This is a genomic window from Clostridia bacterium, from assembly GCA_035561135.1.
Lineage (GTDB): Bacteria > Acidobacteriota > Terriglobia > Terriglobales > Acidobacteriaceae > DATMYA01.
Map to the genome: position 1 here is coordinate 1 of DATMYA010000052.1, position 57671 is coordinate 57671.

At 58.6% G+C, this 57671-nt stretch carries 46 protein-coding genes (1 of these 46 running past the window's edge); 21 read left to right on the forward strand and 25 right to left on the reverse strand.

Annotation, left to right across the window (positions count from 1 at the left end; genetic code table 11):
• The 3 genes from recA to VN622_11280 form a co-directional block, all read right to left on the reverse strand.
• On the reverse strand, positions 1-911 hold a 911-nt coding region (gene recA / locus VN622_11270), incomplete at its 3' end, for a recombinase RecA (protein ID HWR36438.1).
• 237 nt (positions 912-1148) lie between these two features.
• Entirely contained in the window at positions 1149-2795 is a 1647-nt protein-coding gene (locus VN622_11275; GenBank protein ID HWR36439.1) for an FAD-dependent thymidylate synthase, read from the reverse strand.
• A gap of 232 nt (positions 2796-3027) precedes the next feature.
• Positions 3028-3750: a hypothetical protein gene (locus VN622_11280; protein ID HWR36440.1), complete on the reverse strand. Its 723-nt coding sequence runs from the start codon at positions 3748-3750 to the stop codon at positions 3028-3030.
• Between the two features lie 228 nt (positions 3751-3978).
• Here VN622_11280 and VN622_11285 point away from each other — a divergent pair, with 228 nt between their 5' ends.
• The gene (locus VN622_11285; GenBank protein ID HWR36441.1) at positions 3979-4833 is read left to right on the forward strand and encodes a hypothetical protein; all 855 of its coding nucleotides are present in this window, start codon (positions 3979-3981) and stop codon (positions 4831-4833) included.
• Positions 4834-5094: 261 nt separating this feature from the next.
• A complete protein-coding gene (locus VN622_11290; GenBank protein HWR36442.1) occupies positions 5095-5826 on the forward strand; it encodes a DUF2071 domain-containing protein in 732 nt (243 codons plus the stop codon).
• Between the two features lie 94 nt (positions 5827-5920).
• On the opposite strand, the gene VN622_11295 is transcribed toward VN622_11290, so the two are convergent.
• The 3 genes from VN622_11295 to VN622_11305 form a co-directional block, all read right to left on the reverse strand.
• Positions 5921-7321, reverse strand: coding sequence for a glycosyltransferase (locus tag VN622_11295; protein ID HWR36443.1), 1401 nt, complete (start codon positions 7319-7321; stop codon positions 5921-5923).
• A gap of 23 nt (positions 7322-7344) precedes the next feature.
• Entirely contained in the window at positions 7345-8025 is a 681-nt protein-coding gene (locus tag VN622_11300) for a DUF5752 family protein (GenBank protein ID HWR36444.1), read from the reverse strand.
• A 221-nt stretch (positions 8026-8246) separates the two neighbouring features.
• Entirely contained in the window at positions 8247-8606 is a 360-nt protein-coding gene (locus VN622_11305) for a hypothetical protein (GenBank protein ID HWR36445.1), read from the reverse strand.
• 224 nt (positions 8607-8830) lie between these two features.
• On the opposite strand from VN622_11305, the gene VN622_11310 reads away from it, so the two are divergent.
• The 3 genes from VN622_11310 to VN622_11320 all read left to right on the forward strand — a co-directional run bounded on the left by VN622_11310 (position 8831) and on the right by VN622_11320 (position 11523).
• Positions 8831-10069: a cation:proton antiporter gene (locus tag VN622_11310; GenBank protein ID HWR36446.1), complete on the forward strand. Its 1239-nt coding sequence runs from the start codon at positions 8831-8833 to the stop codon at positions 10067-10069.
• A 137-nt stretch (positions 10070-10206) separates the two neighbouring features.
• Positions 10207-10953, forward strand: a complete 747-nt coding sequence (gene fabG / locus VN622_11315; GenBank protein ID HWR36447.1) for a 3-oxoacyl-[acyl-carrier-protein] reductase — start codon at positions 10207-10209, stop codon at positions 10951-10953.
• Positions 10954-11172: 219 nt separating this feature from the next.
• Entirely contained in the window at positions 11173-11523 is a 351-nt protein-coding gene (locus tag VN622_11320; GenBank protein ID HWR36448.1) for a helix-turn-helix transcriptional regulator, read from the forward strand.
• An 88-nt stretch (positions 11524-11611) separates the two neighbouring features.
• Here the strand turns inward: VN622_11320 and VN622_11325 are convergent, their stop codons facing one another.
• Positions 11612-12271, reverse strand: coding sequence for a response regulator transcription factor (locus VN622_11325; protein ID HWR36449.1), 660 nt, complete (start codon positions 12269-12271; stop codon positions 11612-11614).
• A 172-nt stretch (positions 12272-12443) separates the two neighbouring features.
• Between VN622_11325 and VN622_11330 the strand changes: the two genes are divergently transcribed.
• Both VN622_11330 and purH read left to right on the forward strand, forming a co-directional pair.
• Positions 12444-13049 (forward strand): MXAN_5187 C-terminal domain-containing protein, encoded by a 606-nt coding sequence (locus VN622_11330; GenBank protein HWR36450.1) that lies wholly within the window; start codon positions 12444-12446, stop codon positions 13047-13049.
• Positions 13050-13234: 185 nt separating this feature from the next.
• Positions 13235-14821, forward strand: a complete 1587-nt coding sequence (gene purH / locus VN622_11335; GenBank protein ID HWR36451.1) for a bifunctional phosphoribosylaminoimidazolecarboxamide formyltransferase/IMP cyclohydrolase — start codon at positions 13235-13237, stop codon at positions 14819-14821.
• 424 nt (positions 14822-15245) lie between these two features.
• Here purH and prmC read toward each other — a convergent pair whose 3' ends face one another.
• The 3 genes from prmC to VN622_11350 form a co-directional block, all read right to left on the reverse strand.
• The gene (prmC, locus tag VN622_11340; protein HWR36452.1) at positions 15246-16094 is read right to left on the reverse strand and encodes a peptide chain release factor N(5)-glutamine methyltransferase; all 849 of its coding nucleotides are present in this window, start codon (positions 16092-16094) and stop codon (positions 15246-15248) included.
• A gap of 134 nt (positions 16095-16228) precedes the next feature.
• A complete protein-coding gene (gene prfA, locus VN622_11345; GenBank protein ID HWR36453.1) occupies positions 16229-17305 on the reverse strand; it encodes a peptide chain release factor 1 in 1077 nt (358 codons plus the stop codon).
• Between the two features lie 203 nt (positions 17306-17508).
• Positions 17509-18495, reverse strand: a complete 987-nt coding sequence (locus VN622_11350) for a DUF1385 domain-containing protein (protein HWR36454.1) — start codon at positions 18493-18495, stop codon at positions 17509-17511.
• A gap of 149 nt (positions 18496-18644) precedes the next feature.
• Here VN622_11350 and VN622_11355 point away from each other — a divergent pair, with 149 nt between their 5' ends.
• Both VN622_11355 and VN622_11360 read left to right on the forward strand, forming a co-directional pair.
• Entirely contained in the window at positions 18645-19073 is a 429-nt protein-coding gene (locus VN622_11355; protein ID HWR36455.1) for a hypothetical protein, read from the forward strand.
• Positions 19074-19141: 68 nt separating this feature from the next.
• On the forward strand, positions 19142-20869 hold the full coding sequence (locus VN622_11360; protein HWR36456.1) for an ATP-dependent DNA ligase: 1728 nt from the start codon (positions 19142-19144) through the stop codon (positions 20867-20869).
• 13 nt (positions 20870-20882) lie between these two features.
• On the opposite strand, the gene VN622_11365 is transcribed toward VN622_11360, so the two are convergent.
• From VN622_11365 to VN622_11375, 3 genes are read right to left on the reverse strand one after another with little or no spacing between them, the layout of a single operon-like run.
• On the reverse strand, positions 20883-21362 hold the full coding sequence (locus tag VN622_11365; protein HWR36457.1) for a pyrimidine dimer DNA glycosylase/endonuclease V: 480 nt from the start codon (positions 21360-21362) through the stop codon (positions 20883-20885).
• Entirely contained in the window at positions 21287-21712 is a 426-nt protein-coding gene (locus tag VN622_11370; protein ID HWR36458.1) for a FixH family protein, read from the reverse strand. The genes VN622_11365 and VN622_11370 overlap by 76 nt, the downstream gene beginning before the upstream one ends.
• Before the next feature lie 24 nt (positions 21713-21736).
• Positions 21737-22663, reverse strand: coding sequence for a cation diffusion facilitator family transporter (locus VN622_11375; GenBank protein HWR36459.1), 927 nt, complete (start codon positions 22661-22663; stop codon positions 21737-21739).
• Positions 22664-22985: 322 nt separating this feature from the next.
• Between VN622_11375 and VN622_11380 the strand changes: the two genes are divergently transcribed.
• Positions 22986-24281 carry a BON domain-containing protein gene (locus tag VN622_11380; protein HWR36460.1) on the forward strand — a complete coding sequence of 432 codons (1296 nt, stop codon included), beginning with the start codon at positions 22986-22988 and terminating at the stop codon, positions 24279-24281.
• 176 nt (positions 24282-24457) lie between these two features.
• On the opposite strand, the gene VN622_11385 is transcribed toward VN622_11380, so the two are convergent.
• The 8 genes from VN622_11385 to VN622_11420 are packed head-to-tail and all read right to left on the reverse strand — an operon-like array spanning position 24458 to position 34917.
• The gene (locus VN622_11385; GenBank protein ID HWR36461.1) at positions 24458-25171 is read right to left on the reverse strand and encodes a thymidylate kinase; all 714 of its coding nucleotides are present in this window, start codon (positions 25169-25171) and stop codon (positions 24458-24460) included.
• 11 nt (positions 25172-25182) lie between these two features.
• Entirely contained in the window at positions 25183-25701 is a 519-nt protein-coding gene (locus VN622_11390) for a hypothetical protein (GenBank protein HWR36462.1), read from the reverse strand.
• Between the two features lie 38 nt (positions 25702-25739).
• Positions 25740-26492, reverse strand: a complete 753-nt coding sequence (locus VN622_11395) for a hypothetical protein (GenBank protein HWR36463.1) — start codon at positions 26490-26492, stop codon at positions 25740-25742.
• The gene (locus VN622_11400; protein HWR36464.1) at positions 26489-27799 is read right to left on the reverse strand and encodes an oligosaccharide flippase family protein; all 1311 of its coding nucleotides are present in this window, start codon (positions 27797-27799) and stop codon (positions 26489-26491) included. Before VN622_11400 ends, VN622_11395 begins: the two co-directional genes overlap by 4 nt.
• Entirely contained in the window at positions 27796-28254 is a 459-nt protein-coding gene (locus tag VN622_11405; GenBank protein ID HWR36465.1) for an STAS domain-containing protein, read from the reverse strand. Before VN622_11405 ends, VN622_11400 begins: the two co-directional genes overlap by 4 nt.
• Positions 28241-29416 (reverse strand): hypothetical protein, encoded by a 1176-nt coding sequence (locus VN622_11410; protein ID HWR36466.1) that lies wholly within the window; start codon positions 29414-29416, stop codon positions 28241-28243. Before VN622_11410 ends, VN622_11405 begins: the two co-directional genes overlap by 14 nt.
• Entirely contained in the window at positions 29407-30696 is a 1290-nt protein-coding gene (locus tag VN622_11415; protein ID HWR36467.1) for a glycosyltransferase, read from the reverse strand. Before VN622_11415 ends, VN622_11410 begins: the two co-directional genes overlap by 10 nt.
• A 15-nt stretch (positions 30697-30711) precedes the next feature.
• Complete coding sequence (locus tag VN622_11420; protein HWR36468.1) at positions 30712-34917, reverse strand: tetratricopeptide repeat protein; 4206 nt, start codon at positions 34915-34917, stop codon at positions 30712-30714.
• Positions 34918-35182: 265 nt separating this feature from the next.
• Between VN622_11420 and VN622_11425 the strand changes: the two genes are divergently transcribed.
• The 8 genes from VN622_11425 to VN622_11460 all read left to right on the forward strand — a co-directional run bounded on the left by VN622_11425 (position 35183) and on the right by VN622_11460 (position 45771).
• Positions 35183-36943: a hypothetical protein gene (locus VN622_11425; GenBank protein ID HWR36469.1), complete on the forward strand. Its 1761-nt coding sequence runs from the start codon at positions 35183-35185 to the stop codon at positions 36941-36943.
• Positions 36944-38041, forward strand: a complete 1098-nt coding sequence (locus VN622_11430) for a hypothetical protein (GenBank protein HWR36470.1) — start codon at positions 36944-36946, stop codon at positions 38039-38041. It begins immediately after the preceding gene.
• Positions 38038-38910, forward strand: coding sequence for a hypothetical protein (locus VN622_11435; protein HWR36471.1), 873 nt, complete (start codon positions 38038-38040; stop codon positions 38908-38910). The genes VN622_11430 and VN622_11435 overlap by 4 nt, the downstream gene beginning before the upstream one ends.
• The gene (locus VN622_11440) at positions 38907-39467 is read left to right on the forward strand and encodes a hypothetical protein (GenBank protein ID HWR36472.1); all 561 of its coding nucleotides are present in this window, start codon (positions 38907-38909) and stop codon (positions 39465-39467) included. The genes VN622_11435 and VN622_11440 overlap by 4 nt, the downstream gene beginning before the upstream one ends.
• A gap of 163 nt (positions 39468-39630) precedes the next feature.
• Positions 39631-41787 (forward strand): tetratricopeptide repeat protein, encoded by a 2157-nt coding sequence (locus VN622_11445; protein ID HWR36473.1) that lies wholly within the window; start codon positions 39631-39633, stop codon positions 41785-41787.
• A gap of 220 nt (positions 41788-42007) precedes the next feature.
• Positions 42008-43138 (forward strand): deoxyguanosinetriphosphate triphosphohydrolase, encoded by a 1131-nt coding sequence (locus tag VN622_11450; protein HWR36474.1) that lies wholly within the window; start codon positions 42008-42010, stop codon positions 43136-43138.
• Positions 43139-43554: 416 nt separating this feature from the next.
• Positions 43555-44643, forward strand: a complete 1089-nt coding sequence (locus tag VN622_11455; protein ID HWR36475.1) for an OmpA family protein — start codon at positions 43555-43557, stop codon at positions 44641-44643.
• Positions 44644-44895: 252 nt separating this feature from the next.
• On the forward strand, positions 44896-45771 hold the full coding sequence (locus VN622_11460) for a DUF3365 domain-containing protein (GenBank protein ID HWR36476.1): 876 nt from the start codon (positions 44896-44898) through the stop codon (positions 45769-45771).
• A gap of 37 nt (positions 45772-45808) precedes the next feature.
• On the opposite strand, the gene VN622_11465 is transcribed toward VN622_11460, so the two are convergent.
• Both VN622_11465 and VN622_11470 read right to left on the reverse strand, forming a co-directional pair.
• Positions 45809-46957, reverse strand: a complete 1149-nt coding sequence (locus VN622_11465) for a serine/threonine-protein kinase (GenBank protein ID HWR36477.1) — start codon at positions 46955-46957, stop codon at positions 45809-45811.
• Between the two features lie 171 nt (positions 46958-47128).
• Positions 47129-49849 (reverse strand): TonB-dependent receptor, encoded by a 2721-nt coding sequence (locus VN622_11470; GenBank protein HWR36478.1) that lies wholly within the window; start codon positions 49847-49849, stop codon positions 47129-47131.
• Positions 49850-49930: 81 nt separating this feature from the next.
• Between VN622_11470 and VN622_11475 the strand changes: the two genes are divergently transcribed.
• Positions 49931-50479 (forward strand): methylated-DNA--[protein]-cysteine S-methyltransferase, encoded by a 549-nt coding sequence (locus VN622_11475; protein ID HWR36479.1) that lies wholly within the window; start codon positions 49931-49933, stop codon positions 50477-50479.
• 60 nt (positions 50480-50539) lie between these two features.
• Here the strand turns inward: VN622_11475 and purF are convergent, their stop codons facing one another.
• Positions 50540-51982, reverse strand: a complete 1443-nt coding sequence (gene purF / locus VN622_11480) for an amidophosphoribosyltransferase (protein HWR36480.1) — start codon at positions 51980-51982, stop codon at positions 50540-50542.
• Positions 51983-52030: 48 nt separating this feature from the next.
• The gene (gene purL, locus VN622_11485) at positions 52031-54361 is read right to left on the reverse strand and encodes a phosphoribosylformylglycinamidine synthase subunit PurL (protein HWR36481.1); all 2331 of its coding nucleotides are present in this window, start codon (positions 54359-54361) and stop codon (positions 52031-52033) included.
• A 273-nt stretch (positions 54362-54634) separates the two neighbouring features.
• Here purL and VN622_11490 point away from each other — a divergent pair, with 273 nt between their 5' ends.
• Together VN622_11490 and selB are read left to right on the forward strand one after the other, a co-directional pair.
• Positions 54635-56005: a hypothetical protein gene (locus VN622_11490; protein ID HWR36482.1), complete on the forward strand. Its 1371-nt coding sequence runs from the start codon at positions 54635-54637 to the stop codon at positions 56003-56005.
• A gap of 36 nt (positions 56006-56041) precedes the next feature.
• Positions 56042-57671, forward strand: the 5' portion of a protein-coding gene (gene selB, locus VN622_11495) for a selenocysteine-specific translation elongation factor (protein ID HWR36483.1). 263 nt of this gene lie beyond the right edge of the window; only the first 1630 of its 1893 coding nucleotides appear in the window; it begins with the start codon at positions 56042-56044; its stop codon lies beyond the right edge, outside the window.

The following is a 57671-nucleotide window of genomic DNA, read 5'->3' on the forward strand; positions in this document are numbered from 1 at the left end:
TTCTCGCGTCCCTGCCCGATGCGTTCGCCCTTGAAGCTGAACCATGAGCCGGACTTCTCGACGACGTTGTTGTTCACCGCCAGATCCAGCATGTCGCCTTCGCGCGAAATGCCTTCGCCGTACATGATGTCGAACTCGGCCTCGCGGAACGGCGCGGCGGTTTTGTTCTTGACCACCTTCACCCTGGTGCGCGAACCAGTCACCACATCTCCGTCCTTGATCGCCGCTATGCGACGAATGTCGATACGAACGGACGAGTAGAACTTCAGCGCACGGCCGCCCGTCGTGGTTTCGGGATTGCCGAACATCACGCCAATCTTTTCGCGAATCTGGTTGATGAAAATCAGGCTGGTACGCGATTTGGAAACGATGCCCGTAAGCTTCCGGAGCGCCTGCGACATCAGGCGCGCCTGCAGGCCCATGTGGCTGTCGCCCATTTCGCCATCAAGTTCGGCCTTGGGCACCAGCGCCGCCACCGAGTCAACCACAAGCACATCGATCGCGCCGGAGCGCACGAGGGCTTCGGCGATCTCCAGTGCCTGTTCGCCCCAGTCCGGCTGCGATACCAACAGGTTATCGACATCCACTCCGAGCTTCTTTGCGTACGCTGGATCGAGTGCGTGTTCGGCGTCCACAAAGGCGGCCATGCCGCCCGCCTTCTGTGCTTCGGCGATGATTTGCAACGCGATTGTCGTTTTTCCGGACGACTCAGGCCCGAACACCTCAATCACGCGGCCGCGAGGCACGCCGCCTACGCCGAGCGCAGCGTCGAACGAGAGCGACCCCGTCGAAATCACAGAAATGGGAACAATGGCTTCCTTGTTCCCCAGGCGCATGATAGAGCCCTTACCGAACTGCTTTTCGATTTGGGATAGTGCGAGGTCGATCGCTTTACTACGGTCGTCCGCCATAAATTGATTGCGCTCCTGAAGGCCCGCCGGCTCTTACCGGCAGAGAAAATTGCCCAAAAATGGAATGATGCGACCGGGGTAGCCTATCACCTCACCGGCACTGCGTTGTGCATTTTTCGCTCGTACTGAGCGCTCGGAAGCGGGCCACCCGCCTGCTTCGGATTATAGTGCGAAATTAAGCTTTGGGCGAATAAAAAGCGAATCGCACCCAGGCGCATGCCAAACCATGCCATCCGGTCAGCGCTTCAGCAAGTCTACCGGTTCGCGAACGTCCGTCACACGGAAGTACTTCGCCATCCCTGGATGCCGCTTGGCGATTGCCTCGTACATCTTCCACGCCACATTGCGATAGGAGTAGTGGCCCGCTGGTCCCGTGCGCAACTCCGTGATGTAAACCACCTCGGCAAAATCCATCTTGAAGAGCGCACGCTTCCGGTATGCCAGAGGAATCAAATATTGCGCGTCTTCAGTCTCCGCGCCGATCTCCGCCAACTTGGCGGCGATCCGGTGCGCCGCATCCGACACGCGCTGCATTACTTCTGCGTAGCGCGCACTGTGCCCCGCATCCTCGACCTCCGCGGGAGTGTCGAAACCGTGCGCGAAAGAATATGCCTGCGCGATCTGGGTACAGCGGCGGTGCCGGTGCATGTCCCTGTAGCCGCCGATATCCATCAGGATGTCGAAGCGGAACCTCTGTCCCACGCAAAACGCCCGCAGCAACTCATCATGTCGCCCGCGATGCCGCATACCGAGATCGACAATCTCGCTCCGCTGCGCATCCGTCAGCGAACTCACGGCCTCTCGCACTTGCCGATACGAGTAGCGCGAATGCTCGTAAAGCAGCGTGGTCGCCAATTCGAGTTCCAGCGGATCATCTTCCAGCAAATCGACTGCCGTTGCCGAAGCGATTGCCGCCCCCTTCATCAGTTCTTCTGCGGCCTGACAAAGCGCTTTCCGCGTCTCCGTCTCGTAACGGCTAATTTCTGCGTACTTGACCAGCGTCGGAGCCACCCGCGTCGGCTTCAGCAGCAGCGAGCGCGCGGTGTCGCCCAGGTTCGCATCCTTTGCTTCGATGGCCTCCACCAGCTTTGTCCACGCATCCTGGTTGACGTTGTAAGCCGCGCCGCGCCCAGCCTGTTTCAACATCTCGGCCAGTTGCCGCACTTCCGCGTGAGTGTGCGACAACATGCGCGAAACCTGTGTCTCCAGCGTGCGCGCATTCACGATCTGCCCGAGCGAAGTATTGGTCGCCATCGGCAGCAGGTAGCGCGAGAGGTCAAAGGCGCGCGCACGCAACGTGCGCTCGTAAGCGTCCTCTTTCATCTCTGCCGGACGCGGCGTCCGCTCCGCCAGGTGCCGGAACATCAACTCGGAGAACTCGCGATACTCGGCGAACAACTGCTCGATGGCTTCGATATACTGCCGCCTCAACTCCGCGTCGCCGCCCAGCGCGGGCGTGTAATATCCGCTTTTCTTGAAATCCTGGTAGCGCGTCGAGCGCTCCTGCCCATCCCAACGCTGCTCGTCTACCACGATCGTCGCCGCCAGCAAAGAGAGGCGTTCGATCGCCATCGCGACGTGCGCCAGGTCGGCGATGGAACGATGTCCATACTGGAAGTAGAACGTGTCGAGAAACTTCTCAGCCTTCTGTTCGTTCAACTCCGCCAGCGACTGCTTCATCGAAAGCGAAGAACGCGAGTACTTCGCCATCGCGTACGCCTGCACTTCCGGTTCAGCACCGGCGACGGCGAACACCTGCGTCAAAGACTCAATCTTCTCCGGGTTCTCGTTTTTCACGTTCATGTCGTATTGCATCTGCGCTTTCGGATCTGGAATGGAAGCGGCAATCGTACTGTGTGCGCCTGTGGATTGGAAAGGAGCCACCAGGAAAAAGTATGCTCCGCTCGCGTTGCTCGCGCTTCTGAAGCGCGGGTCTGCGGCGTTGTACCGGGTTGAACAGGCGGCGCGTCCCGCTGGCTCAGCCCCGGAGGGTGGCACCCCTGAACCTATGAATGTCAGTCCTGGCGAAGAACAGGCGAGCCCTGAGTCCCGCGATGCCGCAGTGAGGTTCCCTGCTAACACGACGGAAACTTCTTCGCGTAATCAGATAATGCAACTACTTGGGACCCTCAAGTGACCGGTACGACGCCGCTATTTTTTCGAATGTTGGAACGGCGACGTCAAAGAGCGGCTCCAGCGTAAGAAAGCTTAAGCGCACCATTCGGCCTTCGTACGGAAGCATGTAGACCAGAGCCTTCACCTGGGCGTCATTCGCCTTTTTGTTCTTCCCGTGCCAGACGAGCCTAAATCCAGTTCTCCCATCCATTTGAATCTCGGACTCGGAAGTCATCTCGAAGTCCGAGAAGGAAGTCTGATACTGCGTCTGCGCCAGCACCTTGTAAGTGTTCAGAGTTCCAGCGAATTTCTCGGGCGTCACAAGCAGGAACAATGTCGAATCCTCCGAAGTGAGAGCAGCCACGATGTCCTTACTTCGCATCTTTGGCGCGCTTGACCATCCCTTCGGCACGGTCAATTTAAATCCCGCCGTACTGTTCGTGTATTCCTCGCCAGTAAGGGACTCGACCACGGCGGGCGACTCGGCATTTGCTTTACTCTCATCCTCGACCTTGGGTTGGTTTGCCGGAAAGGTGATTGAGACTACTTCCGACCTGGGAACCTGAATATCGCCGTAGTTTGTCTTTACCTGAAATTTCTCGCCAGTGATGCCGACAAGTTTGCCGCTGATCTTAGTTCCGTCTTTTAGCTGGACTTCTTCGGCACATAAAGTCATGCATATGGTGCATATCAGGAAGGCACAGACAATCGACGACCGTTTCATGTGGTTTCTCCTCGCGCAATGCAGCGCCGAGACTAACAAACGGCTTACTTGTATTCCACAAGAAATACGTCGCGCTACTCTTGCCCTTTGCAGTCCAGAGATAACTCCAACGGCAATGATGGTTACGCCCAGGCTGTCTGGGACTGGAATCCAGTGCGTGGTACACCGCTGATAACTTTGCAAGGGTTTGGTGAATCGGGTAGAGTAATTGTTTACTGTACGAGCACGATGCCTAAGTTTTCCATGTACATGTTGGCTGCTGTTCTGTGTGCTACGGCAACGCAGATAGCAGGGGCGCAGCAACTTCCGGGCGGACCACGCCACTTCCTTGCGCCCTATGCCGCCTCGTCTGCAAACGTTGGAGATGTAGATTTCCCGCATACCACTCAGTTACCTAGAATGGCGCCTGAGTTAGCGCTTCAGGTATTCAGCCAGCGCTCGGTTGAGCAGGCGCAGAAACTGGCCGCCTACACCGATACCACCATTGTGCAGGCCGAACTGCCCGACACCTCACAACGCGGCGAATACGAACTTCTGCGCACCTATACCGCCCCCAAGTCGCTCAACTTCGCGACTATCAAGTTCACGGGCGACAACTTTGTGAAGAGCAACGTTATCGTTCGCCTGCTCCAACAGGAAGTGGAGCGAGTTGAGAAGGGCGATGCGGCGAAAACGGCGATCACCGAACAGAACTACAAGTTCAGCTACAAAGGCGTAGAGACTGTGGAAGGCGATCTCTGCCACGTCTTCCAGTTGAAACCGCGCCGTAAGGCCGTCGGCCTCTTCAAAGGCCGTATCCTGCTGGAAGTCCACACCGGCAGCTTGCGCCGCGCCGAAGGCACCTTCTCAAAATCACCATCTTTTTTCGTCAGGAAGATCGAGTTCGTTCAGGATTTTGCGGACTTCGCGGGCGTTACACTCCCAACGCACCTGCGCTCCACCGCCAAGGCGCGCATCATCGGCCGCACCATCGTCAACGTATTCCATCGCGGATACCAACTCACCGCCAGCGCTGTTAAGCCAACGGCCGCCCCGAACGAGACCAACAGCCCTGCATTGATTCTCTCGCCCCAGGCACAGTAGGCACCCAGCAGATTCGCTTGCTCCGCGTAGCGGAGGCGACACTGCACGCATTGTCTTCCCGCGCGTAGCGAAGTCGAGGGATTTCTTTTGCCTCGCGAGCGCGAGGAGGTCACAACCCTCAACTCGCGTCTCGCGATACAATTTGCCGACGAGAATGGCGCTCTGATGTTTTCCGAATCGCAAACAGTCTGGCTGGGTGCTGACAGCATCCTCTATGCCACCGCTCACCGCCCCTGGCCGCTTCCTGAGGGCGGGTGGATCATGACGCAGACATGGAACGACCTGCTCTTTGCGCACTTTGCAATAGAGCCTCGTAAACTGCGCGCGCTCGTGCCTGATGTGCTTACGCTCGATCTCTACCAGGGCAACGCGTGGCTTTCTGTTACGCCATTCTGGATTAGTAATCTTCGGCCGACAGGACTGCCGCCCGCGCCCCTCGTTTCACGCTTCCCCGAATTGAACGTGCGCACCTACGTGACCTACGAGGGCAAGCCTGGCATCTTTTTCTTTTCGCTGGATGCCGGTAATCTCTCTGCCGTGTGGGGCGCGCGTATCTTCTACCGGCTGCCCTACTGGCACGCTGACATGAAGATATGGGGCGCGCTCGCCAACGGCTACACCCGGAACGCCAAGGCCGCCAGTGCTCCCGATGAAATACACTACCGCTCCAAGCGCTTGCACGGCCCCAGGGCTGTAAAAGGAATGCCGGAATTACGGGGGGTATATCGGCCCGCGACACCGGTGCGCACCGCGACACCCGGCAGCCTGCCTGAGTTTCTCTCGGAGCGCTACTGCCTCTACGCCTTCAGCCACAAGCGCCTCTACCGAGGGGAGATTCACCATCTTCCGTGGCCATTGCAAACCGCGGAAGTCGAACTCAAAACCAACACCATGGCCGAGCCCATCGGCATCACTCTGCCTGAGCAACCCGACCTGACGCACTTCTCGCGCAGCCTCAAGGTTCTTGTCTGGCCGCCGCAAAGATTGCTGTAACGGGCTGCCGAAAAACCATATCCGGTCAGGATGACACCGATTCGTTGCGTCGCTTCGATTCCTTTAGCCGCCCGTGTGAGCTGAGCAGTTCTATCTATTTCGCCGCCGGATCTGACGGACGAGCAGTCCCCAGTACGATCCCGAACAACAACAGCCAGCGCTTCACGTTCGTTGTCATCAGGAAATTTTCCTTCACGTGCTCGTAACCGGCGCGGCCCAACTCCGCAGCGAATTCCGGATGAGTCAACAAGTAACGCATCTGGTACGCTGCACCTTCCACCGAATGCACCAGCACGCCTGTCATCTTGTGGACGACCTGCACAGGGATGCCGCCCACCGCACCTCCAATGACAGGCTTTTTCTTCCAAAGAGCTTCCGCCACCGTCAGTCCGAAGCCTTCGCGAATCGACTTCTGAATAACGATCGTCGAAGCCCTCTGCAACGCATTGATCTCCAGCGCCGACCAGGGTGGCAGGTTCAGGATGATGATGTCCGGGTCGTCGCCCGCTTCCTCCATCACCTCCTGCAACACCACAGCGCCCTCTGGATCGTCTGTCGCGCCGCCGCCTGCCAGCACCAACTGGCAGTCCACATAGCGCTTCGCCAGCTTGTACGCCTGGATCACGCCCACCGGGTCCTTCAGCCGATCGAAGCGCGATATCTGCGTCACGATTGGGCGCGAACGGTCCACTCCGAAGTCATCGCACACCTTGTCGATGTAGGCCTCGTCGAGTTCCTTGTTCTTCTCGGAGAGCGCGTCGATGCAGGGATAAAACAGGTACTGCGGAATACTCAACTGTCGCGAGAACGCCGGCGACGAGAAGATGGATGCGTCGTACTGATCGATCATCGGACGCAGGAAGCCCCACACATCCGGGTCCGGTTGCGACAGGTCGATGTGGCAGCGCCATATCCACTTGCCGCGCGTATCGGCCTTCGAAGCGATCAGCCCCGCCGGTTGGGGATCGTGCATGACGAAAAGGTCTTCCACAAACTCCATGCGTTGCCGGTTCTGCTCGGTGTACGCAACAAAGATTTCGCGAGCCTCTTTCGTAAAGTGGTATTGCCCGCCATGCAGTGCGTTATGAAAACCTTTTGTTACCTCGTAGAAATCGTTGCCACCCGTGATGACTTCCCACCTGGTATGAATTTCCAGCTCATTCATCAGCGGAATCAGCCGGTTCAGGATCTCCGCGACGCCTCCGCCAACAGCCGTCGAGTTCACCATCTTCACGGTCTTACCGCGCAACCGTATCGCCAGGTAGCGCAACTCGTCGATGTTCGCCTGCCCGATAATCGGGACGTAGTCATCCAGTCTGGGTGGCGGTGCTGGAGCCGGCGGAGTCTCGCTGATGCGCGGTTTTTTCCGGCGTTCGATAAAAGGCGCACTGGGGTGCGCGGTCGTCGCCTCGTCGTCAACGCTCCCGCCAGCCGTTTTGTTTTCAGGGTTGATCACCGAGGCCTCATTCATCTCTGTCGCTCTGCGCTCATCCATTGCGCCGTATCTCCTCCAGCGGTTTACAGTGCCGCCTGCAACACGCGCACGATTTGATTACGCACCTCTTGCAGGGTTGACGTGTAGATGTCGATACGGTTAAGCCTGTCGGCGAGTTTTCCCATGTCCAACTCCCGTTCAAGCCACAGCGAGAAATCATTGGAGTTCAGCTTTAGCCGCAATCGCGCTTCGATGAAGTGATAATGGATGCCGTGAACGCTGATCTGCCGGATGCCATCCACGAACTCGTTCAAATTGCGCGCCACCAAGGTCGTTGGGATCACTACCGTGTCTGAGGCACAGAAATAGAACGGCTCAAGCGCCAACCGCTCTCGCGCGCGCGGCTTTGCCGTCAGGTAATCGTCCACGGTTTTCACGATGCGCTCACGCAATGACTTCAGTGAGGTAAACTCTCGAATATCAATAGACGAAAGCCTCTCTGCCAAGCCGACCTCGTTGCAGGAAAAGAAAGCCCAGTGTGCGAAGTCGTTCGAGAAACCTTCCCGGATGAAGTGATGTTCCTGCAACGTTCTGAAAGTGTGCTGAAAGATAGAATCTTCGGGGCAGGTGCGTAAGCCCTCGAGCAACTCTTGCAGGTTCGTAGCGCGTTCACGTCCGATGCGAAGCAGGTGAGCCGCCGTATTGAAATAGAACGGCGCCTTCGCCCACCGGCGTATGTGGACCGGCATCTGTGCTGTTGCCACCAGCACCTCCTTCGGTCAAGACTGCGTTGAAACACAACGTTTGTACGGCAACGTTGCAACACAACCCAGCCACTCGTTCTAGAATGCGTTGTTGGATGCACACAGAAACTAAAACGGTAGCTGTATCCTGCGAAAGGTGGATGCTGCCGATCGACGCCGAAGGTGGACAGAGCAGCGACACACGCGATTTGTTAGCTCACGCGATTTGTTAGCTCACGTTGCTAATGTTTTTTGTTGCTGACCTCAGAAGGCGGAAAAAGTAGGTACGAGACCGAGACGGCGAGCATGATCATCCATGCAATGTTGGATCGAGCTGCCGCACTGTCCACGTGCAAGCTCCCCAGGGGAGAGTACAGGAAATGGGCGAAGATGATGGCCGTCAACGCTGAACCGATGACGCTTACAGCCACGCCGTAGCGCGCCGCCAGCAGCACCAACACTGCGACGAAGACGAATGGAAGAAATGCGCGTACCGGCTTGTCTGCGAAGGCAAAGGACGCGACCAGAGCGGCAATTACGCTCAACAGCACCCCAATTACCGTTCGTGCCGTTTTCGAAATGCGATGAATGGAATAAGCCATGGGTAACTACGTCGGCTCAGGGACTTGCGAGCGTCGGTAGATTTAAGATGCCACGAATTCTTTGTCTCGCCGCAAATTTCGTAAGCACGAACAGGCTTTTTTGGGGATAGCACTCGTGGACCAGAAGCTCCTGAAAGCAACAGCCGCTTCGCTTTTCGCTGGTTGAACCCCATCACGATGCGCCAGAATTTGTTTGGCCTTAGGTTAAATGGAGCAAACTGGGCATGCCGCACGGAAGTGAGACCTTACTACTCCAGTTGTTCACCATCTTCGTGTGGGCGAAGGTGTTCGGTGAGGTGTTCGAGCGACTCTCGATGCCCGCCGTTCTTGGTGAAATCCTGGCGGGAGTTGTTCTTGGTCCCTATGCCACCAGTTTCGTAATACCTTCCGAAACCGTTTTCTCGATTGCCGAGATTGGCGCCATCTTCCTTCTCTTTACCGTAGGCCTGGAAACCAGCCCGCAGGACCTCATACGTGTCGGGCGGTTATCCCTCCGGGTCGCGCTCGCCGGCGTCCTTGTGCCCTTCGCCCTGGGCTTCACTTTTCTGAAGCTCCACGGCGACCCAATGCACGAAGCCACATTTGTAGCTGCCGCGATGGTCGCCACCAGCGTCGGCATCACGGCACGTGTCTTGCGAGACATGCACGTGCTGAAGTTGCACACAGCGCGAGTCATACTCGGCGCCGCTGTCTTCGACGACATACTAGGCATGGTGCTGCTGGCAGTGGTCGTCAGCATGGCTTCCGGCGGCGGCATACAGTGGCTACACCTTGGCATAGTCACTCTGGAGGCGGTTGGCTTCGCGCTGTTCATGATCTTCATAGGACCAGGAGTCATCGGACGCCTTCGCCCCGGCCTGCAACGCATGTCGACTCACGATGCGCCGCTGATCCTTGCACTTGCCATCTGCCTGCTACTCTCCTGGGGCGCCAGCCTGATCGGGATGGCAGCCATTATTGGCGCATTCTTCGCCGGATTGATTTTCGCCGACTACTCGCCTGAGTGGAATCTTCAGCCCCGCATCCACGCCATCAATGAATTTCTTGCTCCGTTCTTCTTCTTCACCATGGGATCTCGCCTTGACCTTCGTGTCTTCTCGAAAGAGGTTCTGGTCGTTGCCGGCGTGATTTCCTTACTGGCCATCATCTCGAAACTGGTCGGCTGCGGAGTTCCCATGTTGCGCGAGGGCTGGCGTAACGCGCTGAAGGTTGGAGTCGGCATGACGCCTCGCGGCGAAGTAGCACTAATCGTCGCTCTCATCGGCCTGCAAATGAACGTCATCTCTCAACGTGCCTACGCCATCGTCATTTTCATGACTGCCATCACAACCGTCCTGCCGCCGCCCCTTCTTCGCATTCTGTATCGAGAGGAATCCGATGTGGCACAGCAGGCGTTGGTATCCGGCGCTGGCGCCGCCGAAGAAAGAGCAGAAGTAGTTGTCCCCGGCGACAATATCGGGTAATCAGTGATGCGACCAGTGTAGGACTGGCCGCTTTCCAAACCGCCATCCCCTTGTCACTCACCACTGCTCAACTGTTCATATCCACTGCTCTTCCTGCTGCTCTATAATTCCCGGTTCACTCATTTAGGGAGATTCCGATGCAGTCATTGCAAGGGCGCGTTGCGCTGATTACTGGAGCCTCGCAGGGTATCGGCAAAGCTTGCGCTTCCATCCTCGCTGAAGCCGGCGCATCGGTGGCGCTCGCCGCCCGCAGCGAAGACAAACTTAACGAAACCGTCAAGCAGATCGCCGATGCCGGCGGTACCGCCGCGGCGTTCAAGCTCGATGTCTCCAACGAAGACGAGATCAAGTCGGTCTGCAAGGCCGTCATAGCGCAATTCGGCAAAATCGATATCCTGGTCAACAATGCCGGCATCACTCGCGACCAGCTCGTAATGCGCATGAAACGCGTTGATTGGGACGCAGTTCTGCACACCAATCTCACTGCGCCCCACCTGCTCATTCAGCAGGTCATCGGCTCAATGCTCAAGAATCGCTGGGGCCGCATCATCAACATCAGCAGCATCATGGGACAAATGGGACAGGCCGGTCAGGCGAACTACGCCGCCTCGAAGGCTGGCCTCATAGGGCTCACGATGGCCGTCGCTCGCGAAGTCGCCTCGCGCAATATCACCGTCAACGCCGTGGCGCCCGGCTTCATCGAAACCTCTATGACCACTGAGCTCGCTCCCGAGTTGAAGGAATCCATACTGAAGATGATCCCCGTGGGACGGACGGGCACAGACGCCGAAGTCGCGCACGCCGTGCGCTTTCTCGCCTCCGAAGAAGCAGGATTTATTACCGGTGAAGTCCTGAAAATCAACGGCGGGATGCTGATGGGCTGAGTATCGGCCAGCCCGATCGGCGCGTAGCGCGTAACTGCGCGGATGAGGTCACAACTCGACGCTAGCGACGGATGTTAGTCAGGCGTTTCTCAGCGCGCAACTATCTTTCCGCAACTACGGCACTCATGTCGAATAACGAAAATTGTCCTTGCCTTGGCATTTGTACTCTGGTTACTATGCATTCACCCCCGATAGGCCTTCCGAGGCAGTCTGCTGACCATGAATATTGGCGAAACAATCAGAAATTTCCGTCTACAGAAGGGCATGTCGCAAGGCGACATCGAGAAGCGCACGGGGCTTTTACGTTGCTACCTCTCGAGAGTCGAGAATGGACATACCATCCCGTCGCTTGACACGCTTGCCAAAATCGCATCGTCCATGGACATCGCGCTTGCGCAGTTTTTCGCCGACAATTCCGGCGAAAATGCGCCAAAGAACGTGCCGCAACTCAGCGAAGATGAAGTCCGTTTCCTGAGCCAGATTCGCCGCTATTCCTCCAACTTGAATGACAGCGACCGCAAACTTGTTCTGGCCATGGTGAAGAAAATGGCCGCCAGTTCGGGCAGATAGCGCAATTAGAAAAAACGGTCGCCGGCGCGGCCGTTTTCTTTTTGCAGTTGGTCTGTAATTAAAAGAAGCACTGCTCTAATTCTCAGATCTAAGCCGCATTCGTCAGTTCCGTCAGCGCGAGCACTGCCAACTCCAAACGGTCGCGTGCCCCAGTCTTGCTGAAGATGCTCTGGAGGTGCCGCTTCACCGTGTTCTCACTAATCGTTAGCTCCGCGCCGATGTCTTTGTTCTTGAGTCCGCGCGCCACCAGAAACGCGATTTGCCGCTCGCGCTCTGAGAGTCGCGCCAACGTGGTCGCCATCTCCTGCTGCGGTTCGTCCGCCATGGCGTTCAAGACACCGTGTGCCACCTCGTCAGAGAATGCCAGTTCACCTTCTGCAACTGTCCGTATCGCGGCGAAGAGTTTTGCCGGGGCGTCTCCCTTCAAGACCAATCCACGCGCGCCCAGCCGCACCACTTGAACATAATCAGCCTGGCTTTCTGATCCCGTCAGGACGACAGAAGCCACTCTTATGCCGGCCCGCTCGAGCGTTCGCAGAACTTCAAAGCCGTCGCTCCCGGGCATGAACAGGTCGAGCAGCAGGACGTCCGGTTGATGTTGTTTAACGAGCGCAACCGCCTCGTTGCCATTCGAAGCGGCCCCAACCACTTGCATTCCTTTTTGACTGCCCAACAACGCGCCGAGCGACTCGCGTAGAACTGCGTGATCGTCTGCGATAACAATCCGGATTTTCTTGCCAGCGAACATCCGAAGATTTTAGATGCATTCCAGAGCGGGTTCACCTTCAGAGACTCCGATCTTTTTCAATGCAGCACCATGCGTTACGGGAATCACGTACGGCACCCCCCTTTCGTACCTGCGGACCGTGACATGGGCCTATGCTATATTCCGCTTCGCACACTGCTCCGCGAGGTATCCGTTGACCATCGATGAGGAATTGAACATCCTCGAAGAGTCCGTCCGCCGGCTCAAGATAGAGTATGACGTGTACTTCGGCGGCGGCTCCAAGCGACCGCCGAACGATACCGAGTGGCGCGTCAACTCGCTCATCAAGAAACACGGCGACAACGGCAAGAAGCTCAATTACGCACAGCGCTTCCGATATAACACGATCGCCCAGAAGTATGCTATTTTCAGCGACTTATGGCGTCAGAAGATGAAGATCAAGGAAGAAGGCTATCGCCGCCCGCAGGACGCCATGCTCGGCATCCAGGGTCTCCGAACTGATCCCCCAGCGGAAGCGCCACCCACTTCCACTTTTGTCAGCAAACTCCGGCCTTTTAAAACGTCCTGCTCGGATGTCGACGCCGATGCCGAAAACGTACAGACGTTGTACCAGGCCATGGTGGACGCCAAGCGCCGCGCCGGAGAGCAGGTCTCGAATGCCGCCAGCTTCGATAACTTCAAGGCTTTCGTCCGCCGCAAGACCGAACAAATTCGAAAGGATCACGGTTGCCGCGACGTTGAGTACAGCGTGGAGTTAAAGGACGGACAGGTTAAACTGAAGGCCAGAGCGAAAATCTGATATTGGCGGATGCCGGTAAGCAGAACGTCCTGAGGGGTTTCCCCAAAATACAGATGCCATCGTCAACCATCTCTGCGATGGCAGGTTTCAATTGTTGCTCCGGTTAAGGTCTGCCGGAGAGTCAAGAGATGCAGGTCCCGCTGCCACAGCTGGCGCGGCAACTTTCATCACTTCGCGAGGCAATCGTGGCAAGAATTCAGCGCGCAATTCTCAGCGTCACAGACAAAACCGGACTCGTCGAGTTCGCCCGCAGGCTAGCCGGCATGGGGGTCGAGTTGATCTCGACTGGCGGAACCGCCAAACTCCTGCGGGAAGCCGGCATCGTCGTCAAAGACATCTCCGACCTCACGGGCTTTCCCGAGATGCTCGACGGCCGCGTTAAAACGCTCCATCCCAAGGTTCACGGCGGCATCCTTCACATACGCGAAAACGCCGCGCATCGCGCCGCCATCGCCGAGCACGGCATTGAACCCATCGACATGGTCGTCGTCAACCTCTACGCCTTCGAGAAAACCGCCGCCAAGCCGGGCGCGCACTTCGAAGAAATCGTGGAAAACATCGACATCGGCGGCCCCTCGATGGTTCGCTCTGCGGCAAAGAATTTCCAGGACGTTGCCATAGTCACTTCGCCGTCCGACTACGCTGCGATTGCCGATGAACTCGCCACGCGCGAGGGCACACTCTCGCTCGCAACCAAGTGGCGTCTCGCGCAAAAAGCCTTCGCCACCACCGCCGCCTACGACTCCGCCATAGCTTCCGCGCTTGAGAAAGTCTCCTGCGACGGGAAGGCCTTCGACATCACGGGCCTCAACGCAGAAACACTTCCGCCAACCATGCGCATTAGCGCCACCAAAGTCATGGATCTTCGCTACGGCGAGAACCCGCATCAGAAAGCCGCGCTTTACTCCGACGGCAGCACCACCGGCATCGCCAACGGAAAGCAGTTGCAGGGCAAGGAACTCTCTTACAACAACATTGTCGACCTGCAAGCCGCGTGGGACCTGGCCTGCGAATTCGATGAGCCATTCTGCGCCATCATCAAGCACACGAACCCATGCGGCAGCGCCGTCGGCAAAGACATTGCTGAGGCTTTCCTGCGCGCCTTCGAGTGCGACCCTGTGTCGGCCTTCGGCGGCGTCATCGCGCTCAACCGCCCAGTGGACGGCGCGACGGCTGAAGCTATCGCCGGACTACGTCACAACGGCCAGTCCCTCTTCATCGAATGCATTATCGCGCCTTTGTTCGACCAGGCCGCGCGCGAACGCTTTGCGAAACGCAAAGACCTTCGCCTGCTGGAGATTCAAAACGCGCCGCAAAAGTGGATCGTGAAAACCGTCAGCGGCGGACTGCTTGTACAGGACAGCGACCTGCACAAGCTCAATCCCGCCACGCTGAAAGTCGTCACCGAGCGCCAACCTACCGAGGCAGAGATGCGCGACTTGCTCTTCGCGTGGAAGGTCTGCAAACACGTCAAGTCCAACGCGATTCTTTACGCGAAAGAAGGGCGCGGCATCGGAGTCGGAGCCGGACAAATGAGCCGCGTGGATTCAGCCAGGATCGGCGCATCCAAAGCCGTGCTCCCAATGGAGGGCTGTGTCGCCGCCAGCGACGCCTTCTTCCCATTCCCCGACGGCGTAGAAGTCATCGCCGCCGCGGGCGCAACAGCGATTATCCAACCCGGCGGCTCCAAAGCCGACCCCCAGGTCATCGCCACTGCGAACAACTTGGGCTTGGCCATGGTCTTGACCGGCGTGCGCCACTTCCGCCACTGAACAGCGAGCGCAAGCAAAAAGCCGCGGATTTAGCGGATTGAGTTCCATCCGGAATCCGCGGCTCGCTTTTCGATGCTTTTGTGTCGGCTTGAGGGTCATCGACGCCAAAGCGACTGCCGAAGTTTGCAAGTACCCCAGCGGCTGAAACCGCCTTTTGCTTGAGCTGAATGCAGGCCTGAAGGCCTGCTCCACCCTCGACTTCGCATCCACTCCTTACGTTGTATGCAGGCCTGAAGGTTTGCTCCACCCTCAACCTCTCATCCACTCCTTAAGTTGTATGCAGGCCTAAGGCCTCACTCGGGCGATCACGGTGCTTAATGGAAAGCAAATTGGAGGTGCCCCACTCGGCTTTTCTAATCGGTTTGAATCTCATCCGTGTGAATCCGTGAAATCCGCGGCTCGCCCTTCTACTCTGTAATGAATCTCACGCTTTCCGGCCCACCACTACTCTCGGGATGCCCGCCAGATCGGGGACCGCGTGTACGTCCTCGTAGCCGGACATCATTCTCATCACGGCTTCGCTCATCGAGTAGCCGATTTCCATCACCAGCCATCCACCTGTTCGCAGTGCCTCGTGGGCCTGCGGAATTAACCGCGAGATGACGTCCATGCCATGCTCGCCCGCGAAGACGGCCATCTGCGGTTCGAATTTCTTTACTACGTCCTGCACCTTGTCGGCTTCGCTCAGCGCGACGTATGGCGGGTTCGATACCACGAAGTCGAAGCTGCCGTCGCGCGCAACGTCCGCTAGCACATCGCTGCGGAGAAAACGTACACGGCCGTCCAACTCCAATCGCGCCGCATTGAGCTTCGCCACGTCGAGCGCGTCGGCGGAAAAATCGACGGCGCTCACCTCGCCCTGCGGCAACTCTTTCGCCAGCGCCAGCGCAATCGCTCCTGAACCGGTTCCCACGTCCACGATCTTCGGGCGCGCAATGTCGCCTTCGCGCACAAGTTCCAGTACCGTCTCTACCGCGTGTTCCGTCTCCGGACGCGGAATCAGTACCGCGGGATTCACTATGAAATCCAAACCCCAGAATTCCTGGTGCCCTGTGATGTATTGCGACGGATACCCCGATGCGCGCCGCGCGACCGCTGCTTCATAGCGCGCCTGCTCGTCCGCCGTTAGCTCCCGCTCGGGGTGCGCGTACAGATACGCACGATCGCAACCGAGCGTAAACATCAGGAGCACTTCGCCATTCATGCGCGGCGAACCGACATCATTCGCCGTGAGCCGCTCAATCCCCGCCGTCAGTGCTTCTCGTAATGTCATAAAGAAATCAGCCACGGATTATCGCGGATGAACACGGATTGAACAAATCCGTTCGCGAACCGTGGCTGCTTGCGCTTCTTACCGTTTTCGAATGACGCGATTATGATGGTCCGATTACGGGACGATCGAGTCCTTTAGGCCGTCACCGCTTCGTGCTTCAGCTTCTCCGACTGGTAATGCGTCACGAGTGCGTCTACGAACGGCTGCAACCTGCCATCCATTACTTCGCTGAGTTGATGGATCGTCAGCCCAATGCGGTGATCCGTCACGCGATTCTGGGGGAAGTTGTAGGTGCGGATTTTTTCGCTGCGATCGCCGCTTCCCACCTGCGATCGGCGCTCTTTCGCCAGCGCTTCCTGTTGCTTTGCCTGCTCCATCTCGTACAGGCGCGCGCGCAACACGCGCATTCCTTTTTCTCGATTCTTGATCTGCGACTTCTCGTCCTGGCAACTGACCACCGTGCCGGTCGGCAGGTGCGTGATGCGCACAGCCGAGTACGTCGTGTTCACCGACTGGCCGCCCGGGCCCGACGAACAGAATGTGTCAATGCGCAGGTCTTTTGCTTCAATCTTGATGTCCACGTCTTCGGCTTCTGGAAGCACCGCAACGGTTACGGCAGAAGTATGTACGCGTCCCTGCTGCTCCGTTGCCGGCACGCGCTGCACGCGATGCACGCCGCTCTCGTACTTCAGCTGCGAGTACACGTGCTGACCTTCAATCAGCGCGATGACTTCCTTCAACCCGCCAATGCCGGACTCCGAACTCGAAAGCACTTCCACCTTCCAGCGATGTGTCTCGGCGTAACGCATGTACATGCGGAACAGTTCGGCCGCGAAGAGTGAAGCCTCGTCGCCGCCGGTACCCGCGCGGATTTCCAGTACGACGTTCTTCTCGTCGTTCGGGTCCTTGGGGATGAGCAGGACTTTCAACTCTTCTTCTACCGCAGCCAGACGCTCTTCCAGGCCGCGCAGTTCATCCTGCGCATAGGCCTTCATCTCGGCGTCAGATTCGTCCGCAACCATCGCACGGCTCTCGTCGATTCCACGCTTCAGGTCCTTGAACTCGTGGAACTTTTCCACGATAGGTGCAAGCTCGCTGTGCGCCTTTGCCGTTTTCTGGTAGTTGCCGGAATCCGACATGATGTCCGGCGAGAGGAGCGCCTGCGTCAGTTCTTCGTATTTTGCTTCGATCTGCTCTAAACGTTCAAACATTGGGGCTGTTCCAGTCGCAGCTCTCAAGGTGCCGCGTGGCGACATCAATTCGGCTGCAAAGATTGATTGTACTTGGGATAACTGTGCACGCAGATGCGCGCTAGCAGGCGAGGGCTGCTGCTAGAGATGTCCCGGCTGAGCCAGGCCCATCGATTCGGATTGGTTACTTGGAATCATTCTTATATCTCGGGCAATTGCCGGCTTCATGCGATGACCAGTTGGCCGCCGTGCTGCTTCTCCAACTCCATGGCCTCGTTCAATGCCGTGATCGCGCACTCCACTTGCCCATCATCCGGCGGCTGCGTCGTAATGCGTTGCAGCCACAATCCTGGTTTCGTCATCAGCGCGAAAAGCGATGACCGCCGCTTCGCCGCATAACGAATAATCTCATACGACATGCCCGCGATAACCGGCAGCATCAGGATGCGTATTCCGAACCCGCCCCAGAACGTCTTGATCGGCACCATTGCATAGAACGCAATGGAGATCAGCATTACCGTCATCAGGAAGCTGGTACCGCACCGCGGGTGAAAAGTCGTGTACTTCTGCACCGTAGCTGGTTGCAGCGGATCGCCGGCCTCGAACGCGAACACCGTCTTGTGTTCAGCGCCGTGGTACTCGTACACGCGCCGGATATCGGCCCAGCGAGACGTGGCCCAAATGAACAGCAGGAACAACGCCATCCGGACTATGCCATCGACCAGCGCCATCGCCAATTGACTACCGAACAACGGATCAACCCGCTTCATGTTTGTCGCTGCCGCCCACGGCAGGAACTTGTACATGAAGACAAAAAAACCGACTGACAGCAGGATATTGACCGTTGCTAACCATCCACTGATTTCAAGCTTTTTACCATCCTCATCCGGTTCCATCTCGCCCAGCGAAATGTTCGCCGAGTAACGCAGTGCCTTGAAACCCAGCACCATCGCCGAGCCCAGCGTCATGACTCCACGGACGAACGGCCAACCCTTCCACGGGCTCTTGTCCGAAGCCTTCTCCAGCGGTTCGGAGTGCGTCGCCATCTCACCTGAAGGCTTACGGACAGCGATGCCCCAGGCGTGCGGCGAACGCATCATCACGCCTTCCAGCACGGCCTGACCGCCGACGAGAGTCTCCTCGGCGCTTTCGAGAGCAGGCAATAACTGCAAGGCCGTTTGGAACCGCAGGAACGAACGCAACTTCTGCATGGTAATTAGATGATCTCGCTAACGATTCGAATCATAAGGTACCTGTTATGTTAAGGGTATCATCAGGAATTCTGCTGTCAAACGGCTGCCCTGATGGTAGCCTCGTCTGCCCTCCCCCTAGATCAAAATCTCTACATGGGGCGCGCCGTATGGAAATCAACAACCTGATCTTGCGTGTCTCCGAAGACCTGCAGGCCATTCAGCAGCTACTCGGAAACCTCTGCAAAGACGATCCAAGCGGCGCGGATATCCGCGATTCTCTCGATCGAAACGTCATAGGCGAATACAAGTCCACAATCGACAAGATGCGCCTCTACCTTCTGGCATACCTGGAACTTGCCTCGAAAACCGAGGGTGTCAGTTCAGAACTTCACGCTCTCCGGGTGCGCCCAGTTACCGAGATGCTTGAAGTATTTGAGGAGCCAAACCGGACCCAGGATGCCAGCACGGTTTTAGCCCAGTCGGCCGAAACAGATTCCTTCATAGCCCAGGTAACTCGCATTGCAACAATAGCATTGAACAAACACAAATCTGCCGATCCTGAAGCCTGCAAGAGCGCAAAGGCTGGAGAGTCCTGATCTGCAAAAGGCTTGCCCTGGCTGAGTTGCATCCAATTTCCAGGCCTGTTCCGCTGGCCTGCGATTGCATGCAACAGCTCGCCACAATCTGCGAAGCCGTCGGCGGCACGACGAAGAAAAACGAGAAGACTGCCATGGTCGCCGAGTACTTCCGTTCCCGCGACCTGGACTCTGCCGCCACCTCTGCTATCTTCCTCTCCGGACGCGTTTTCCCCGCCTACGAAGAACGCACGTTGCAAATCGGCGGCACCCAGTTGTGGCGAGTCATTGCCGAACTTGCCGGCCCGGGCGGAGAAGCCCGGCTCACGATGGCCTTCCGCAAGCACGGAGACCTGGGCTCCGCCGCCTACGACGTTCTGCAACCGACAGCACCAGCAAACAGCACGCTGGCCGTGACGGAGGTCGAAGCAGTGCTGCACCATGTGTCTGCCGCTCGCGGCGCAGCTACCAAGCTGCGTCTGCTTCAAGACCTGCTGGCGCGCGCCACTGCACTTGAGGCCAAGTACATCGTCAAGATCATGACCGGCGAGTTGCGTATCGGACTCAAGGAAAGTCTGGTCGAGGAAGCTATCGCGCACGCGTTTAGCGCTACTTCCTCCGCTGTGCAGAGGGCGGACATGCTGCTTGGGGACATCGGAGGCGCGTTGCGCCTGGCCTCCGCGGGCCGGCTCGACGAAGCCCGTATGCGCATGTTCCACCCCGTCGGCTTCATGCTGGCCAGTCCAGCCCAGGATGCCGATGAAGCCTTCAGCTACTTCGAGCACGCCAGCGTGGAAGATAAGTACGACGGCATCCGCGCGCAGGCGCACGCATCCGCCGGACACGTTCGCCTCTTCTCGCGCACACTCGATGACATCACCGGCTCTTTCCCGGAACTTGTTCCCGGCCTCGCCGCTTTCTCCGAAGACGCGATTCTAGATGGCGAGATTCTGGCATGGAGCGCCGACGGGGAAACCGGTCGCGCACTACCGTTTTCAACGCTCCAGAAGCGCCTCGGGCGCAAGCGGGTCGCGGATTCCATGCTGCGTGACGTGCCCGTAGCATTTGTCGTCTTCGACGTACTCTATGCCGGCGATGAACTCGTCCTCGATCGGCCGCTCTCCGAACGCGCGGCGACTCTCGATCGCCTCTTCGCCGCAGCGCGCGCACCCGCAACAGTCCGCACCATTGCGCCTCAAGGCGTGCTCATGTTTGAGCCCGCCGTTGAGAGCCCCGCGGAACACGTGGTTCGCATCCTACGAGCGCCGTCGGCTCGCGCCGATTCTCCCGCCGAGATCGAGCGCATGTTCACCGCCGCGCAGGCACGCGGCAACGAAGGTCTCATGATCAAGGACTTGCGCTCTCCTTACACTCCGGGCAGGCGCGGCCGTTCATGGCTGAAGCTCAAGCGAGAACTCGCCACGCTCGACGTCGTCGTTACCGCCGTCGAGTTCGGCCACGGGAAACGCGCCTCTGTGCTCAGCGACTACACCTTCGCCGTTCGCTACGGCGATCGCCTCGTCAACATCGGCAAGGCTTACACGGGCCTGACCGATGTAGAGATCCTGCAGATGACCGGGTGGTTTCTCACACACACTACCGCCGATCACGGCTTCCTGCGCGAGGTGGAACCGACAGTCGTCATCGAAGTCGCGTTCAACGCTGTCATGCGGTCCGACCGCCACGACAGCGGCTTCGCACTCCGTTTTCCGCGCATCGTGCGCCTACGCCCCGACAAACCGCCGGAAGAGATCGATACCCTCGAACGCGTAGCGGAGATCTACGCTCGACAGCACAAGCTGCCCAAGTCAGCCTGATGGGCTGACGCTTTCATCTCTTCTTCTTCATCATCAAAGTGAAATCGCACTGGCATCCCTTGGACTGTATCCAGGCTACCTGTTCCTCTTGCGTCATAAGGAATGAATCCTGGGTATCGCGATCGTGAACCTCCGGCATCGGGCTCCTGTGACAGAATCCGCGCTTGAGCATCTCCAGGACGAGCAGATCGTGGCGCTTTTTCAAAGCTGCGAGCTTTCCAGTCCAACGCAATGTCTCAGGATGGCGCTTGTACGAGCTTCCCTTGGGTGTGGTCAGGAAAGTGAAAACGCAGTGAATCTCCCTGTGCTCGCCAAGCAGATGGTTGCGACAGAGGCAGCAAGGAGGGAGATCCCAGATGCGCATAGCGACTCGATGCTCTAAATCCGGTTGTGGCGCGTAGCGCCTATCGCGAGACTCTAGTCGATCACGTTCACGTCGAAGTTTTGTTCGACAATTTCTGCTCCGAGCTTCGCCGTGACCTTTAACTGCCATGGGCCTGACATGGCGGCCTTACCCGCAGCTTCGTAATCGCCATTTCCTTTAGTCGCAAATCCGAGTTGCTGCTTTCCATGATCCATTGTCTTCATGGTCAGCTCGCCTTGCAGCGCCGCATCATTGATGGCAACTCCGGATTGATTCGTCACGTGCACACGCATGGTGAACGGTTTCTGCGCCTGCGCTTTCTGTGGTTCCGTTGTCAGCGCCATCTGAATCGGGTTCTGTGTTGCCTTCGCTACCGCGCGTGCTTCGCCTGCGCCACTCGACTTCAGTTCTGATTTTGTATTGCAGCCCGCGAGCAGTGCGACTGCAAGCGACAGGATGACGAAAGGAGCATAGGACATTCGCAATTGGTGCCTCCGGAGAAATCAGTGGTCGTGATGACCGCTCAGGGGAATATTGCATCCGTGCGCGACATCGCAGATAACGTGCTCAAACTGAATCGTCGTGTGGTGAATGTGGAACTTGTCAGCCAGTAACTGCCGAACGTCGCTCATGATGCGCTCGCTCGCCGAGGGCGGAATATCCTCGATGGCAATGTGACAGGAGAGCGAGTGGCGGTCCGAACCGATGCTCCACACGTGCAGGTCGTGAATGTCATTCACGCCCGGAATGGTATTGATCTCGCGCTCGATCTCGGCGAGTGCCATTCCATGCGGCGTACCTTCCAGCAGGATATTCAAGCTCTCGCGAATAATGCCGTAGGACGACCACAGGATGAGGGCGCTGATCAGGATGGACAGCATGGGGTCAATCCAGGTCTGGCCCGTCACCAGGATGAACCAGCCGCCGACGATGACGCCTGCTGTCGCAAGCGTGTCGCCTATCTCATGCAAGAATGCGCTGCGAATGTTCAAGTCGCGACGGCTGCTGTGCAGCATCCACGCGATCGCGCCATTCAGGACTACGCCGGCCCCGGCGACCCACATCATGAGTTTCGGTTGCACGCTGACAGGCGCGTACAGGCGATGAATAGCCTCGTAAAAGATCAAGAGCGAAATCAAGACGAGCGAGCTTGCATTAATGAACGCTGCAAGAACTCCAGCGCGGTGATATCCGAACGTCTTGGTGGAACTCGGCGGGCGCTCCTGTATATACACGGCGACCCACGAGAGCAGCAGAGCAAGAAAGTCCGATACGTTGTGACCAGCCTCCGACAACAGAGCTAGGCTTTTCGCTTGAACGCCCGCAATGACGAGTAGCAGGATGTAGGCAACGGTAATGATGAGCGAGATGCGCAGCAATCGGGCAGTACGCGGGGTCACCTGCTGCGCGTTGGTGTCGTGAAAATGCATTAATTACAGTTTAGTTTCGTAGCGCTCTGCGTTCAAGCGCGCAGCCCAGTGAATGGCAAGCCACAATGTAGGAATTGCAGTTCCTATGGTAAGCAGGAGTGAGTGGCTGTGCAGAGTCGCTGGTTGCTTCGTTCCTCAGCAGCGCACAAATTCTTGAAAACTTGGCCCGTACGGCCTCGAACCAGAAACTCTCACTGATTGTATGGCCTGCAAAGTGCTCATTCCTAACGTGTGGGGCACTCGCGTACTTCTCTCGCCCCCAGCTCTGCGTCCTTCGTCTTCAGAGCATTCTGGCCCACAACAGACGTTCAGGGAGACAGCTATGAGGAAGTCAGCTCTTGTGCTGATATTTGTGTTTGCGTTGGCCACTGCGTTCGCGCTGTCGCAAGACCAGAGCAGCGCCCGTCCAGACACAAGTTCCAGCCCCACGATGTCCCAGCAGGGCTCGACAACACAATCGGGCAGCATGGGAACGACACAGGACCAGACAACAACAACCGGCGACCATGACAAGGACATGGATCGCGATCATGATCGCAGCCTGGATCGCGATGCCCAGAAGGAAAAGCACGCGAAGGTTGATGATCAGCAGCTCCAGAGTTCGCTGCACCAGCAGTTCGCGAGCGATCCTGCATTTCGCAACGTGCAGATTAGCGTGGAAGATGGCCGCGTAAACCTTACGGGCACGGTCGCCAGTAAGGATGATCGCAAGCGCGCGAAGGAGATGGCAAAAGCCGTCTCGGGCGTAACCTCCGTTCGCGACCGGCTGACAATTGACACCAGCGGCACAATGTCCAGCTACGGCGGGATGGGTGGCACCACGGGCGCAGCTTCCGCAACAGGCACGACAGCACAGAGCGAAACCAGCACCAACACCGCTGGCAGTATTGCCGGCAACTCGGGCACAACGAGCGCAGACCAGACCGGCAGGAGTGGAAGCACGGGCATTGGAAGCACGACGGGCTCAGCTTCCGGCGAAGCATCTCGCGAAGCAGGAGCTGCTGCCCAGACCGGAACCGGCACAGCTCCGCAGAGTGGATCGCAGGGCACCGCAGGCATGAGCGGCTCGACTAGCGGCTCGGGCGCAAGCGGAACTACATCCAGCGGGACGGGCTCGGTCAGCGGCGCTGGAACGACCGGCAGCCAGACCGGGAGTACCTCAACCGGGGACACGACTGCTGCGGGCTCAACCGCCGGAGCAGGTGGCGATTCGACGGCTCTGCGCAGTCAGCTCGAGAGCGCTTACCAGAGCGAACTGACACTGGCGAACAGCCACGTGTTGGTCAACGTGAGCGATACCACGATTGAGCTGACAGGCACGGTTCCCACCGGCAAGGAGCGTCAGACCGCAAAGCGCATCGCGCAGTCGTATGCCGGAAACCGCAAGGTCGACGACAAGCTGACCGTGACAGGGCAGGGCGGTGCTACTCCGCGTTCGCAGGGTAGCGACACCGGCGCGAGCGGCGTTGACCCAAGCACTGGAGCTCCGGACAGGACGAATCCCCACTCAACCACTCCTGGCGTGACGAATGATCCGGCGGGTACCGGCACGAGCATCCCGACGACTCCACCGACAAATCCAAAAACTGAGGGCGACCAGAGCTCCAGCCCTCGCTAACACTTCAGATAACCTAACCATTAAATAAAAGGGGCGGCCATGATGGCCGCCCCTGAACTCGTGCCAGAACGCATTGAATACTGTCGAACCGCGGCGCCGCGGTTCTGCGCACTTATCGGCTAAACAGCTAAACTGGTGCGGCGCTGGAAAGGCTCTTGGAGTTTTGACACGAACGATTACGCGGCCGAAGCAGTATCCAACTCCGCTGTTTTTCCGGTCGAGGCCTGGTTTAGCGCCCGATAGAAAGCCTGCTCGACCTCGCGTTTTGCTTCGCTCAGAGGCAGAGGCGGTATCGTCGTCATGTGCCCCAGCATTGAGGCCAGCGTGAAATATGCGTGCCGGCACTGATGCATGAAGTCCACCGGATACTCTGGCTTACGGGCACGAGCCGCTACGGGATCAGCATCCAGCAGATAGGCGACATCCGGCTTTGGAACGAAGCGGTCGACGGCGCGAATGAACGCCCGCGTCAGCGTGCTCTCGATCGGCAGGTTCGCCAATTCGTCGTAAATGTAGCGGTCCATCACGACTACGTCCACGCGCGCGCGTCGCGCCCTGACTACGACCATGCGCAGATGGATGGCGTCGACCAGATATAGGCCGTGCCGCGCGATGCTCAGATACCAGGCGCGCACATTCTTATCGCGGCGATCTACCGGCTTATCCGGCGCGCCAATGCCTTTCTCGCTTTTGTAAACTCTGTGGACAAAGCCTTCGCGATAGCGCTTGCCCACCACTACATCGTCCCAGAACGCGAGTAGCTTGTTCGAGAGCCCCAGATTGCCAAGTACCTCTCGCAGGTTTTCGATCTGGGTGCTCTTCCCAGACCCGTCGAGTCCGGAAAAGCTGACCAGCATTGGGCGGCGGAGCGGCTGTGCTTTCGTGGCCATAGTTCCGCTCCCTAGCGTCCGCTGTTCGGAGGCGTGCTTGAGGTGCCTTTGCTCAACGCATACACGGTGCCGATCGCTGCGCCCGCCGCGGCGATTGCGCCCAACTTGATCAGGAGCGCGCGCACCTGGCGCTGTTTAGCGGGGGCAATCGCGCTGCCTGCCGGACGCGACGCACTGCCACCGCTGGTCCGCACTCCCTCTGCTGCGGCCGCGCCCAGCGGCTCACGCCGTTGCTGTTGCTGCTGCGTGGTGGGTTGCTGTACCGGAGTTGTCGTCGGAGTGGGCTGCTGCTGAACCGTGGAGCTCGGAGCATCGGGGGGCGTCTGGGCAGGCACGGGCGTAAGCGGACCCTGCGAAGGATCAATGGTCGTCCCGCGGTTCGGTTGCTGCTGTGGAACCTGCTGCGCCGGAACGGTCTGTGGCTGCTGCGCATCTTGTGCCAGCGCCTGTGCCGCTTCTGGCGCACCGCACATTGCGAAAGCGACTACCGCAATCATCCAGCGAGTGAGAAACATTTTCGGAAACTTCATCGGGAACACTCCGGCCAAAACACTTGGGACTGCGCCTGCTACTTCGAGCCGCGCGCAATTTTCTGCGCGGATACTCCGTCGTAGGAAGACGATTGAGCGGCTATCGTTTTCGCATCCGGCATCGAGATGAGGCGCACGTCCGCTTCCCTGTCGTACCAGAAATTGCGTATGCGGTTCCGGGCGTACCGCAACAGTGTCGTGAAATTCGTCTCGTACCAGCAGGACTCGCGCATATGCGGTGACAAGCCACACATGATCCGGAAGCGGTTCTGCAACAAGTTGTGCGACGCCAGTAAGGCCGCTGCCATGCGGTGATTGCCTTCCAGGATCGTCATTGGACGTATTTCGTCGATGCCTATCAGCAGGATGCAACTGTTGTCCGAATCGACGCGCAATTGGTAACTGAGCGCCTGCACCTTCGAGATGAACTCGCGCGTCTTGCCGCTGAAGCGCTGCGAGCGGATCCGCTGAACAACGTCCGGCAACAGAAAACTCCCGTCCGCCACCTTGCGCCACTGCGCTCGCGGGAAGACCCGGATCTTCGACAGGTCTTCCGGTTCGATTTCTACATGCCACCACTGCGTGTCCGCCGGCAGTTCGCGCCACATGTGCCCGCGCCTGCGGAACAGCAGCGCCCGCCGTAGTGCATTTTCGGCAGCGTTGGTAATGTCTGCGTCCAGGACGAGGTGTTCGTATTTCTCGCGGTCGTTATGGAACTCGCCTTGGTAGAACTCGTTCCTCAGGAACTCGGAGATAACCTCCGGCTCGGTTACCCGGCGGATTATTTTCATGCTGCCGCCTCCAAGCCGATCTGCCGCTTACGGAAGAAGGGAATTGAGACTGCAATCAGCAGTACGACCATTAGCACCTGCTGAACCACTACGACCTCTCGAAGTGAGCCGTGGAAAAATGTGATACCGGCCATCACCAGGCCGCTAAACACCAACTGCAGCCACGCAGAGTTGGCGATCCTCCGGGACATCTCGTAGGCAATCAGCACAACGCTGAGAGCGTACCCGGCGGTTGAAGCCGCATACAGGCTCAGCAGTGAGTTCATCCCCTGCCCAACCGGTTCGAATCGCGCGCCAAACAAAACGCGCAGTATGAACTCCGGGAAGAACCCGAGCACGAGGATGAAGCCCAGGGAAATAACGGTGATAAATAGCAGTGGAATAATGAGGACCGTATGACTGCTCTCGGTTTTTGCTCCGGCTGAGATCGGGAACATGGCGCTAACGATAGACCACGAAGCGAAGTACAGCACGCGTCCGACCAGCGCGATGGCGGCATATACACCGGCTTCCTGCGGCGGGAAGAAGTGCTTCACCATCACAATATCGATGTTGTTGATAATTACCTGACCAACGAAGAACGTGATCGCCTGCATGCCTTCACGGAATGAAGCCGGGATGCCGGCCTTTGCCGGTCCTTCCAGCGCCGGTCCAACGCTCGGAACGAAGTACGCCAGGGCCACGGAGAGGGCTATGGCGGCCACTGCACCCAGCACTCCGTATCCAAGCAGCACCAGCAACACGGCCAAACTGAACTTTGTGACAGCCTCCAGGGCGAAGTTTCCGGCCAGCTTCGTAAACTGACACGTACCCTGCATAGCGCCGCGCTTCACCCCGAGCGGGATGTAAAACGCCATGCCGAATGCCAGGAGGGTGATGATGTGTCGAGACGGCAGTCGCAGGTATCCCGACAATAATCCACCGCTCAACGCTATTGCCGAGCCAAGTACCAACCCAACAATCCATGCACGCCGCCGCAGAGTTCTATACACGAAAGCCTTCGCCCCCGGCTCGCCGTTCCTTGCCACAAACTTCGCGCACACCATCTGGAATGAGAGCGTGATGGAAGAGACAAGCATGAGGAGCGTGACCGCGACAGCCGCGTGGCTGAACGACGCCGGACCCAGCATGCGCGCCACCGCGACGTTGTAGCCGAAGTTCAGCAGGCTCACGAAGGTCGAGCCTGTCAGCATCACTACGCTTCCGCTCAGCAGCTTTCGGTGGCCGGGCTGCGCCCGCAGCACTGCCACAGCGCCACGCCATCCTCGTGGCTTGTACCCGGACAGCACTGTCTCATTGATACTCATGCAGCCGCCTCAGAGTCTCCCTTCGTTTCTTTCCGCTGCTTCTTGTCCTTACGCGCACTCGTGTTTGGGAACGAAAGCGCCGAATCGAAGTGATGGCTTGGATAGAACTGGCGAACAGCGTTTGGAAGGAAACTGCTGAAACTGCGCACGGCGTCCGCCGCCGCTTCATAGATCTCGAACAGGCGATCGGTGCGCGTCAACTCCAGCACTACCGCCGCCTGTGGCGAGAGAGAGGAGAGCTTTAAATCTCCGTCGCGCTTTGCGGTCTCCGCCATGCAGTGCAGCAGAAGGTCAACGCCAGCGGCATCAATGTGCTTGACCTGGGATAGATCGAACACGATTTGCGGCCTATCCGATTCCAGAAACGGTTTCACTTCCTCCAGAACTGCGCGTGCATTTTTCATATTGAGCCGCTCAGGCATGCGCTTCACTACCACGGGCCTACTCGTTTCCATACCGCCTCACAGCCGCAAAGTTCGGGGAAAATCCATTGGAATCGGAAGCTTCCGCTTCGGGCAGAGACGCCGTACGCAGAGCAGTTGACGGGGTGCTAACCGCTTCCGGCAAATTTTCCGGAATCGTGCGTGCCGGAGTTTTAAATAATCCGGCGATGAAGGTTATGGGCAAGTAGAAAGCCAATCTGACCGCACTGGTTACAGTTCGTAACGGAGCACTGCCAGACGTGACACCAACCAGTTTCGGATCGCCAATCTGAACGTCGACTTTGCGGCGAAGGTTCGCGATCTGGCGAAATCCAACGACCGAATGGCTGACGTCGAGAGCTGCTCCCACTGAAGTGAATGGGAGTACGGTAGCGTTTTCAATGACGGTGCCGCAGTCCACCTCGGCGTGGTGCTCCAGAACGCTGCCCCGCGTTATTACCGACATGGCTCCTACGCGTGAACGCGCACCAATGAACGCCGGGGCCAGAACGCGAGCGCGCCGATGTACCCTGGCACCCTCGCCGGCCCAGACTCCTGGCTTGATCTCGGTGCCTTGAGGCCGAATAGACGCTGTTCCGGCGAAGGCATCCAGCGCAAGCCTGCGCAGGTCTGCCGCCGTCCGCAGGCGATTCACATAGCCTTGGACCCTGTACTCGTCACCTGGCACTCGAAACTGTCGCAGCTCGTGGCGGAAGAGGAATGCAGCGTCATTCCGCCGCAGAGCGCTGATGACAAAGCAATCCAGCGGTTCACCTTCCATGTCGCAGGCAGACGAAACTCGGCAGCCGCTGTCGACGTGCACCTGAATTAACTCTTCGTAATCAATCTCCGCGTATGGGCCAATTCGCACAACAACGACGGTTTCAGCTCCAGCCTGTGCTGCCTCGGCAAAAGCGTTTTCAGCCGCTCGCCAGAACTGCGGGCCAACTGCATGAACGAACTTCAAGTCTGGCCGCAATGCACCACGCGCCAGCGGCGCGGCAGAGTGCGGAACCTCGGTTACCACGGATGCACCCGTAATCCCGACACGCTCCAGGTGCCACAGCACGCGTTGCAACACAGGTTCGCCGAGCACATCGATCAGCGCGATCGGCACTTCCGCAATCCGCTCGGCTTCCAACTCAGCCGCACGCTCGGTCCGTCCGCCGATCAAAATGATTGCCTTTACATCCATGGAGCCCACCTCGGAGCAGCGGCGCGGAAGATTGCGGAACGCGCAGGAACCCAGGACGGAATGCGCCGGAAGCGCGATATCGGTTCCAGGGCCCGCGCACGTTTGTGCAGGTCGAAAGAGCGCAGGTACTGCCGTATGATCTGCGGCATGGTCATTCGCAGAGCGGCAGAGAAATTCTGTTCGGCCATCTCCCGCTGCAACTCAGGGGTGCGCAGCAGGTAGATCATCCGGTCCGCGAGAGCCTGAGGATCTCCTGTTTCGTAAAACAGGATCGCCAGGCCTTCGTCATCGGCCATCTCACGGAAGTCTTTGATGTCGGCGGAAAGGATTGGGACTCCGTATTCGCAAGCCAGGTGTGCAACTCCGCTTGACCCGGTTGCCGACGAGTAAGGCATTACCAGCACGGAAGCCGAACGGAACAGTTCCGGAATCTGATCTTCGTCAACATAGCCGGTGAACTTGATTTCCGAATTGTTCCTAAAGCGCGCCGCTACGGATTCGACGTAGCCAGGAGTTATAGGATGGTTCGATCCTGCGATCACCAGTGTTGCGTTCGGTATCTGCTCTCTAACTATGGCGAAGGCATCGAGCAGTTTTTCAAGGCGCTTATATGTGCCCCATTTCCCGAATGCCAGAATCCGGTGTTCTGGATTGCCCCGGCGGGAGTAGTCCGGCGCCTCAGGACGTGCCGACAGGATGCCGTGCGCGCGAAAATAAACATTGTCGCCCCGGTATCTTTCCATCAGCGTCCGCCGATAGGCTGGCAGCAGCACTGAAATCGAGTTCGACATCAACAACATGCGGGTTGCAACCGACCCCGCCATACGGTACACGTGGGGAAAGCTGACGCCTGCATCACTCAAATCGATATTGTCCATCAGGTGATGCAGCGTAACGTGCGTGTAGTAACCGGAAAGTCTCGTCAGCACCGGGATCGTCAGCCCGGAAAATGCGGCGAACGGGTTGTTGCCGAAGGTTGAAAACAGCAGGTTGAACCAGACGACGTCTGGCCGACAGTCGCGTATCGCACTCAGGAGTCGCAATGGATTCGTAAGGCTGTCAAAGGACCAGCAGCGCCGAACCTCAAACTCCTCAACATCGGCAGCGCTCCAAGTCCGCGCGTTCTCGTGCGATGGCTCGAGCTGAGCTGCCGGTAGCTCGTCAGCCAGTACTGTCAGGCTGAGCAGCGGATCGCGCTGAAGCTCTCGCGCTATGTGATACCCGTACTCGTTCAGCCCCCGTCTGCTTGGCGGAAACGCTGTGACCAGACAAATTTTCATTGGGCCCCTCTGGCCTTAAAACAGCGACAGGCGCACTACTGGACGAATAATCGCCTGATCGCGGCCAGTAAAATTCATAAAATTGGCGTTTTGAATCCCGAATGAGATCCGCAGCGGATACTCGACGGGAAGCTCGCCTGTTCCATCGTTGTAGTTACGACGAAAAGGTCGTACATAAGAGATGAGCAAACTGCTCTGCACGTTGTCATAGTCGTGGAAACCTTGTCCGCGAGAGAAAGCAAATGTTCCACTGACTGTCCACCGATTATTCGCACGGTATTCAAACTCGGCAGCAGGTCGCATTGCCTGCGCAATCCACGACTGGCCGGCTTGCGCTCTCCACGAACGGATGTATTCGCCTATCAAAGCGGCTTTCGATTTCGTCCCGAACTGCCGCTGCACTCCCACGGACGTCGTCGTAGAGAAAAACTCGCGGATCAGCGGATTGAATTGCAGGTCGCGAACTGCGTACGAGGTGATCAGACTCGTGCGTCCCCACGGACGCCCGACGATGAATTCCAATTTCGCTCCCAGTTCACGAGAACTGAGATTGCGCTCGGTGAATGGACCGGATTCGTGGAACGCGCTGCCCCGGACCGAAATCCAATTCCAGAACGAGTTTGTCGACATGTAAGCGAATTGCCTGAAGAGGTTCTGATTCAATTCGAAGGCAGATCGCTTGTCGCGCCGCCATGTGTATTGCAACCCGGTGTTGAACGCCACCACGTTGCGCCCGAACCGCAGCACCGGGTTCAGCGCGCCGTTTGCCGAGTAGTCATACAGGTCGCGGTTCAGGATCAGGGCTTCGCTCGGAATTGAAACCTCGCCTCGCGCGTTCCGCACCTGCACGAATCCGCTAATGGTAGGCACGCCGTCCTGGTGGACTTTGAAGGTGTTGGTCCAGCGCGACTCAAGCGATGACCTCGGCGTGGGCAGCGTATTTGCGTCAGCATGAAAGAGTTGCCGGTCGAGGTTATAGATCGTCGCATCCTCGAAGATGCCATTCATCGTGAAGTCCGTGCCGACGCTTACCTTGCGCGTCAACCGGAGGCCTTCTTCGCCTGCCACTTCCTGTAGCTGCCTCTCCGCAATCTCATCCTGTCCGGAGAGCATGTTGGCGCGCGCGAACATGGACAAGGCACGCAGGCTGTCGCGACGCTGCCGGTGAACGGTCGCCATCGCCAGCGTGTAGTCATAATTTTCGGCGTAGTCATCCGGATTGCCGAGGCTCGCCAACTGAGCTTGCGCGTTCAGCGGATCGCCCTGCGCAAGGTAGGCGTTTGCCATCCCAATTGCTACCACCTGGTCGGCCGCCCCAGCGTTCCTCGCAGTCTCAAAGTACTTTGCTGCCAGATCGAAGTCGTTCATGGCGAGGAACAGATTCGCCGCTTCGACAAGGTTATCTGCCGTTACCGGCGCCGCCTCGCCGATGCGAGATTCCGCAAATCCCAGGCTCACTTGCTGGCGCGCATCTTCGAACTCACGGTCGCGCACGAAAACCTTTGCGATCGCAAGGCGCGCGTCTACGCGGTTGCTGTCCGGTGCTTGCAGCGCACGCGCAAAGCGCTCCATCGCTCCTTCGCGATCACCCAGAACCAGCAACGCATCACCGGTGTTCAGGTAAATTGCCGCCTGCTCCGGTGCCGCGCGCTCTGCCGTGGCCACGTACTGCAAGGTTTCCTGACGGTGCTTCAACTGCGCGTGTGCATGTGCCATCTGCGCGTAGATCATCGGATCGTCCGGCATGTAACGCAGAGCATCTATCAGTGTCGTTAACGACTGTCCGTAGCGGCGCAGGTGATACTGCGTATCAGCCAGTGCCAGGTAGAGTTTCGCGTCATCGGGAGCGAACTTCAGCGCGGTCTGATATTCTTTCTCGGCGCGTTCCAGCAATCGCTGTTGCCGGAATGCCGTTGCTCGCGCCAGGTGCGTCGCGCCGCTCTCGCCTAATAATCTTTCTGCCGTGTCCACTTCATCGAGCGCCGTACGACCCCGTCGCAGTTGCAGATTCGAGAACGCCAACCCAAGGTGTGCGACACCGTTGTTCGGGCTCAGCTTGAGCGCGCTTTGGAAATCGGAGACCGCCTGCTCGGCATTCTGCATATCGTTCAGCGAATACCCGCGGTTGATGTAAGCGTCGGTCATGCGTGGGTCGTGCTCGATAGCACGCGTGTAATCGTCCACTGCCTGGTACAGCAACTGCGATTGCTTGTGAACGTGGCCCGTCAACAAAGGGAAATTTGCTTCACGCGGCAGCACGTTCTCGTATCGCTGCGAAAGCGCCAGCACATCGTCGTAGCGGCCCAGGTTGTAGAGCGCGTAGGCCAGGTACACCGAAGCGTTACGATCCTTCGGCAACTTCTCCAGCACCCGTTCGCCGATCTGTGCCGATTCCAGGAATTTCCCCTGGTGGAAGAACACGCGCTCCTGCTCGCGCATCACGCGCGGATCGTCCTTCATCTTGCCGTTTGCGCGCGATACCCATTCCGCCGCCAGCGGAATCTGCCGCGCTTCTATGGCCGCATTTGCGGCATTCGCTACGATGACCGAATTCGCCGGAGCCAGTTTGTGCGCCTTCTGGTAGCTGCCGTCGGCACGCGCAAAATCACGTGTTGACGTGTACAGGTCGCCCAGCGCCAGGTAGGCCACATAGTCCGTTGGATACGCGGCGGCCAGTTTGTTGAAGTAGTACTCCGCGCCCTTGTTGTCGCCCTCATCGCGTGAGAGATACCCCAACGCTTCCAATGCAAAGCGGTTGTTCCGGTCGTTGTCGAGGATGGATGTGTACAGCTTTCGCGCTTCGTCCCTGCGCTTGGCGCGCCACAGCAGGTTGGCGTATTGCAGGATGATGTTGGTGTTCGCCGGATCGAGCTTCCGCGCCTCTTGCAAATCCGCTTCTGCGCCCTTAATGTCGCCGGCATTCGACCGGACCGAGGCACGCACTCGCAGGAACTCCGCCCGCGCTGTGCCTTCCACGTTCAGCTTATTGATGTCCTGCTCCGCCAGCGCAATCTGCCGTTGGGCGTTTGCGTCGTCCCCCTGCTCGCGATACAACTCGCTCAAATTCAGTCGCAGCGAGATCGGGTACATCTGACCTTCCGGTGCTCCGCCTTGAGGCAATCGGCTGAGTGCCTGGTTGTATTCGCGAATGGCATCCAGCGGACGGTTTTCGATTTTTGCAAGCGCCGCCTGGAGGGCATGAAGACGGTAATGGGTCGAGTCCAGGGCTGCCGCCTTGCTGACGAAGGCGCGTGCCTTGTCCAGCGAGCCTACCCGCATCTGTGCCTGCGCCGCACTGAGCTGCAGCCCTATCTGTGTTGGCGCCGAATTCGCTGCTTTGCTGTAGGTGTTAGCCGCTTCCTGCTTATCGCGATTCAGTTCGTAGCTGTAACCGAGGTCTGCCAGCAGCTCAGGCGTCTGTCGGGGCGCGCTCTTCAATGTGGTAATGGCGGACTTGTAATCGTGTTCCTCGCGGTAGTAGTTCGCCACAGCACGGAAAACAGCAGGATTCTTGGCATCGCGCCGCTTCGCCGATTCCAGGAACTGCTTCGCCTTGGCAGGCTGCTTCAGTTTCAAGTAGCCCACGGCCAACATCAACTCCACGTGCGAAGAGGGCTTCAGCGCCTCTGCCCGCGACAGCAGGTTGATCCCGCCCTGCACATCACCCGATTTCATGAACAACTCACCCGCGATCAGCAGATCGTTCTGGCGCTTCGGATTCGCTTTGATGACCTGCATCAGCAGGCGCTTTGCTTCCTCCGTGCGCCCCATCCTGCCGTATGTCTGCGCCAGCCCCGAGAGGCCCTCCGGTGAACTCCCCTCTTTCGCGAGTCCTTGCCGGTAGGCATCAACGGACTGCCCATAGCGGCCCGCCAGTCGCGACGTATATCCCAGCAGGAACCAGAGCTTCGCGTTGTTCGGAGCCTGCTTTACCGCACGTTCGGCAAACGTCGCAGCCTGACTGGGATTACCGCGGCGCAACGCATCTTCGGCAGCGCGCGCCATGCGGCCGACTTCAATACTGCTTCCCCACCCTATTCCAGTCTCCACCGGCGCAGGTGTTCTCGCACCCGCTGTGCTCTTCTTCGCGTTCGGCGAAGCTGCCTTTGCGGGTTCCTTCGATTGCGCGCCGCCGATTTCAAAGGTTTGCCCCGTAACCTGTGGCGCAAGCCCAAGCAGCAGCAAGGAACTAAAAGTTACGTACGATACAAGTCTTTTCACAGGACCACTCAGGTACTGGCGGTACGGCGGGACAGCACTCGCAAGCTGTTTTCCAACTGCTCGGATGCGAATCCAGCGCAAACGGCTGTGTCGGAACTCTGAGCGAAATCAACTCTGCACGAATTCGGCACGCAAGTGCTAACAGTGACCCTCGCCCTGCACCCGGTGTACCGCAAACTGGTAGAACGCTTGTGCCACAAAGGAAACCTAAGCGCCTCGACAGGAATCAAAACTGCTCCTGACGTGAAGCTGCGGAGGATTACCTTTGATTGCGAAGTCCCCTTTATCTGCTTCCACCCGTGCTATTCCGCTTACGGCGATTTTGTTGCTGGCAGTCGCAATTCATGGCCCGCTCCTGCTGATGCAGTTGCCGGCCAATTCTTACGATGCGAACACGCACATCTTTTTCGCTTCGCACTACGCCCAGCACTGGTTCAGCCCTTGGAATGAGAAGTGGTACGGCGGATTTGCCCAGACGACATATCCGCCGCTTACGCATCAGTGGATCGCCTTGTTCTCGCACCTGATCGGCCTCAACTTGGCCTATATGCTCGTGCAGCTACTCGTGATCTTGTTGCTGCCGGTTGGCATGTATCGCTACGCGCGGCTCTGGGTGAGTGAAAGACAGGCTGGGTTTGCAGCGCTGGGCAGCGTCTTTCTCGGTTCGCTGGCAATTCTGGTTTACCAGTCCGGACAGTTGCCAACAACAGCGGCCGCGGCGCTGACGTTGAATTCGTTGCCATTCTTTTATTCGTGGTGTCGTACCGGACGCGCAACCGCGCTGTTGAAAGGGGTGGCGATCGCAATGGCCGCCGCCGCGGCGCACCACGTCACCATGTTGTTCGGCACTGTGTTGTTCGCTATTCCTGTGTTGTGGCTCGCCTTCATCGATCGCAAAGCGCACGGTGAACAACAAGCATCCCGCGTTGGAGTCCTTTCGCGCGCGGCCATCTTCGCTGTGCTGACCCTCGCCGCGGTTCTGGTTGTGTTATTGCCTTACTGGATCGCGCTCAAGCAGAATCCCATCACGCAGATGCCCATTCCGCATGGCAGCCGCGATAACTATCTGCTCAGCCTGCGCAGCGGATTGAATTTCTGGGTCATCCCGATGGGGGCGTTGATCCTGGCGATTCCATTCATCCTGATCCGCGGATCGGCGGAGCGTCGCCTGCGTCCGTTGCTCTTCGGCTGGTACATCACCTTGCTTCTTGGACTCGGCGGAACCACGCCGGTTGCACGGGCGCTGCTCGGGCGCGCCTTCGACGTACTTACGTTCGAGCGCTTCACGTTCTGGGCGACGCTGATGGCAATGCCCTTCGTCGGCATCATCGCCGCGCAACTTATCGATCGCTTCGCGCGAAAAGCCATGGTGGGACTGAGCATCGCTGCCGTAGCGACATTCGCAATGGCCCTTTCATGGACTGTGTTCAACCCTATCAACCAGGGACAATTCAGCGTTGATCAAGTCATCGCATTCCTCAACAACGCTGATCACTCCAAGTTTCGCTATATCACTCTTGGGTTCAGCAACAAGTTCGCGAGAGTGTCCACTTACGCCGACGCCGGAAGCGTTGATGGCGACTACAACTCCGCCCGTTTGCTGCCCGAGTTGACAGCGTACGGCGCAGGACAGCTTTACAACTCCAAGTACTTTGGCGCATCCGGCATGGAAGCCCTTCGCTCCGTGCTCAAGCACGCCGACCAGTACGGTCTGCGTTACGTTTTTGTGCGCGATCGTTTCTACGAACCGCTGCTCGCCTTCGCCGGATGGCGACAGGCTGAAAGTTACGACAACGGAAACGTCACGCTCTGGACCAAGGACGACGTGCCGCCCGCCCGCAAGATTGAATTCGGAGCGCTCATGCCGCCCGCGTGGCACGGGCTTCTCTGGGGCATTCTCCCCATGGCCAGCAGCATCTTCTCGATCTTTGCCGTGCTGCTTCTTCCTGATCGCCGCCGCGCCGGAGAGGCGGTTCCGTTCCCGTCTGCCGCCGAAGAGCCGGTCGTTCTGCGGGAGGCAAAGTAAATGAAAAGAATCCTTCCAATCGTACTCGTCGTCATCGCCGTCGTGCTGATCGCCGCCGCCACCATTCGACCCAGCAATCTCGCTCCAGCGACCACGCCAGAACGCGCCGTTCAACAACTCCTGCTTCACGCCAGGAGCGGCGACTGGAGCGGCGCTTACGCCTACGTCGCCCAGGCCAGCAACACCGATCAGCAGTCGTTCTATCGCGATCTCAATGGACGCGACGGCAGCCTGCGCACGTATTCCTCCTTGCAGAAAGCAGATACCAAAGTGCTCAAGGAGACTGGAGACGAAGCGCTGGTGCGCGCCACCTTGCAGTGGTCCACAGCTGTTGGCGCTATTTACGACAGCCGCGATTTAAAGGTCGTACGTGAAGGCAATAGCTGGCGTGTGATGTGGCCGGTCGCGAAAACGCCCAAGGTTCCGCCGCAGGTCATCCCCGTAAACTACCTGCGTTGGGACGTTATAACGCGAGGCTCAGATGACGACTGGGGGTCGCAGAACGTCGAGGCTCCCCGTGTTCGCATCGTCTCAATGAACGCCATCGAGCGCGACGGCAACACCATTATCCTTGGCGAAATCGTGAATGAAGACACGGTTCCCGGATTCGTCAGCGTCGGGGCCACGCTCATCGCAAAGGACGGCAACATTCTCGGCCAGGAGTCCAGTTTCGACAAGATTTCGCACACGCTGCTGCCGAAAGAAGTCTCACCGTTTCGCATAGACTTCATCGGCGTGAAACTTGGGAAAGTGAAGAGTGTCCGCATGCAGCCCAACGCGCTGCTTATAGGCGCTTCGGCTGACCCGGTCATCGGAGTGCTGCATCAGCGCCTCGACAAAGACGAACGAGGCAAGAGTGTTCTAAAAGGCGAACTCGTCAACCAGAGCGGACAAGTCGTCAACATCCCGCACGTGCTTGCCACGTTCTACGACAACTCCGGCAAGGTCATCTGGGTCTCGGACGCCTACGTTGACCAGGCATTGCAGCCGCAGACTCCTACGCCGTTCGCTGTTGATCTGCGAGAAGACGTAATGCCTAACGTACAGAACTATCGCGTTACCGTGAACCAGTACAGCAGCGATAGGGCGTCGTTATGAGAAGACTCCTGGCATTCGCAATGCTGGCAGCAGTCTGCTTGTTTGCCGCGTCGGTCGCGCGCGCGCAGGATGTTCAGGTTCCCTCCCGAGTCGTTGCCGGAACACCCGCGTCCATTCCTATCAGCGGCAGCGGAGAAGCCACTGCGTACCTCTTCGCCCCCAGCCACGTTGCCAAGCGCAAGGTGCAACTCGGCCAGCCAATTCAGTTATCGGCAGAAGACGTTAGCGGCGCAGGACGGTACGTGCTGATCGTTAAAGGGGGCGGAGCTGATCACGCGGTTTCGTTCTTCGTAACGCCCGGCAAGGTAGATAGCATCGCATTTCTCGCTCGACCTTCACGGGTTCCCGCCGCGCGCCCCGGTGTCATCAGTGGCAGCGCGTATTTGTTCGACGCTTATCAAAACCTCGTCCTGGAACCGGCCGCGGTGAGCTTCGATCTCACCGTCGCCGGAGCTCCGCCCGTCAGTCGCAGAGAGATGAGCAAGTACGGCATCGCATGGACGCGTACCGACTCAGGGCGAAAGGAAGGCGCGGCGCAGTTCGTTGCCTCCGTCGCCGGCGCAAGCGTTCGCCGGATCGTTCAGCAGGTCGCGTCTGATCCGTGCACCATACGCATGCGCGCGCAGCGAGGAAACAACGGCAACATCATCGTCGACACCGATCCTATTCGCGACTGCGCCGGAAACGCCGTGCCCGACGGAACCATCGTCACGTTTACCTCTGTCGATGCCAAAGGCAAGAGCACCGTTGATTCGCGCATCAAGCGGGGCAGTGCTCGCGCAGAACTTCCGGCTTCGGACAACGCGCTCATCTCCGTCGCTGCCGGAGTCATTGTTGGAAACGAAATTCGCTGGCGAGGTGCACGATGACGGTTCGAGGTTTTTACGTGCTGATGCCCCTTCGCCCAGTAGCTCTGATTGCGCTTGCGTTGCTGTTGGCCTTCGCCCTCGCCTCACTTCCACCCTGGTTGATGGCCGCCGACAATCCGGCTGCCGTGAAGGCCACCATAGATTCATCGAGGGCTACCCCGCGCCAGGTAGAGGAGGCCACGGAGCAGGCGGTCCTCCGGGATTATTCCCGCGCCTGGCAGTTGCTCGCGCAAGCCATGTCGGAGAATCGCGCCGATGTCCTCAACGCAGCCTTCGTCGGCATCGCCCGTGACAAGTTCACGCAGGCCGTCAACGAACAAAAAGCGGAAGGCCTTAGCCGGCGCTACGTCGATCGCGGACATAAGGTGGATGTCGCTTTCTATTCTGTGGAAGGATCCGCCATCCAGCTTCGTGACACCTTTCAGCTTGAAATCCAGTGGCTCGATGGCGACAAGGTCGTCCATAGCGAACAGGCCACGCTGCACTGCCTGGCTCTGCTCACGCCAACCGAGAATAGCTGGAAGGTTCGGGTACTGGAGAGCGTCCCAGGTTTCTAAGCCTTCTACATGAATGAGAACGGAAACGTTCAAAGAACGGCCCCAAAGCTGCGTGTCAAAACTGCTCTTCGGACGTCTAACCCTCCGAGGCGATAAAATAACCGTGATTCCAACACAGGCGCTTGCGCATCAAAAAACTAGAACAACGGCTGGTCTCCTTAACATGGCATCTAAAAAGCGTCTTTTCGTCTTGTTGCTCCTTGCGGCTTCTATACCGGGCTTTGCGCAAACTCAAAAGAATGCAACCCCAGCGGCACCGACCGTTGACCCCGGCATGAGACCGCCGACGGAGCCAGCGACTCCCACGAGCCCGAACTCGCAGAAGGTTGAGAGTGGTTCCGAGCCGAAGGCGCCCGAGCCAGTGAAGACCGACCGCAAGGTGCCGAACCGCGCCTCGGCGTACTACCACTACACCCTCGCGCACATGTACGAGGAGATGCTGAGCACCTACGGCCGAAGCGAGTACGCCAACAAAGCTATCGAGGAATACCGCCTGGCCATCGAGAACGATCCGTCGTCCGAGTACCTGAATGCCGGGCTCGCCGAACTCTACGTTCGTACCGGACGCATTCGCGATGCCGTTCTCGAAGCGCAGGAAATTCTTAAGCGCGATCCCGACAACGTAGAAGCCCACAAGCTGCTTGGCCGCATCTACCTGCGCTCTCTGGGCGACATGCAGGCTGGCACGCAGTCGCAGAACATCCTTAAGCTCGCCATCGAACAGTACGAGGCAATTGTCAAAATCGACCCGAAGAGTGTCGAGGATCATCTCCTGCTTGGCCGCCTCTACCGTCTTAACAACGAACTGGCCAAAGCCGAGAGCGAATTCAAGACAGCCGTAGCCTTGCAGCCCAATTCCGAAGAAGCGGTCTCCACGCTCGCTTACCTGTACAACGAGGAAGGCGATTCCGCACGCGCCCAGGCCATTCTCGAGTCCATCCCGGAGAGCGAGCGCACCGCCAAGGTGTATGCCGGGCTCGGATACACCTACGAGCAGAAGAAGGATTACAAGCACGCCATCGAGGCCTACAAAAAGGCTGTCGAACTGGACAAGGACAACCTCGACTCGCTTCGCGGTCTTGCGCAGAACCTCATGAACGACGGTCAGGTCGAGGCCGCTCTGGAGCAGTACAACCTCATTGCCGAAGCCGATCCGCAGGACGCGCAAACCTACATGCGCATTGCCGAGATCCATCGCCGGGACGGCAAGTTCGATCTCGCGTTCGATGCGCTCAAACGCGCCCAGGCCATCGTGCCAGACTCGCTGGAAGTGCCTTACAACCTGGCCGTTATTTCGGAAGCCATGGGCAAATACGACGAAGCTGCACAGACCCTGCAGCAACTGCTCCAGCGCAGCGAAAAGCCTGACGGCAGTTACACGCCCGGCGAGCGCAACAACCGCTCAGTCTTCCTCGAGCGCCTCGGCACTATTTATCGCGAGATCAACAAGACGCAGCTCGCCGTGGATACTTTCCGCAAGATGATCTCGCTCGGAGATGATAACGCCTCGCGCGCGTACCAGCAGCTCATTGAAACGTATCGCGATGCCAAGCAGTGGCCGCAAGCCACGGCAGCAGCGCAGGAAGCTGTCGATAAGCTACCCAACGATCGCGGCCTTCGCATCATGCTTGCTTCTCAACTCGCCGACCAGGGCCAGGCGGATTCCGCCATCGCACAGGTCCGCAGCATGATCAAAGGGACTCCGGAAGATCGCGAGACCTGGATCGCCCTCGCGCAAATGTACAGCCGCCTGCGCCGCTGGCCGGATGCCGAACAAGCAATCGCCAAAGCCGATGAACTCTCCAGCCGCCAGGAAGAGAAGGAATACGTATCCTTCGTCGCCGGTTCCATCTATGAGCGGCAGAAAAAATACGACCAGGCTGAAGCCTCTTTCCGCCGCGTACTGGCCGCCGATCCTCGCAACGCCACCGCGTTGAACTATCTCGGATACATGCTCGCCGACCGGGGCACGCGTCTCGAAGAAGCGCTCGGATACATCCGCAAGGCCGTACAACTCGATCCGCAGAACGGCGCGTATCTCGACTCGCTCGGCTGGGCCTATTACAAGATCGGGAACTACGAGCTAGCGGAAGAGAACCTGCGCAAAGCCATCGAGCGCATGGACAACGATCCGACCGTACACGATCACGTTGCCGACCTCTATCTCAAAACGGGCCGGTTGAAACTCGCCGTGAATCACTGGGAGCGCGCTCTGCAAGAATGGAACAAAACGGTCTCCGCCGAAGTTGACCAGCAGGACGTAGCCAAGGTCCAGAAGAAACTCGAAGGCGCCCGAATTCGGTTGGCAAAGCAGAAGTAAGAGGTCGCGAGTCGTGGGTCGAGGGTCGCGAGTCGTAACTCGGGAGTCGGGTTCGAGTGTCGCTACCTGTAGGTGTCGACCCACTTCAGAGAGACATGCTCAACCCTTGAATTGTGCTTTTGAGCTTTCGTGCCTCGCGCCTCAGTTCCTCGGCGTTAACTTCGCAGTCGCAACTTTCGCGACCCGCGACTCATGACCGCTCTTGCATTACAATGCCCCCATGCTCGCCGACTACGCCGTCCAAGTTCAGCACTCCCGAGGACGTCGCTTCCACGAGTCCGCGCATCCGTATCGCAATGACTTCCAGCGCGACCGCGACCGCATCATTCACGCGCGCGCCTTCCGCCGCCTGGAAAACAAGACGCAGGTTTTCACCCGCCGCTTGTCAGACCACTTTCGCACTCGCCTGACCCACACTATCGAAGTTGCGCAAATCTCTCGAACTATCGCCGCCGCACTCTCGCTCAACGTTGACCTCGTCGAAACGCTTGCGCTCGCGCACGACATCGGACATCCGCCGTTCGGACACGCCGGCGAGAAGGCTCTCGACGCCGCCATGCGCGAGCACGGTGAATCGTTCGATCACAACCTGCACGCCCTCCGCATAGTCGAGCAGTTCGAGCATCGCTACATAGATTTCCCGGGCCTCAATCTCACTTTCGAGGTGCGCGAAGGCATCATCAAGCATTCGCACGATTACGACGTTGATGCTCATCCCGAACTCGCCGAATATCTTCTCAATCAGCGTCCGCCACTCGAAGCGCAACTAATCGACCTCACTGACGAAATCGCCTATAACACAGCCGACCTGGACGATGGCTTCGAAGCGAAGCTCCTCTCGCTGGACGAGATTCGGCAGCGCGTTCGCATCTTTGAACGCTACTTCCCTGAAGTCGCCGCTAGCCATCCCGATGCGCCCGCCAAGCTGCAATTCAACGAAGCGTTGAAACGCATGATGAACCGCTTAGTCGGCGACCTCATCGAGAACACCGCGCGCAACGTAAAGGCCTCCGGCACTTGCACCCTCGAAGACGTGCGGAATTTTCCCAAGCGCCTCGCCGCCTTCAGCCCGGAAGTTGAGGACGAGCGCCGCGAGGCGAAGGCGTTTCTTTACGATCGTCTCTACTTCAGCACCGCGCTTAAACCGGAGAAGCAAACGGCCGATCGTGTGGTGAGCGAGCTTTTCTCTCACTGGATGTCACACCCTGACCAACTTCCGCCCAGCTACCAGCGCCAAGCCGAAGGCGAAACTCTCGCCCGCGTCATCTGCGATTACATCGCCGGCATGACGGACAACTACGTCCAGGATCAACACCGCAGACTGATCCCGAGAAGAATCGCCCGGGGTTGATTTCGCCACAGAACCTTGGTGCACACGACGAGTTCTTCGTTGAGCCCCACCACAGCTCTCAAGTCCAGCTAGTTACTTTCCTGTAACTTCTTCAATCGGACGAATTTACTCACCCATCCCCTTTCTACTCACCTGCCCTGTGTCGCCTCAAAAATGTGCGTCTGAAAACAAAGAAGTTACAGCCGGGAACATGCCAAGTTGGTTTGGCACGTTACCTGTAATAGCAAATGCGTAGGCATCAACTTCACCGATGCAGAGCTGGGCAGGGTGCGACCACCTCGAATTGCTGGAGGCGCTCCGCCCATGAACCAACTCACGGTACGACCTGAAGACGTGCCGACGAATTTCGAGGTTTTAGGCTCGACAAATTTGGCCGGGGAAGTTCCCCAGGGCTCCCCTATTCCGGAGGAATCGCAATGAAGAATCGCTTTCTACTCGCGCTGCCCTTAGCCGCAACCCTGATGGTTCCGGCTATAGCGCAAACTTCGTCAAGCTCGCAGAGCACAGAACCCCAGCAGCCCGCGGCAACTTCCACGCAGACCGGCGCCAGCTCGCAGAGCACCGGAATGCAGCAGAGCGACACTTCGCAGGTCCGGTCAGATCAGGCCCAGGCCGATGCCAACCTCGCCGCACACCAGCCTCTTCAGCAGGACACGCGCCAGGGATTCTGGGGCAAGCTGAATCCGTTTGCGCGCAAGAAGTATGTTTCGCGCCAGCTTAGTCCGATCCGTAACCGTGTCAACGAACTCGATGAGTTGACTTCCAAGAACTCGCAGATGGTGCGGGACGTTGATAGCCGCGCGCAGGAGGGCATCCGCATGGCTTCCGCCAAGGCGAATGAAGCCGACCAGCACGCTATCGAGGCCGGCAATCGTGCCCAGACGGCTCACCAGACCGCCGAGCAGGCCAACACGCGCCTCACGACCGTCGCTAACGTCGTAGGCAACATCGACCAGTACCAGCCTGCGACCCAGACCGAAATCCGCTTCCGTAGCGGACAGACGCTCCTGAGCCAGAAGGCGAAAGCTGCGCTCGACGAAATGGCCGCCAGCTTGAAGGACCAGAAAGGCTACGTCGTAGAAGTTCAAGGCTTTTCGCCCGGACGTGGCTCGGCTGCCATTCAGACCTCGCAGAATATGGCCGACGCCGTCGTTCGCTACCTGGTGCTTGAGCACCAGATCCCGGTTTACCGTATCTTCGTTCTCGGCATGGGCAACGCCCCTGTTAAGGACGCCGAGGGCAAGGCGACTCGGGTTCGCGCCGGTCGCGTGGAAGTCACACTGCTGAAGAATAACCTCGATCAACTCGCTTCTGCCACGGGAACTTCGTCCGATATGGGCATGCAAACCTCGACTGGCAGCGCGGCGCAAGGAACCGCTACGCAGACTCAGGGTGGCGTCACCGGTTCCACTACGCAGCCTTCATCCACGCAGGGGCAGTCGACAGGCACCGTAGCAGCGCCGACGCAACAGGAACCGCCGAAGATGGACAACAACCCTCGGTAGCTAACGATATGGTGAATGGCGCGGTTCAGGGAAGCGCGCCTAACGCGAAGGCCTCTCGTCAGGAGAGGCCTTCGTTTTGCCGCGAAACTGGTGGCCGCCGCGAGGAGGACGCGTGAGTTGCAGGTGCGAGTCGTGGCTGTGAGCGAAAATTCAGGCAAGTAGCTCATCGCGAGTGTTTCTCCAACGAGCTCTGCTTTCGCGAAATTGCATGCGCCGACCTGGACTAAACTACGCCTCACCAGGGAGGATGGCATGAAGCTCCTGACGAAGTTCAACCTCATCTTTGTCCTGCTGTTCGGGACGGGACTGTTTGTCATCTCCCGAATCGCGTACCAGTTCCTGATTGAAAACGCGCGCTCACAAGTCCTGAAGCAGGCCGAGTTGATGATGGCGAGCGCCCGTTCAACGCGCGATTACACATCCGAGGAAATCAAGCCGCTGTTGGTCACCAACCAGGCGCACACCAGGAGGTTTCTGCCGCAAACTGTGCCTGCTTATGCGGCAACGACAATCTTCAGTCGTTTGCGCAAGAATTATCCGGAGTACGTTTACAAGGAAGCGTCGCTGAATCCCACGAATCTGCGAAATCGCGCAGTGGATTGGGAAGCCGACGTCGTTGGATTTTTTAGAAACAATCCTGATAAGAAGGAATTTGTCGGCGAGCGCGAAGCACCGACCGGACGCGTCTTGTACCTGGCGCGGCCGATCACGGTAGCTCAGAGTTGCCTGGAGTGTCACAACACGCCCGAACTCGCACCTCGCGCGCTGATCAAAGCCTATGGCAGCGGGAATGGATTTGGCTGGAGAGAGAATGAGGTTATCGCGGCGCAAGTCGTCACCGTACCGATGGCAGTTCCGGTACAAATCGCCGATCAAGCTTTCCGCAAACTGATGGCCTATCTCATTGGCATTTTCATCATCACGCTGCTTGTCATCGATGCGGCGCTGGTGGTGACCGTCATACGTCCAGTGCGGCGCTTGGCGCAAACGGCGGACCGCATCAGTAAAGGTGAACTGGATTTGCCGGAACTGCCCGTCAAAGGCAACGATGAGATTGCGCAGGTAACCGCCTCATTCAACCGTATGTACGTGAGCCTTGTGAAGGCGTTCGGGATGTTGAACCAGTAACGATGGTGTAGCGAGAAAGCGGGTGCGTCAGCGATTGCTACCTCACATAGCGGCGCTTTGCGGCAAGAAACTTCTCGCGGTCCTTAGCTGAATCGATTTCCTGCGCGACGGCGGCAAAAAGATCATGAACGGTGCTACAGTCTTTTGCCACGCGCCGGACGATGATCTTCGCAATCGGCCCGATGTAGGACGCAAGTTCTCTTCCGACTTCATCCACTACGGCGGGGTGCTCTGAAAGCAAAACGCCGACCTGCTGTGGGTCGTGCAGGTCGCTCTTACGGCGGGATGGTGTGTGATGTCCGCCGCTTCCCCCCGACGGACGTTTCGACGGACTCACAACAGTCACCATCGAATCCATGGTGGTGGCGTACTCGGACTGCACGACGTTCAGGTCCGAGAGCAACTCCTCGGCGCTCTGGTAGCGAGCGTTGGGATTCTTGGCCAACGCTTTCATCACCGTTCGCGACAGATCGGCTGGTACGTGCGGGTCGATTTCGCCAGGCGGAGCGGGCGTGTGGTTGAGGTGCCCGGTCATAATCGCGTATTGATTCGGTCCATCGACTGGCAGCTTACCTGTGACCACCTCATACAAAGTGACGCCGACAGAGTAAATGTCCGAACGCGCATCGACTTCAGATCCGCCAATCTGTTCAGGAGACATGTAGTGGAACGATCCCACCACATTGCCCGAAACCGTCAGCCGTGCGTCGCGGCCGCTGACCGCGATACCGAAGTCTACGACCTTCACTATGTTGTCCACGCCGATGACGATGTTGGACGGCTTGATATCGCGATGTACCACACCGTGCTTATGCGCATAGGCCAACGCGGATAATACCTGGGACACGTAGAAGAGGCCTTCCGTGATGGTGATACCAGGGGGCCGCAACTTAGCGCAGAGCGTGGTCCCTTCTGCATACTCCATCACCATCGCGAGACGCTCGCCTGAGCGGAATGCGGTATGCAGCGCGGCGATGTTCGGATGTTGCAGGCGCGCCAGCACACGTATTTCACGCGCGAAACGCTCGCCGATCTCGTGGCTGCTATCACCCTCGAGCAGTAGCTTCAAAGCCTCGACGCGTTGAGAAATGACGTGCTGGACTTTGTACACGTCACCCATGCCACCCGCACCGAGGTGGGCAATGACCTGGTAATCGCCGATGACTTCACCGACTGCGAGTCCCATAGAAAGCCGTGTGGTCGAGCGAAGATGTTGAAATGTCTTGAGCGCTTGCTGGAATTGAGCCTGGCTCGGCGCAAGTCACCGAACTCGGCACGCTGTTCACCGATTCTAGTCCGAACACGAGCAGCCATTCTCGAAATCTGCGCACTCGCCGGCGATCGCAACTTCCATTTTTTAGAATGTGTACGTGTAGCGAACAGTTGCGCTGCGGCCGGGAGCATCCACGCCCCAACTGATACCGCGGTAGATGCGATCGCCTATGTTCTCGAACTCGGCGACGAGTGACTGCCGCTCGCCAATGTGGTATCCGCCCCGCAGGTTGATGGTCATGTAACCGGGGAGATGGTCGTATAGAGGAGCCTGCGCAGCTGTGCCAAGAACACGCGTTTGGATTTGCGCCAGGGTCTCACCCGTCGCAATCAACTGATCGTCGGCGTTACCCAGAACACCATCCGTTCCCGGCGACACGAAGCCGCGGACCGTAGCTCCGCGCCGGAAGAAGTTCTGGATGCTGCTCCGGGAGCGTGTTGCGCCCGTGCGACGGTCTTCTATATCCAGGGTGGACAGACGCTCCTGCCGCAATGCTGCGTGAACATAGGGCTCAATCCACCAATGCCCTCTCTTGTGTGTATAGCGAAGTTTTAAATAACCGTCCGGTGCCGGAGTCCCGCCTTCAAAATTCGGAGCTTGGCCTGTGCGTTTGTCGGCCGCATGGATGTAGGTAAGAACCGTTCCCAGTTGCCAGTTGGAACGGAGGCGAAGCTCTCCTCGATGTTCCAGTCCCCAAATCCGCGCATCATCCCAATTGGCGCGTACAAGCACTGGAGTCGAACTGGCGGCCACGAAAACCGTTCCGGTCGGATCCTGCGAGGTGATCGGCACGCCCCCAAGCGTAAGCCCAACGGAGCTCGCCGGGAGGATCAGGGCCTGTTTTGTGATGCTGTCATTGATGTCGTTGATGAAGCCGGAGACATTGACGCTGAACAGCTTAGTTTTTGCACGCACGCCGACTTCGTAATTCTGGCTCGTTTCCGGCTTGAGTTGCGCAACCGGCAGCCCTGAACTGGTTGCCGTTCGCAATGCCGAGTCTCCAACCATCGCGCCCAGTCCTGCGATCTCCGGCGCAGCAACCTCGAATCCGGAGCCCGTTAGTCCAAGCGTTCCCAGGTCCGTGATGTGCGGCGCACGAAAGCCGCGGCTGGCATTTGCGAAAAAGGCGAGCGGCTCAATGGGCGAGAACACGGCGCCCACGCGGTAGGTCCAAGCACCCACCCGCAAGGAATCATCTGGCCACAGCGGCTTGCCGCCAACAAGCGGGCTGTCACTCTGCCGCGAACGGTAGGAAGCAACGCTGTAACGTGCAGCACCCGCCAGCGTAATCTTGCGGAAAGGCGAGTAGACGTCCTGAAGGTAGATGCCTCCGCTACGGTAGGCTGCGCGATCTGGAACGCGGCCACGGCGAACGGTCGCGATGCCGCTCACTGTATCCAGCGCGTACGATGACGCGCGTATCGCCTCCTGATAATACTCCGCGCCAAGAACCACGTCGTTCTTGAACATCATCTTGTCCAGCAATCCCTGCACGCCATGAACATGCGTGCGCTCCGGCTCATGAGTAATCGCTGCCACAGGATTCCCATTTCCGCCCTGGTTCACGCGCTCTTCGCGCTGCGCGTTATACGAGTACGTCAGGCTTGCACGATCCACCGGACCTAACTTGTACTTGTCCATCCGTACATAGAACAGATCGGACATCAGGTTCCGCAGGTCTGCGATCAGGTTTCCGTCGCCCCCGAGTGTCTGGTCGTAGCGCCTGCCGCCATCCTGCTGCGCCCGGCTGTAGCTGGCCGTAATATGGGTGTGAACAGCAGGAGTCCACATCGCTTTGAAACTTCCGCCGTACTGAGTAGAGGCAGTGTCGGGCAGTCGCGAGCCTATAAAGAGATCGGACGGCAAGCCGAAAAATCGCGCGAAGGCCGAATGAGAGTCCACGCCCCCGCCGGTGCGAAGCCTGTTCGCGCGGAATCCATCGAGGTTCAACACAGAGCCGAAGTTCTTGCTGCTATAGAGGAGTTGCAGGTTTGAGCCGTAACTCGCGTCGGCAGTCGTGCCGATCGCGCTGTACTTACCGCTGAACAATCGCTCATCGCTCACTAGCGGCGCTACGCCGATCAACTGCACCGTCCCGCCAATCGCGTCACTTCCATACTGCGCGCTCGATGCGCCACGGATGATCTCGATCGCATCGAGGCCGCTCGCCTGGTTCAAATTGAAGAACGTGTTGATGCCGCCGCGCTGTGCCGAAGTCGAGTACCGTACGCCATCAACGTATACGTTCACACGGTTCCCAGTGAGGCCCCTCACAAACACGCCCGAGATGGTTGGACTCGTGCGTTGCAGGGTAACTCCCTCTTCCTCCTGGGCGGCCTGTGCCGTAACCGCCTTCACTCGAATAGCAAGTTCGGCGCCATTGATGACGTTCACCTGCTGCGTGGCCGTGTGCGTTTCCTCCACGACACCGCGCTCGGCAGTCACCGTAAGCTCTTCGGGAGTAGCCGCGAAATCAAGATCTACAGTGATTAAGTTCGAACGAGAAGCGCTTACTTGTACTGCAACGCGCCGCTCCGAAAGAGAAGTCGCCTGTACGCGGATGATGTAGCTGCCCGGACGAACTGAGGGGAATGTGAAGCTGCCGTCTGCGTTCGTGCGGGTGGTTGCAATGACGGACTGTGGCGGCGTAATCAGCGAAACCAGAGCGTCGGCTATCGCAACTCGACCTCTGGCCGTGACCTTGCCTGCCAGCTCAATCGCCGGCGCGGGCGCGGTAGCTGAAGTGAAAGCGCCGGAACTGAAGATACAAAGAACGAGGAGAACCACCCCGCCGCAACGCCGCATAATCCCTCCAGAGTACCCGGATTATAAGCTGCGGACAGGCTGGAGGGACAACGCCGGAATCCGCTCGCCACGGGAAACACAATGCGCGAGAATCGAGCGATGCCAACGCTCTACTGCACTCGAATGTCTTCGCCGGTAGGAACGCTAGTCCTCGCCGTAGCCGAACGGGGCCTTGTGCGTCTTGAGTTCGAGCGCAGCAGCGTTGCCTCGAGCATCGCACGCGAACAGATTGTCGAGAGCGCCGAGCGCACGCAACCGTTTGTTCGAGAGCTGGAGGAATACTTTGCCGGAATGCGCCGCGAGTTTACCTTCCCGCTCGATCTACGCGGCACCGACTTCCAGCTCAAGTGCTGGAATGCCCTGCTGACGATTCCTTATGGCGCAGTGCGCAGCTACGCGCAGATCGCGCAACAGGTCGGATGTGCAAAGGGATTCCGCGCCGTCGGTATGGCGAACCACGACAACCCCATTGCCATCGTCGTGCCCTGTCATCGCGTGCTCGCCAGCGACGGCACGCTCGGCGGATACGCCGCTGGACTCGATGCCAAGCGTTGGCTACTCGAACTGGAAGGGGTGCGCGTGGATTTTGCCTCGTTGCGATTGCCGTTCGCCGCCGCCGCAAGCGAGTGAGTTTGCATGTTCTGAATAGACAGCGATTGCATCTGAGGGACAACCGCTGCTAGCGCTGGCCTATTTCGCTTTTGCGATTTCTTCTGCCGTCTGTATCTGATGAACGGCGACAAAGTTTGTCGGATAGCGACCGGTGTAGCAACCGGTGCAGTATTGGGTTTCGCCGCCCTCGGCACAGGCTTCCCGAAGCCCTTCGAGCGAGAGAAAGGCGAGCGAGTCGGCGCCAATGTACTCGCGAATCTCATCAACGGTCTTGTTGGCGGCGATGAGGTGACGGCGCTCGGGTGTGTCAACGCCGTAGTAGCAAGGGCCAATGGTCGGAGGGCATGAGATGCGTACATGCACTTCGACGGCTCCGGCGTCCCGGATCATGCGGACGATCTTGCGACTGGTGGTGCCACGGACAATGGAGTCGTCCACGAGCACGATGCTCTTGCCTTCGAGCACGCTGCGCACTGGGTTGAGCTTGAGCTTGACGCCAAAGTCCCGCACGCGCTGTTCGGGTTCGATGAAAGTGCGACCGACGTAGTGGTTCCGAATAAGACCGAAGGCGAACGGAATCCCGCTCTCGTGCGAAAAGCCCATTGCTGCGGTGACGCCCGAATCTGGCACAGGCACGACGATGTCGGCCACGACTGGCGATTCAGCGGCAAGACGGCGGCCCATCAGTTCGCGACTCTCCTGCACTGCGCGGCCAAACACGACGCTGTCCGGACGCGAGAAATACACGTGCTCGAAGATGCAACTCGAGTGCGGCATTGAAGAGGACGCGTAGAAGCGTGAGTAAACGCCTTCTGGTCCGACGACGACCAACTCGCCGGGTTTAACTTCGCGTTCGTAGATGGCGCCGAGAAGATCGAAGGCGCAGGTTTCTGAGGCAAAGACGATCGTGTCCTTCTGTCCAGCGCCCGTTGCCGGAATGCGGCCCATCACAAGCGGGCGGAAACCACGCGAGTCCCGCGCGGCAAAGATGTGGTCAGGCGTGATGAGAACGACTGAGAACGCACCCTCCACGCGACGTAGCGAATCGGCAATGGCCTCCGGCAACTCGTGCTCGCGCGACTGCGCGATGAGGTGCAGGATGATCTCGGAATCGCTGGTCGTCTGGAATATGCTTCCCTGCTTTTCAAATCGCTGACGAATCTGGGCGGCATTCACCAAATTGCCGTTGTGGGCGAGAGCGATACGTCCCTTGTTGCACTCAACGCGGATAGGCTGGGCATTCAGAAGTGCGGAGTCGCCGGTCGTGGAGTAGCGGGTGTGTCCGATGGCAAGGCGGCCGGGAACGCGCTTGAGCGTTTCCTCGTTGAAGATATCGGCAACAAGGCCCATGGCTTTGTAAACGTGCACGAGTTCACCGTCGGACGAGGCGACGCCGGCCGATTCCTGACCGCGATGCTGTAGCGCATGAAGGCCGAGATAGGCCAGCTTAGAGGCCTCAGCATGGCCGTAGATGGCCACAACGCCACATTCCTCATGCAACTTGTCGAGAACTAAAAACATGCACCCACCCTGTTACCCCTTTACCGGCTTGCTTTTTGCACGCGTTTATCAACTGCGCTGCAGCACCGCCGGAACCAGGCGCTCTTCCGTTTCCGTGTGTAGCGCCCGTTCCAAAGCCGATGACCATACCTGCCGCAACTCCGGCACTTTGGCGGAAAGAACCTTCGCGCCATCGATCGAGATGGAGAACCCGTCGGCCGCTGTAGTGCCAATTTGTGAGCAGGTTATGCCGTGATTCGACGCTACTTGTTGGATTCTCCCGAGCTGCTTCGAGTCGCACGAAAGCAGCACGCGACTGGCGTTTTCACCGAAAAGCAGGTACTCGGGTGAATAGCCATCTGACCTGAGTTGAACGTCAACTCCAATGCCGCGAGTGAATCCAGCTTCGGCCAGAGTGACGGCCAATCCACCTTCGGAGACGTCCTTGGCGGAGTCCGCGAGGCCAGCGCCGATGATTTCGATCAGCGCCTTTTGCAGTGCCAATTCCTTGTCGAGATCGAGCGCTGGGGGCAGTCCCCAGATCGCGCCGAGAATTTCCTTGGCGTATTCCGAGGAGCCAAGACGCGTTTCCGCCTCGGCGGCGGAGACGGGCGAAGAGCCATTGAGCAGCACGAGGACGCGGCCGGGCGCGGCGAACTCGGGCCTGCCTGCGCGGTTGATATCTTCGATGGTGCCGACGATTCCGATCACGGGCGTCGGGTAAATTCCCTCGCCGAGCGTCTCGTTGTAGAAACTGACATTGCCGCCGGTAATGGGCGTCGCCAGCTTTTCGCACGCTTCGGTGATGCCGTCGATCACTTCCGAGAACTGCCCCATGATGGGCGGCTTCTCAGGATTTCCAAAGTTGAGGCAATTAGTGGCGGCCACGGGCGTCGCGCCGGAACAGGCTACGTTGCGGCAGGCTTCCGCGACGGCGTGCATTGCGCCAAGCTTCGGCGAGAGATAGCACCAGCGTCCGTTGCCGTCGAGCGCCATGGCCAAGCCGCGATTCGTGCCCTTGATGCGAATGACTCCGGCTTCACGGCCGGGTCCCTCGACCGTATTGGTCTGGACCATGGAATCATACTGCTCGTAAACCCAGTGCTTGTCGCAGATGTTGGGACTGGCGAGCAGGCGCTTCAAGTTCGCTTCCAAGTCGACCGCGCCTCCGATGCTGACGTGCTCGGGACGGGTCGGCGGAAGAGGAGAAACCCAAGGCTCCATCGGACGATGGTAGAGCGGCGCGTCATCGGTCAGCGCGTCGTTGGGAATTTCAGCAACGACCTGGCCGTGTTGCAACACGCGCATCTTGTTCTCGTTAATCACGCGGCCGATCGTGACAGCATCGAGTCCCCACTTGCGGAAGACTGCGAACACTTCCTCTTCGCGGCCCTTGTCGGCGACGAGGAGCATGCGCTCCTGTGATTCGCTAAGCATGATCTCGTAGGAGGTCATGCCGGTTTCGCGCTGAGGAACAAGGTCGAGCTCGATCTCAAGGCCAACGCCACCGCGTCCGCCCATCTCACAGGTTGAGCAGGTAAGGCCCGCAGCACCCATATCCTGAATGCCGACGACGGCTCCAGTCTCCATGGCTTCAACGCACGCTTCAAGCAGGAGCTTCTCCATGAATGGGTCGCCCACCTGAACGTTGGGACGCTTCGCCTCGGAGCCTTCACTGAACTCTTCGCTGGCCATGGTCGCGCCGTGAATGCCGTCGCGTCCGGTCTTCGATCCGACGTAGATGACGGGATTGCCTGCCCCTGCAGCCTTGGCATAAAAAATCTTTTCGCGGCGCACGAGGCCTAGCGCAAAGGCGTTGAGCAGAGGATTGCCGTTGTAGCAGGGCTCAAACTTTGTTTCGCCGCCGAGGTTAGGCACACCGAAGCAGTTGCCGTACGAGGCAACGCCGCTGACCACTCCCTCCATGATGGAGTGGTTGCGATGAATCGTTTCCTGGTCGGTCGTATTTGCCGCATCTTGGGTAATCGGACCGAAACGCAGCGAATCCATAACCGCCACAGGACGCGCGCCCATCGTGAAGATGTCTCGCAGAATGCCGCCGACGCCGGTGGCAGCTCCCTGGAAAGGTTCAATAAACGATGGATGGTTGTGCGACTCGATCTTGAAGGCGCACGCCCAACCATCGCCGATGTCGATGATGCCGGCGTTCTCTCCCGGTCCCTGCACAACCAGTTTGCTGCGCGTGGGCAGACGCTTTAGGTGTACCCGCGAAGACTTATAGGAGCAGTGCTCGCTCCACATGACGCTGAAGATGCCCAGCTCCGTGAGCGAGGGTTCGCGTCCGAGCCACTTCAGGATTCGTTGATATTCGTCTGGACGGATTCCGTGGTCGCGGATGACCTCCGGCGTAATGGATGGCTGTTTATCTGCGGAAGTCATAGCGGATACATCTATTTTCGCACGCTGGACGGCGCAGGGCAAAGCGCTGCGATAGCGCGATTCGTCGCACGATGGGGCGCGCAGCGAACAAACCCTTCGAAGGATTGTGCATCTACTGTTTATAACTAACGATTGAGTCCTGACGACAATGTCGGGGCCGCTCAGGGGAAGGAAAAACTGCCGCACCCCTGAGCCCCTTACCGGGGCTAGTCGTTCCTTTTAGCCCTTCCCATTTGTTCCAACTTTCAGACTTCGCGAATACAATTCCGAGCCATGAGCACACGTACGCTGTGCGCCTGCGCGGTCATGCTGCTGGCAGCGAGCTCCTTCGCTGCCACGCAGAACAAGCTGCAAAACAGGCCTCAACAAAACAGGGCTCGCGAAACGGCTCGGGCAAAGTTCACCTCGCTACGCCAAAAGGTCGAGAAAGCAAACTTGCAGAAGGATATCCTAGGCGCGAGAAAAGCGCTGCTAGGCTTGCACGCGCTTGCGCCGGGACATTCCGCGACAACCTACAATCTCGCCTGCATGAACGCACTGGCCGGCAGGCGCGCCGAAGCGCTGCACTGGCTCGATATGTTCGTGCGCATGGGGCAGGTGGCGGATGCGGCGAAGGATCCGGACCTCGCGTCGATTGCGGGCGACAAGAGCTTTCTGAAGCTGATGGAGCGCATGAAAGCAAATCGCGCCGCCGTGGAGCGCGGTTCGACCTGGACGACGCTCGACGGCGCTGGACTGCTGGCGGAAGACATCACTTACGATCGCAAAACTCGGTCGTTCTTCGTTACAAGTCTGCTTGCGAAAAAGGTGTTGCGGATCGACAAGGATAAGAAGGTCAGCGAATTCGCCGATCTGTCGAAAGATCCTGGATGGCCAGTGTTCGCCGTTGCACTACAGAGCGGGACGAACCCGGCCTTGTGGGTAGCGGCGGCCGCACTGCCGGATTTCTCAGCTTCCCCGAACGCTGAATGGGGCAAAACCGCGCTGCTGAAGCTGGACATGGAATCGGGGCGCATTCTTGAGCGATTCGAGCCTGCGCCAGACGGCGCTGTGCGCGTGCTCGGCGATATCGCCGTTAGTGATGGCGGAACGGTTGTCGTCTCCGACGGACACAGCGGCGGAGTTTATCTGCTAAACAGCGGCGAGAGGCAGATGAAAGGCATTGATTCAGATGAGTTCATTTCGCCGCAGACACCGGCGTTCGATCGCGATGCCCTCAGCGTGTTCGTTGCCGATTACGTGCGCGGCATCGGGCGCATTGACCTGCGCTCAGGGCGGGTGACCTGGCTGACGCACGACGATAGCGTGGCGACCGCCGAGATCGATGGCCTGTACCTGCATGGAGATCAACTAATCGCGGTGCAGAACGGTAGGGGCGTGCAGCGCATTGTGTCGCTTGCACTGAACGCTTCGCACACGGCCATTAAAGGCGCGGAGGTTCTGGCGGCGAACAGCGAAGCCTTCGCCGATCCGACACACGGCGTGCTCGTTGACGATGCGTTCTATTACCTGTCGCACAGCGGTTGGGATGGTTTGGATCGCAATGGGAATGCGAAGGCTGGCGCTGCGCTCCCACGTCCGTCCGTGCGAATCGTGAATGTCGCTGAGCCGGCGGCGCCACCGCGACAGGCAGTGAAGCGGTAGAACCCGAGCGTTGCTATTTCCGCTACACTATCGGCGATGAAGTCCGTCATCGTTGGCACCGCCGGACATATCGACCATGGCAAGACGGCGCTGGTGCGCGCGCTCACCGGCATCGATACCGATCGCCTGGAAGAGGAGAAGCGCCGCGGCATCACCATCGACCTTGGCTTTGCGCATCTTGAGCTACCCACGGCAGGCGATTCCGTTCGGCTCGGCTTTGTGGACGTGCCGGGGCACGAACGCTTCGTGCGCAATATGCTCGCCGGAGTGGGCGGCATCGACCTGGTGCTGCTGGTAATCTCCGCTGAAGAATCTATCAAGCCGCAGACGCGCGAACACTTCGACATCTGCCGTCTGCTCTCCGTGCGGCGCGGCATTACGGTGTTGACGAAGTCCGACCTGGTGGACCCCGAGACGTTGGAAGTGGTTCGCATGGAAGTAGAGGAGTTTGTTCGCGGCTCCTTCCTCGATGCGTCGCAGTCGCCGATTATTGCGGTGAGCGCAAAGAACGGCGAGGGACTGGACGTGCTGCGAACGGAGTTGGCGCGCGTAGCGAACGAGGTTTCGGGCAAGAACACCAAAGCTCCGCTTCGCCTGCCGATCGACCGCGTGTTCAGCATAAAAGGCTTCGGTACGGTAGTGACAGGCACGATGAACTCCGGGCGTGTGCGGCGCGAGCAGGAAATCGAACTGCTTCCTTCCGCCGAACGCTTGCGTGTGCGCGGCGTACAGGTGCATGGCAACTCTGCCGATGAAGCTGTCGCCGGACAGCGCACGGCGCTGAACCTCGCGGGCGTGGGCACCGAGGAACTTGCGCGCGGCATGATGCTGGCCGAAGCTGGGCTGTTCCGCCCGACGCGCACGGTTGGAGTTTCACTCTCGCTGCTGCCGACGGCCAAGCCTCTGAAGGACCGCGCACGCGTTCACTTCCACGCTTACACGGCAGAGATGCTGGCGGAGGTCGTGCTGCTCGGCACTAAGGAACTGCTGCCGGGGACGACGGGCCTGGCCGAACTTCGGCTGACTGACCCCATACTGCTGTTGCCCGAGGATCGTTTCATCGTCCGGCAATTCTCTCCCGTGGTGACGATTGGCGGTGGAGTAGTACTGGAAAATACCTCCGCCAAGCGACTGACGATGGCGTTGCGCCGCGAGGCATTGCAGGTACTTGCAGACGTAGGTCACGGGGCATCGCTGGAAACGCGAGTGGCGGCGATGGGACAGCGCGGAATGACGTTTCACGACGCCGTGGCTCGCACCGGGTGGACGCGCGTCGAACTCGAAGAAAAGCTGCGGAGCGCGCAGCCAGTGCGGCGCATTGCAGAAGCATTGATACATGATCGTGCGCTGGAGGAGATTCGGCGCGAGATCGTTGGGGCAATCGAGACCTTTCATAAGCAGAATCCGCTGTCGCCTGGGATGAACATTCAGGAACTGCGTGGAGGCTTCGAAGACGTGCTGCCGGAGGTCTTTGCGGCAAGCTTCGATGCGCTACTGCAGGAGAAAATGATCGAGGTAACTGGAGACATCGTGCGCGCCGCCGGACGCGGCATCGTCATGAGGGACGACGAGGCGGAGGCGAAGCAAAAGATTGAAACTGCATTCGCCACAGCCGGACTGAAGGTTCCGGCCCTGAAGGACGTACTGGCAAGCGTGAACGTGGACC

What these genes read in the sequence shown, in the direction of transcription:
- VN622_11305 (HWR36445.1), bottom strand. Translation starts at nt 8,606, where the DNA reads ATGGCTTATTCCATTCATCGCATTTCGAAAACGGCACGAACGGTAATT.
- VN622_11280 (HWR36440.1), bottom strand. Translation starts at nt 3,750, where the DNA reads ATGAAACGGTCGTCGATTGTCTGTGCCTTCCTGATATGCACCATATGC.
- VN622_11320 (HWR36448.1), top strand. Translation starts at nt 11,173, where the DNA reads ATGAATATTGGCGAAACAATCAGAAATTTCCGTCTACAGAAGGGCATG.
- VN622_11400 (HWR36464.1), bottom strand. Translation starts at nt 27,799, where the DNA reads ATGAGTATCAATGAGACAGTGCTGTCCGGGTACAAGCCACGAGGATGG.
- prfA (HWR36453.1), bottom strand. Translation starts at nt 17,305, where the DNA reads ATGTTTGAACGTTTAGAGCAGATCGAAGCAAAATACGAAGAACTGACG.
- VN622_11475 (HWR36479.1), top strand. Translation starts at nt 49,931, where the DNA reads ATGCGCGAGAATCGAGCGATGCCAACGCTCTACTGCACTCGAATGTCT.
- VN622_11370 (HWR36458.1), bottom strand. Translation starts at nt 21,712, where the DNA reads ATGTCCTATGCTCCTTTCGTCATCCTGTCGCTTGCAGTCGCACTGCTC.
- VN622_11295 (HWR36443.1), bottom strand. Translation starts at nt 7,321, where the DNA reads ATGGATGAGCGCAGAGCGACAGAGATGAATGAGGCCTCGGTGATCAAC.
- VN622_11290 (HWR36442.1), top strand. Translation starts at nt 5,095, where the DNA reads ATGACGCAGACATGGAACGACCTGCTCTTTGCGCACTTTGCAATAGAG.
- VN622_11435 (HWR36471.1), top strand. Translation starts at nt 38,038, where the DNA reads ATGAGAAGACTCCTGGCATTCGCAATGCTGGCAGCAGTCTGCTTGTTT.
- VN622_11455 (HWR36475.1), top strand. Translation starts at nt 43,555, where the DNA reads ATGAAGAATCGCTTTCTACTCGCGCTGCCCTTAGCCGCAACCCTGATG.
- VN622_11375 (HWR36459.1), bottom strand. Translation starts at nt 22,663, where the DNA reads ATGCATTTTCACGACACCAACGCGCAGCAGGTGACCCCGCGTACTGCC.
- VN622_11430 (HWR36470.1), top strand. Translation starts at nt 36,944, where the DNA reads ATGAAAAGAATCCTTCCAATCGTACTCGTCGTCATCGCCGTCGTGCTG.
- purL (HWR36481.1), bottom strand. Translation starts at nt 54,361, where the DNA reads ATGACTTCCGCAGATAAACAGCCATCCATTACGCCGGAGGTCATCCGC.
- purF (HWR36480.1), bottom strand. Translation starts at nt 51,982, where the DNA reads ATGTTTTTAGTTCTCGACAAGTTGCATGAGGAATGTGGCGTTGTGGCC.
- VN622_11490 (HWR36482.1), top strand. Translation starts at nt 54,635, where the DNA reads ATGAGCACACGTACGCTGTGCGCCTGCGCGGTCATGCTGCTGGCAGCG.
- VN622_11350 (HWR36454.1), bottom strand. Translation starts at nt 18,495, where the DNA reads ATGCAGAAGTTGCGTTCGTTCCTGCGGTTCCAAACGGCCTTGCAGTTA.
- VN622_11360 (HWR36456.1), top strand. Translation starts at nt 19,142, where the DNA reads ATGCAACAGCTCGCCACAATCTGCGAAGCCGTCGGCGGCACGACGAAG.
- VN622_11410 (HWR36466.1), bottom strand. Translation starts at nt 29,416, where the DNA reads ATGGATGTAAAGGCAATCATTTTGATCGGCGGACGGACCGAGCGTGCG.
- VN622_11325 (HWR36449.1), bottom strand. Translation starts at nt 12,271, where the DNA reads ATGTTCGCTGGCAAGAAAATCCGGATTGTTATCGCAGACGATCACGCA.
- VN622_11385 (HWR36461.1), bottom strand. Translation starts at nt 25,171, where the DNA reads ATGGCCACGAAAGCACAGCCGCTCCGCCGCCCAATGCTGGTCAGCTTT.
- VN622_11380 (HWR36460.1), top strand. Translation starts at nt 22,986, where the DNA reads ATGAGGAAGTCAGCTCTTGTGCTGATATTTGTGTTTGCGTTGGCCACT.
- prmC (HWR36452.1), bottom strand. Translation starts at nt 16,094, where the DNA reads ATGACATTACGAGAAGCACTGACGGCGGGGATTGAGCGGCTCACGGCG.
- fabG (HWR36447.1), top strand. Translation starts at nt 10,207, where the DNA reads ATGCAGTCATTGCAAGGGCGCGTTGCGCTGATTACTGGAGCCTCGCAG.
- VN622_11460 (HWR36476.1), top strand. Translation starts at nt 44,896, where the DNA reads ATGAAGCTCCTGACGAAGTTCAACCTCATCTTTGTCCTGCTGTTCGGG.
- VN622_11450 (HWR36474.1), top strand. Translation starts at nt 42,008, where the DNA reads ATGCTCGCCGACTACGCCGTCCAAGTTCAGCACTCCCGAGGACGTCGC.
- VN622_11415 (HWR36467.1), bottom strand. Translation starts at nt 30,696, where the DNA reads ATGAAAATTTGTCTGGTCACAGCGTTTCCGCCAAGCAGACGGGGGCTG.
- VN622_11390 (HWR36462.1), bottom strand. Translation starts at nt 25,701, where the DNA reads ATGAAGTTTCCGAAAATGTTTCTCACTCGCTGGATGATTGCGGTAGTC.
- VN622_11395 (HWR36463.1), bottom strand. Translation starts at nt 26,492, where the DNA reads ATGAAAATAATCCGCCGGGTAACCGAGCCGGAGGTTATCTCCGAGTTC.
- VN622_11405 (HWR36465.1), bottom strand. Translation starts at nt 28,254, where the DNA reads ATGGAAACGAGTAGGCCCGTGGTAGTGAAGCGCATGCCTGAGCGGCTC.
- VN622_11310 (HWR36446.1), top strand. Translation starts at nt 8,831, where the DNA reads ATGCCGCACGGAAGTGAGACCTTACTACTCCAGTTGTTCACCATCTTC.
- VN622_11440 (HWR36472.1), top strand. Translation starts at nt 38,907, where the DNA reads ATGACGGTTCGAGGTTTTTACGTGCTGATGCCCCTTCGCCCAGTAGCT.
- VN622_11355 (HWR36455.1), top strand. Translation starts at nt 18,645, where the DNA reads ATGGAAATCAACAACCTGATCTTGCGTGTCTCCGAAGACCTGCAGGCC.
- VN622_11465 (HWR36477.1), bottom strand. Translation starts at nt 46,957, where the DNA reads ATGGGACTCGCAGTCGGTGAAGTCATCGGCGATTACCAGGTCATTGCC.
- VN622_11445 (HWR36473.1), top strand. Translation starts at nt 39,631, where the DNA reads ATGGCATCTAAAAAGCGTCTTTTCGTCTTGTTGCTCCTTGCGGCTTCT.
- VN622_11365 (HWR36457.1), bottom strand. Translation starts at nt 21,362, where the DNA reads ATGGCAGTTAAAGGTCACGGCGAAGCTCGGAGCAGAAATTGTCGAACA.
- VN622_11285 (HWR36441.1), top strand. Translation starts at nt 3,979, where the DNA reads ATGCCTAAGTTTTCCATGTACATGTTGGCTGCTGTTCTGTGTGCTACG.
- VN622_11470 (HWR36478.1), bottom strand. Translation starts at nt 49,849, where the DNA reads ATGCGGCGTTGCGGCGGGGTGGTTCTCCTCGTTCTTTGTATCTTCAGT.